Genomic DNA, 47,837 nt, shown 5'->3' on the forward strand with positions numbered 1-47,837 from the left:
ATCGAGCATGCTGCCGCTCAGCAGGTGGGCCACGCGCTCGCCGGCCTCGCGTTCGGGATAGATGACGTGGTTCACCCCGATGCGCTCGAGGATCTTGCCGTGCGAGCTCGAGATCGCCTTCGCCCAGATCTGGGGAATGCCGAGATCCACGAGGTTCGCCGCGATGAGCACGCTCGCCTCGATCGAGGCGCCCGTGGCGACGACGGCGATCTGGAACTCGTCGGCGCCGATCTGCCTGAGGGCGTCCATCGAGCGCGCGTCGGCCTGCACCGCGTGCGTCACCCGATCCGCCCACTTCTGCACGAGCTGCTGATCCGTGTCCACCACCAGCACCTCGCGGTCCTGGCGGTCCAACTGCCCGGCGGTCGCGGCCCCGAAGCGGCCGAGTCCGATGACGATAACCGGGGCGTCACTGCGAATATCAACCAACGATCGGCCTTTCCTCGGGGTACTTGAACAGGCGTGAGCGGCTGGTGGCGGCGACGGCGGCGGCCAGCGTGACGGTGCCGACGCGTCCCGCCCACATGGTGGCGGCGAGGATGTACTTGCCGGGGTCGGAGACCTCGCCGGAGAGCCCCGTCGAGAGCCCGCAGGTGCCGAACGCGGAGATCACCTCGAAGAGCACCACGTCGAGGGACTCGCCCGTGATGTGCAGCAGCGCGACGGTCGCCGCGAGCACGATGGTCGCGCCCCAGATGAGGATCGAGACGGCCACGCGCAGCACCTCGTTCGGGATGCTGCGGTCGAACACCTGCATGTCCTTGTAACCGCGCGCCTCGGCGTACGCGGCGAGGAACAGCACCGCGAGCGTCGTCACCTTGATGCCGCCCGCGGTCGAGGCCGATCCCCCGCCCACGAACATGAGCATGTCCATCACGAGCAGCGTCGAGCCGTTCATGTCGATGGGGTCGATGATCCCGAGCCCTCCCGAGCGCGTCATCACCGACATGTAGCCCGAGCTGAGCAGGGTGTCCCAGAAGTTGTGGCCGCCGAGCGTGGCCGGGTTGTTCGCCTCGAGGCCGCCGATGGCCAGCCAGCCGATGACGACGAAGATGAGCGTGGTGCTGAGCGTGAGCTTCGCGTGCAGGCCCAGGCGCTTGTGCGCGCGCCAGCCTCCGCCCGTCACGTAGCGGTAGAGCGCGAAGATGACGGGGAAGCCGATCGCGCCCAGGAAGACGCCGACGGCGAGCACGCTCAGCAGGTAGAGGTCGGTGTCGAACGGCGCGAGGCCCCCGGGGAGCGGCACGAAGCCCGTGTTGGTGAAGGCCGAGGCGGCCAGGTAGAAACCGTTCCACAGCGACTGCCAGAAGTCGTACCCCGCCGCCATCAGCCGCGGGGTGATGAGGATCGTGAGCGCGAGCTCGATCACCACGAGGCTCGTCGCGACGGCGGCGAGCAGGCCGCCGATCTCGCCGAGGCCCACGGCCTGGCTCGCGGAGGCGTCGCGGCTCATGCGCATCGGGTTGGTGTCGCTCGCGGCGAGCAGGCGCTGCCGCAGGCCGAGGCGCCGGGTGACCGTGAGCCCGAGGATGCTCGCCAGCGTGAGCACGCCGATGCCGCCGATCTGCAGGCCCGCGAGGATCACGATCTCGCCGAACAGCGACCAGTGGGTGGCCATGTCGACGGTCGAGAGGCCCGTCACGCAGATGGCGGAGACGGCGGTGAACAGCGCGTCGGCCAGCGGGGTCACCCTGCCCGAGGTGCTCGAGAAGGGCAGGGAGAGCAGCACCGTCCAGAGCAGGATCAGGCCGCTGAACACCATGAGCGCGAATCGCGCAGGCGACGATTGGATCATGGCGTTGATCCATGATCTCTGCGTGAGCGGGGCGGAAGCCCGCCGACTCGCAGCGCGTGCCCTCACGACGCCTTCTTTCCTGCAGTGACGCGAGCGGGGCGGTGAGCTCCGACTCGAACCTTCATGCTACACATGCGGCGGCGTTCCCGTCAGTGGTGGGACAAGACGGGTCGCTCCGGCTAACCTTGAGATCATGCCAGATATTTTCGGAGTCATCGCCGACGCGACCCGGCGCGACATCTTGCGGGTGCTGCTCGAGCGGTATCAGCAGGAGGCCGAGATCAGCGTGTCCGAGATCGTCGGGCAGCTGGAGATCAGCCAGCCGACGGTGTCCAAGCACCTCAAGGTGCTGCGAGAGGCCGAGCTGGTGAGCGTGCGCGAGGAGGGGCAGCACCGCTACTACACCCTCGATCCCGAGCCCCTCGAGATGGTCGAGGACTTCGTGATCCCGTTCCTCTCGGCCGGTTTCGACACCGAGGTGACCGTGGAGTACCTCTCGGAGGCCGGTGAACGCGTGCCCGGGCCCGACGGCGACGACCTGTTCGACGGCGAGGTGCTGTCGGAGGAGGCGGCCGCGGCGGCGGAGCGGATCGGCCGGGCCGCCGCGCGTGCCGAGCACCGGGTCAAGGAACTGGTCGCGCGCTTCCGCCTGAAGGGCTGAGCGCGGGGCCGATGGCGCTGCGATTTCCCGCAGCGCTCGATACGGTGTAAAATCAGTGTTTTGTGGGCCACGATCCCGTTCGGCCCGAGAGACGTTGTGAGGTGACCGTGGGTTCAGTTATTAAGAAGCGCCGTAAGCGCATGTCGAAGAAGAAGCACCGTAAGCTGCTTCGGAAGACGCGTCACCAGCGTCGTAACAAGAAGTAGTCGGCGCGGAGCACCGCGATCGAGACGGGCGTCGGGCCATCGGCCTGGCGCCTTTTCTTGTGCCTGCGGCATCTCGGGTGATCCCTGCCCCGGATCCTCCCGCTACGCGCGTCAGTAGTTGCTGCCTCACCGCGGGTTTGGTGACATCTACTGACGCGCGTATGCCGGGGTCGCTCCGCCGGGGTCGCTCCGCCGGGGTCGCTCCGCCGGGGTCGCTCCGCGCAGGATGACCGGTGACGAACTCGACCCGGCCGCAGACGCTACACTGATCGATCGTGACGGTCGTGCAGCTCACCCTCATCGGCAAACCGGGGTGCCATCTCTGCGATGAGGCCCGCGAGGCCATCGCGCGGGTGCGGGCGGACCTCGCCGAGCGCGGCATCGAGACCGAGCTCGAGGAGCTCGACATCCTCGAGGATCCGCAGCTCGCCCGCCGTCACTCCGAGGACATCCCCGTGGTTCGGATCAACGGGCGACGGCACGCCATCTGGCGCGTCGATCCCGAGCGCCTCACCGCAGCGGTCGAGAAGGCCGCGGCACCCACCCGACTCGCCCCCTGGAGGAAGCACCCATGACCCTGCGTCACATCGTGAGCTGGAAGTTCGTCGGCGACAGCCCGGAGGAGCGCGGCGCGCACGCGGCCGAGGCCGTCGCGGCGATCGCCCCGCTGCGCGACTCCGTCCCCTCGGTGCGCGCGCTCTCGCTGCACCGCAACGAGCTCTTCGACGGTGAGAACTTCGACCTCACGCTCATCGCGGACTTCGACGACGCCGACGGCCTCGCGGCCTACGCCTCGCACCCCGAGCACCTGCCCGTGATCGACCTCATGAAGCGCATCACCGCCGGGCGCACCGCCACCGACTTCACCGTGTGACCGGGCGCGCCGTCCTCGCCTCCGAGCTCCTCTCGCCATAGCGGCTCGCCCCGGCGGCGTCAAGGCGATCGCCTCTTCCGCTCCTCCCGCCTATCGTGGCTGGCACCCGAAGGTGAGAACGAGTCAGAGGAGGATCGAACCCATGACTGGACCGCAGCGCGGCAATTCGAAGCACGGACCGCAGCTCGACGAGCAGATGGAGCAGGAGACCCGGGGCATGGTGCAGGGGCACGGCGCCCCGCACGCGGAGCCCTTCCGGGAGACGGAGCCGCTCCCCGACGACACCGACCCCGAGGAGGTCGAGCGCGCCTTCCGCGGGGATCGAGGGGAGGACCTGGCATGAGCGGCGACCGGAAGCTGGCCGAGGTGCTCGCGCAGCCGGGCCCGTGGACCGTCGCCTACGTCGACGGCACGGGCGGCGAGCCGCAGGTCGTCGAGGAGGCCCGGCAGGAGAGCGCGGTGCGGCGGCTCGAGGAGGCCGGCGCGCCCGAGGCCGACCGGCGAGCGGTCGAGCTGGCGCTGCGCGACGCGAGCGGCGTTCCCAGCCCGTCGGCGCGCTACCTGCTGGTGCGCGGTGGAGAGGTGGTGCTCGACGAGCGGTTCGCCAGCACCCGGCGCGGGCCGGAGGTGCTCGACCACGGCGCCACGCCGCCCGCGATCCCGCTGCTGCGGCACCGCACCTTCTCGCCTCGCTATCTCGTCGTGGAGACGACGCGCGACGGCGCGGACCTGCGACTCGAGCGCGCCGGCAGAGCGGAGTCCGAGCACGAGGCCAGTGTCGAGGGGAGCACCGATGCGCTGCCCAAGGTGCAGGCCGGCGGGTGGTCGCACGCCCGATGGCAGCGGCACTCCGAGGAGGTCTGGAAGCACAACCAGACCGAGATCGCGGCGGCCGTCGACGCACTGGTGCGCGAGCATCGTCCGGCCTTCATCGCCATGTCGGGCGATCTGCGCGCGCGGCAGCTGCTGCGCGAGCGGCTGTCCCCCGACAGCGCCGGACTGCTCGTCGAGGTCGAGGCGAACACGCGGGCCGACGGGGCCGACGAGGATCGCCTGGACCGGGCCGTCGCCGACGCGCTGGACGCGCTGAGCGCCCGGCTGGTCGAGGAGGCCCTCGCGCATGCGGACGCCGAGAACGGCGCTCGACGGGCCGAGGGCGTCGCCGAGGTCGTGGACGCCCTGCAGCAGGCGCGCGTGGACACCCTGCTGCTGGATGCGCGCCTGATCGACGCCGAGGAGACCCTCGAGGTGCTCGACGCCGAGCCCTGGGTGGCCGGGAGAGGCGGGGTGCCGGGCGCGGCGGCCCCGCTCGGACGCGCTCCGCTCGCCGAGGCGCTCGCCCGCGCGGCGGTGCTGACCGGGGCGGAGGTGCGGGTCGTCGAGGAACCCGAGCGGGAACCGGGCGAGGAGCGGCCCGAGCGGGCGACGCCGCCGCCGCTCGCGGTGCTGCGGTGGGCGGAACCCGTCGACGTCGCGGAGACGTAGTCCCGAGTCCTCCGCGGAGTCCGGTCGACGCGGCGGAGGCTCCGGGGGCGGGGGATCCGGAGCCTCCCGACCCGGCCCGGACGCTGCACTAGAGTCGGCAGCAGAGATGCGGCGCCGGAGGGCGCCGCCGGCAGATCGAGACGCGAGGAGGGCGAGCAGGCGGCCGCGGCACCGGCGGCTGCTCTCCCGCTTCGCCGGAGCAGTGCGGAGGTGCGGCATGCGGGACGCGGAGAGCGAGGCCGCCAGGGAGGCGGACGGGTTCGACGACGGCCGCGAGGAGAGCCCCAACGAGCGGGCCGATCGCAACTGGAACGAGATCCTGCAGGAGCTGCGCGTCGCGCAGACGGGCACGCAGATCCTCGGGGCGTTCCTGCTCGCGGTGGCGTTCCAGCCGCGCTTCACCGAGCTCGACCGGTACCAGTTGACGCTCTACCTGATCCTCGTGGCCCTCGCGGGCATCGCGGCGGCGCTGGGCCTCGCCCCCGTCAGTCTGCACCGCGCCTACTTCGGGCGGCGGCAGAAGGTGCGCATCGTGCATCTCGGCAGCCGACTGCTCGCGGCCGACCTGGTGGTGCTCGCGATGCTCGCCGCGGGGGTGACGAGCCTGATCTTCGACTTCACGCTCGGCCGCGCGGCCGGTCTCACGGCGCTCGGCGGCACCGCGGTCCTGGTCGTCGTGCTCTGGGCGGTCGTCCCGAGATTCGGGATCCGGTCGGGCAGGAAGTGAGCGCCCAGGGGTGCGATGATCCCCGGGCTGCTCCCGCTCGGCGCGGCCCCGATCCCGGCGGACCCGCTCGATCCGGGCCGACTCGATCCGGACTCGATCAGTCGGGCGGGTCGATCGAGATGTGATCCTCGTCCCGCCGGTCGGCGTCGCCCCCGCGGGCGCTCTCGCGGGCATCGGTCTCCGTCTCGAAGACGTCGGCGCCCTCGTCCGGATCGAGTCCGGGATCGCCCGGTGCGTCCGCCTCGTGCTTGCCGGCTGCGCGGGGCGGATCCGCAGCGTCCGGTCCGACCTGACCGGCCCGGTCGGCGGTGGGCACGGACTCGTCCACCGAGTCCGGTGCGGTCGCAGTCGGGGAGCGCGGATCCCGCTCTCGATCCGCTCCGGACTCGATGCGCTCGGGATCCTCGTGCGACTGATGCGGTTCCATGGTCTGCACCTCCTCGTCCCTCCCGAAGCTACCCGAGCCGTCGCCGGCCCGGACCGGGGTTGTCGGCTCCGGACGACTCTGCTAGCGCGCGAGCTTTGCCGACGCGGTATCGCGCTGTCAAGGGGGATGCGGGGGGAGATGCCCGGCGCATACCGTGAAGGCGCCAGGCGGCCCGGTCGCCTCCGACTGACCGAAGGGGCTCCCATGTTGAAACGCACTCCCTCCACGGCCCCCCAGGCCGCGGGTTCCCGCGCCACAGGGCTGCGCACCGTGGGGGTCGAGCAGGAGCTGCTGCTCGTCGATCCGCGCACCGGTGCGCCCGTCGCGGTGAGCGAGCAGGTGCTGCGCGAGGTGGGGGCGGAGCGGGCCGCGCTGCTCGAGAGCGAGGCGAAGCAGGAGCAGATCGAGGTGATCTCGCCGCCCTGCACCGCGCTCGAGCGGGTGGCGGAGGCGATCCTCGACGGGCGCCGCATCGCCGACGAGGCCGCGCAGCGGGTCGGGGCTCGCGCGGTCGCGCTCGGCACGAGTGTGGTCGGCGCGGAGACGCACCTGACCCTCCGGCCGCGCTACCTCGCGATGTCGTCGCAGTTCGGGATCACGATGCGGGAGCAGCTGACGTGCGGGCTGCACGTGCACGTGGGAGTGGAGAGCGACGACGAGGGCGTGGCCGTGCTCGACCGCCTCCGGCCCTGGCTGCCCGCGCTGCTCGCGCTGAGCGGCAACTCGCCGTTCTGGCGAGGGGAGGAGACGGGGTACCACAGCTACCGCTACCAGGCCTGGGCGCGGTGGCCGTCGGCCGGGCCCACCGAGCCGTTCGGGTCGGCCGCGGCCTACCGCGAACGGGTGCGCGCGATGCTCGGCACCGGCGTCGTCCGCGACCCCGGCATGGTCTACTTCGATGCGCGGCTGAGCGACCACCTTCCCACCGTCGAGATCCGCGTCCCCGATGTCTGCATGGACGCCGAGCACGCCGTCGCGATCTCCGCGCTCACGCGCGCGCTCGTCGAGACCGCGGCGCGCGACTGGCGGCGCGGCGTCGGCCCGATCCCCATGCCGACCGCGATGCTGCGGCTCGCGATGTGGTCGGCGAGCCGCTACGGGTTGCGGGAGCGCCTCGTGGATCCGGGGACGGGTCACGAGACCGACGCGGGGGCCGTGGTCGAGGCGCTCATGCGCCACGCGGAGCCCGCGCTGCGCGAGAGCGGGGATCTCTCCCGCACGGCGGCGGCCGTGTCGGGCATTCTCGCGGGCGGTACCGGGTCGGATCGCCAGCGACGGGTGATGGGCGAGAGCGGCGAGCCGCGGGCGGTGGTGGCCGACGCGATCGAGGTCACCCACCGCTCCGGTCACATGTCGAGGTGACCGAGGAACTCGCCGGTGTAGGGGCAGAGATAGGCGACGGTGTCCGTGATCCGCACGGTGAAGTCGGTGCCGCCGGGGACCTCGAACTGCTCGCCCTCGTGGTAGGTCTTCCACTCGCCCCGGCCGGCGGGCTGCTGCACGTCCCAGCTGCCGCGAACGAGGTGCATCCACTCCTTGACGGGGGCCTCGAAGGTCCACTCGCCGGGCTCCATCACGCCGACGGTGAAGTTGCCCTGCTCGTTCGTGAACTCGAGGCTCCGCACCTGTCCGTCGTAGTACTCGTTCTGACCGATCATGCGATCACTCCTTCGTCGAATCACGTTCGAGGGCCGCGCTGGTGCGGTCCTCGGGATCAGCGTAGGCAGCGCTGCGCGCGGTGAATATCGCCGTGGGGTACATCTGGCACAGTTCGTTTTCTTCATCACGTCCATATCTCGGCGCGTAGTATGGGCGTATGAGCAGCGAAGCAACGGCGGGTGCGCTCTCCCTCGAGGCGCTCCAGCACGCGCTCGGCCTCCAGATGGAGCTGACCGCGATCGTCACGCGCGGCGGCGGAGTCGACCGGCTGCTCCACGGCTGGCAGCAGCGCACCGGCGAGGGCGTCGCGGTCTTCGACCGTCTCGGGCGTCCGCTCGGGCGCAGCAGCGCCTTCCCGCCCGACGCGCTCTCGGCGATCGGCGAGATGCTCTTCTCCGGCGCTCCTCGTCTCGGCGAGTCGCTGCGGGTGCCCCATCCGGGCGAGACGGATCCGGTGCAGGAGATCCGCATCACCTCCTTCGCGGGCAACGACACGGTGCGCGGCTACCTCGCCCGGGTGCCGTCGGGCGAGGAGAGCGCCGAGCTCACCGAGCCGGCGCTGCGCTCGCTGCTCGCGCTCGAGTACGAGCGGCACTGGCTGCTCGACGAGCCGGCCCGGCGGCAGCGCGCCCAGCAGCTGGGGCGGGTGCTCGAGCTCGGCGACGCGGGTGGCGCGCAGGCCTACCTGCGGGGGATCGGCGTCGACGCCGACGAACTCAGAGGCATCGCCATCGAGGCGCGCGACGAGACGCACGCCGAGGTGCTGGTCGACGACCTGGCGGCGATCCTCACCACCACGCTCATCCGGCACCGAGCGCGGGTGGTGGAGTGCCTGGCGCCGTTCGACCCCCGGCAGACCCTCGCCGAATACGGCCTCGAGGTGCCGCTGGGCGTCGGCACACCGGTGGCGCCGAAGTACGCGGCGCGCAGCATGCGGCAGGCGGCGCTCGCGCTGGAGACCAGCCGCCGGGTCGGCACGCCCATCGAGTATCTCGACGGTGCGTCGCACGAGTTCCTGATGCGAGTCGCTCCTCCGGCGTATCTCGAGGCGTTCTCCGCGGCGACGCTCGATCCGATCGCCCGGGCCCGAGGCGGAGAGGAGCTGCTGCGCACGCTGCACACCTGGCTCGTCGAACGACGGTCGATCGAGGCGACCGCCGAGCGGATGGGCGTGCACCGGCACACCGTGCGCAATAGGATCCAGCGGATCGCTCAGCTGACCGGGCACGACCTGGACGGCATCGACGCCCAGACTCAGCTGTGGCTGGCGCTGAAGGCGCGCGGGCTCGGGAACGACACCAGATCCCCGGCCTGAGCGAACTGGCCGGAGTGTACAAACAGCTCCTGCGGAGGCGGACGCCAGGGCCATTCTCAAGCGATTCAGCGGCTGACATCATGTGCTGTGTCCCCCCCCCCACACGGGACGGCCCGGCCGCCCCGATCCGGTACTCGACGAGGAGCACCCAGATGTCCACCACCACCACCACCGAAACAGAGAACCGGTCCGTGCTGCGCCGTGTACTCATGGCGAGCGGGCTCGGCACGCTGCTGGAGTACTTCGACTACGCGAGCTACAGCTACCTGGCCACCACGATCGCCGTCGTGTTCTTCCCGCCCGAGGATCGCACCGTGGCACTGCTCAGCACCTTCGCGGTGTTCGCGCTCTCGTTCCTGGTGCGTCCCATCGGGGCGCTCGTCTGGGGCAGCCTGGGCGACCGGATCGGCCGCAAGAGCATCCTCGCCACGACGATCATCATCATGTCCGGCGCCACGTTCCTGATCGGCTTCCTCCCCGGGTACGCCACGATCGGCGTCGCCGCTCCCATCCTGCTGCTCGTGCTCCGCATGACCCAGAGCTTCTCGGCATCGGGCGAGTACGCGGGCGCCGGCACCTTCGTCGCCGAGTACGCACCTCCGAAGCTGCGCGGTCTGCTCACCAGCGTCGTGCCCATGGCCGCGGCCGGCGGCTTCCTGCTGGCCTCGCTCATGGCCACGATCCTCTACGCCTCGTTCTCGCCGGAGTTCATGCAGGAGTGGGGCTGGCGCATCCCGTTCTTCATCGCCGGACCGCTCGGCATCATCGGGCTCTGGCTGCGCTCGCGCCTCGAGGACACCCCGCAGTTCCGCCGCGTCCAGGAGATCGAGCGCAGGGAGCAGGAGCTCGCGCAGCAGCAGCGCGCGGTGTCGCGTACGAGCCGCTGGAGCGAGATCCGCGAGAGCCTGCCCGCGATGTTCAAGATCCTGCTCGTCATGTCGCTGAACGCCGGCGGCTACTACCTGCTGCTCAGTTACATCCCCACCTTCCTCATCGAGGAGGCCGGCATGAGCGAGGCCAGCTCGACGCTCGTCGTCACGATCGGCCTCGTCGCGCAGCTCGCGCTCATCCCGTTCATGGCGCGCTTCTCGGACCGCTTCGGCCGCAAGCGCACCCTCATGGTCTCCAGCATCGCCTTCATCGTGCTGAGCTACCCGATCATGACGCTGCTCTCGGTGGGCGGCGTGCTGCTCGCCACGATCGTGCTCATCGTCGCCCTCGTCTTCTTCTCGATGAACGACGCCGTGTTCCCGTCGTTCTTCACCGAGATGTTCGGCACACGATCGCGCTACCTCGGCTTCGCACTCCCGTTCAACGTGGGCGCGATGCTCTTCGGCGGCGTCGCACCGCTCATCGGTACCTGGCTGATCGCGGCGACGGGCAACTCGAGCGCACCGGCGTTCTTCCTCATCTTCGTGGGCGCCCTCTCGCTGGTCGGTCTGCTGATGACCCCCGAGACGGCGCGCACCGACCTCGTCGACGAGCAGAAGAAGGTCGGCACCACGCCGATCCAGACGCTGTAGTTCCCCGGGGGGCGGGATCCGGGGCCGGGTCCCGGACCGGAACCCGGAGCTCCGCCGGACGGCGATCCGTCCGGCGGGGCTCTGCTCGTGCGGGGCTCTGCTCGTGCGGGGCTCTACTCGTCGAGCTCCTCGAGGAGCTCGCGGGCGCGCTCGTGCGCGAAGTCGATCGCCTCGCCCGCCGCATCGAACGAGGTCACGCGCTCCAGCAGCCGCCGTGCCTCGGCCGGTCGCCCGGTGACGGCGAGGCACTCGCCCAGTGCGACGAGGCCGCGCAGCAGCAGCGCCGTGTGATCGGCGGAGGACTCCGTGCTCCTGATGAGGGCGCGGAGCAGCGGCTCTGCGCTCTTCGGCTGACCCCGATCCAGTAGCAGCAGTGCTTTCTGAAGAACCGACTCGTCGGAGTTCATGCCTTCATTATCGGCGGTTCGGTGCCGCGCCGATACTGGAATCGGAGTCGCGAGCGCCGTCAGCCGAGAACAGACTCTTCAGCCGAGAACAGCATCGATATCGGCAGGAAGGAGAGTGTGCTTCGCGGCCGGGCACATGTTCTGCGAGCACTTTGCTCCGGGGAGGCGGGCGGCAGCGGGGAAGCGCTGAATCGTTGTTCCACGCCCACCTGCGCCAGCCGCGATCCCGGCGCGAGCAGAGACGAAAACACCCGGTCGGGATTCAATGATCCTGACCGGGTGTCTCTCTGTGGCGCGCCCCGAGGGATTCGAACCCCCGACCTTCTGGTCTGTAGTCGCTGGAGTCCCGCCTACCATCGGTGAGGCGATCCGAATTTTCGCGACCTGTCCCCCCGCACTCGCCGGTCAAATCGATCAGGCGTAGACAAAGCTCAGTACCTTCACAGAAGTGAAGAACACGCGACAGATCCCCGAAGCCTGGCAAGCCCCCGTCTCACGCTACCTCACCGCGCTACGAGCAGGAGGCCACCCCGAGACGACGATCGACACGCGCCGGCAGCACCTCCACTATCTCGCTCGGCGTATCGGCGTCCCTCCGTCACAGGTGGACCGCGATCTACTCATCGAATGGTGCGCAGAACAGAACTGGGCACCGGAATCACGTCGAGGTCGCACCAACACCTACCGCTCATTCTGGAAATGGGCCAAGAAGGCCGAGGGCTGGCGTAACGTCGCGAAGCACTTGCCCCGAGTGAAGACTCTCCCCGGCGTACCGCGCCCAACGCCCGACCGAATCTATCTCAAGGCGATCCTGCATGCCGACGTGCGAACGCGGCTCATCCTACGACTCGCCGGCGAATGCGGACTACGACGAGGCGAAATCGCGCACATCCACACAGTAAACGATCTCATGAACGATCTCATCGGCTGGTCCCTCCTAGTTCACGGCAAGGGAGGCAGAGATCGAGTAGTGCCACTGCCAGACGGAATCGCGCTCGAACTGCTCGACCTTCCCGAAGGATGGGCGTTCCCCGGCCGCATCAACGGACATCTCTCACCCCGACGAATCGGAGAACTCGCAACCGAAGTACTCGACGGAGAATGGACACTTCACACCATTCGACACCGCTTCGCCACCCGCACCTACAGCATCGATCACGACGTATTCGCAGTGCAAGACCTCCTGGGACACGCGAGTGCCGAAACCACAAGGCGCTACGTCGCCCGAGACAGCCGACGCCTCCGCACACTCGTGCAGCGCGCCGCCGGACGACTCCCCGACGAAGGCCGGCTAGCAACAGGCCACGAGATACTGCGCCGACCGTTGGTGACCGCAAGGATATGATCGGCATCATGCGAGAGCGAGTGTTTGCCATCATCCTTGCGGTCCTCGTCGGCCTCGCTGCTGTCGGGATGAGCGTTCAGCTGGCGAGCGTGCTCCCCGTGTCGCTGGCTGCTTGCTCCGCGATCGCGTTCTATGCGCTCGGTAAGCAGTCCGCTCAAAGGTCCGCCAAAAAGCGGCAGCAGAGCTACAGCGATCGCAACTACGAGAAGTACCTCGAATGGCGGGCCGGCCGCGACTAACGGCCTAGACGGGCGAGGAGCAAGACCAGGCGCAGCAGATCGCGTACGAATCTGACGAGTTTCATCGGCCTCCCTCTCCGTGCGAGCAACTGCAAGCCGGACGCTTGATCTTCGGGCGCATCCCGCCGCAGCGGAAGCAGTACCCCTCACCCGAGTCCACGTTGTCCACCGAGTCGAAGGTGTCATAGCTGGCTTCGGCCCACGAGCCGGGTCGCCACAGCCACGCATTCGCTTTCCCCTTGAGCGTGCCCTCTTTCGAATCGCTCCAGGTCGTGAACTCGATTGCGTCGTACGTCGTCCACCGGAACAACCGGTTCATGCCCCACAGGCGGGAGCCGTCGCCGCTGGCCTCGAACTTCGGCATGTAGCCCCGACAGACCGTCACCGCTTGGGTGACTTCACGCAGCACGATGTTGCAGCGCGACCATGCCGGCGCCGTCCACCGCAGCAGCACGTCACGCCGGCGAAGCTGATTCAGGAGGAGCTGCACCTCGAGCGGGAGGCTCTGCCCCGACGTCGACGCCGCCACCCCCAGAATCTCGTCCATCAGCACATCGCACGACCGCGCCTCGAGCAGCTGCTCCCACCGCGTGAACGGCTCATAGTTCGCGTAGGGCTCGCCAGTGCGCGGATCGAGCACGCGCACCGTCGAGAGGATATCCCGGCCGAGATCCATCGACAGTCTCGTGTCGTGCATCATCGCAAGCGTCTTACCGTGCCCGTTCGCTCCGACATAGCCGTGAATCGTCGCAGCTCGACGGGTGCGAGACCCTTTCGACTTCCACCGATGCGGTCGCGTCCGAGCCGGTTCTCCGCTCCGCGGAGAAACCGGCACCGGCCGCGTCGCAGCCGCGTGTACGTCTATCAGGGGCCCCGCCTCCGCAGCGAGCGGGACGGTTTCCTCAGGCATGATCGCCGCGTGTCTAGTCACCGGCTCCTCCAATCACGGGAATGTGCGCGACGATCGCGCGCACGAGCTTGATACCAAGGACCACGGCCCACGCCGCGATCGCGGTGAGCATGCACACACCGAGCACGGCCCAGTTCACCCAGACGCCGAGACTGGCGAACCCTGCCAGCAGTTCGGCCATGGTCGTTTTCGCCTCGGTGAATGCGGCCGGCGGCGTCCACTCACCGAAGACGCTCGCCAGCCACTCCACGAACCACACCGCGAGATTCGCAAAGAACTCAGAGATCATCAGGTGCCCTCCGTCGCCGTGCCGACGCCCGGCGCGTTCACTGACGCGGACGCGCGTCGGATGATCCCCAGCAAGGTCAGGAAGATCAGCACCGCGGCCCCGATCACGCGCGCCGTAGCGGCGACGTTCGACATCGGCGGCTCGCACGCCGCAAGCGGATACCAATCCACAGTGAGGTCCGTCTCTCCGATATTCATCGGGATGTACACGTGTGGCCCCATGCACCCCGATAGGCCGGCTGGCGGCGTGAGCGCATCCGTTGTCGCCGCGACGATCTGCCCCGGCATCGTCGGTTTCCAGGCCTTCACGATCTGCTTGCCAGCCTTGTCTACCTCCGCTTTGCGCGGCACGAAGGCCCACACGAGCGCGCACTTCACCGGGTGCAGCACCCACGAGATCGGATCCCCCGTGCTGCTCCACTGGCTCATGCACTGCGCGCCCGGATTAATCGAGTCGCCGGGGTTCGTGGAATTCATATCCTCGTCGGCGGTGATCCACTCGATCTCTCGCGTGGTGATCGGCGTGTTCCCGCCACCGAGCTCCGTGCCCTCTTGAACCGTGATCGTCGGCTTGTTCGTCGGCTTGTCGAAGGTGTAGCGGTACACTCCGCACTCCTTGAGCGCGGTCGGCTTGCCGCCGAAGGTGCATTTGTACTCGGTACCGGTCGTGCCGCTGTTCGTCGCATCCCACCAGCCCGCGCAATCCGCCTCCCAGGTCATGCACGACTTGGTGCCCCGCTTCAGCACCAGGCCCTCACGTGACGTTTCCCGCAGCACTTCGCGCTCCTCGGGAGTCGTCTTCGGCACGTTCTCCTTGTGAACCTCTTCCGATTTTCCATCGGAGCCGGTGGTGGTGACTTTCACCTCTTCAGGCACTTCGCCGTCATCGAGTTTTTCCTTGCTGCCGGTCTCGCAGCCGAGGCCCTTGGACGACACCGGCATACCCGTAACTTCGCGATAGGGAGTCCCCGCCCCGCCGGTCGTCGATCCATCCGACCACTTCACCTCGCAGTTGGTGACACGATCGAGGTCCTTCTCCGTCGTCCGCTCCATCGGCGTCGCGCGTGCCATGACCTGATTGTCCGACTTGCGATACACGTACGGCTCTGCGAACGAGAAGCTGGACGGATCGTTTGTACGCCAATCGTTGCCAGCGTTGTGATACGCCCAGGCCGGCCGCGACGGATCGTCGTGCAAGATGCCCCACACGAGACTTCCGACCTGTCCGGCAGTAGAACCGGGGAGAGCATCCGGTGGAAGGTCGACCTTCACCGCATACTGCACAGGAAGCTGAGCCTCCGATATCACGGCGATCTGTCGCTTCACCGGCCCTCCACCGCCGGTCGCAGAGCCGATTCTGAGTCCGATGATCTGGTACTTGTAATCTCCGAACTCGAGATAGCCGCCGGTGATGACCTCCCCGTCATCGAGTTGCGGAAATCGAGCGGTGCAATCCGGACCGGTATCGAACATGAAGAAGTTGTTGACGCCTTGGTACCACTCCGGCTGACTGCAGATCAGATCCTCATAGCTCTGCCCGGAGAACACGCTGTAAGTCGAAAGGCCGGCCTGGCCCAGCATCCACCCGATGCTCCCCGCGATGCCGATCTTGCTGCCGTTCTTCGCCACCCGACCGATGTTCTTGAACACCGACAACGGCTTAAACGGCACCTTCCCCTTCTGCGCCTGCCGCGACTGTGCTTTCAGCAGCTCCTCCTGCTTCTTAAGCATGTCCGCCATGTTGTCGTCATAGGACGGGCTGCCGGGCGGACCGAGTGTATCGGGGTTGTAGTACACCTTCGCAACACGCGACGGGAGATCCTGCACCGGCGCAACTGGAGACGACGAAGCAGCATGCGCCGGCGCTGCCACGCCGACAACACCGAGCCCGAGCACGATCGCCAGGCTAACCGCGACGAACCGCGGGAACGTGAGAAACAATGTCACTCCTTACCGAGTCACGAGAAAGCGAAAGGGGCCGTACCTGCAGAAAGTTGCAGGTACGACCCCAGTGCGAGACGCTACTTGGCCGTCTTCTTGAAGAGGCCGATCAGCTTGGGGAAACCCCACATCACGCCCGCGACCACCAGGCCAGCGGCGAGCACCGCGGCCCCCGCGGTCACGAACTCCGGGGCGAGAGCGGCGAGACCGGTCGTCACGCCGGAGAAGTCGTATTCTGCTGCGAGAGGCATATTCACCTCCTTCCCATCAATGACGTGGACCTGAAGAGACCCACGAGAACTCCCGAACCCAGGAGCAGGAGCGCTCCCAAGCAGATTTCGCCAACCGTCATGCGATCCTCCCGAAGAGCCTCAGGAGCAAATGCACTCCGATCACGAAAGCTTCGATTGCGACGAGCCCGCCGGCCAGAGCCGCAGCGACCCCGATCACAGGCCACCGCCGCCAATGATGCGGCCGACGAAGTAGGCTCCGATCCAGCCGAGGAACACCGCCCAGAAATGCGTTTCCGGGACCGGCACCGCCATCAGATCGACCATCGCGCTAGCCCGTCGCGGCGGGCGACGGCTGCACACGCGCCACGCCCTGCGCCTGCAGCGCCGCGAGGCGTGCCCGGTCGACCTTGACCGTCCAGGCCAGCAGCAGGAGCGCGAGCCCGTACGCGAGGAGGCAGACGACGAGGGCGACCATCATGGTCGCGGTCCAGACCATCACTTGCCGCCGCTCTTGAGGCCGGTCGCGATGCGGTCGAGGGCATCGAACGCCGGCCGCTCGAACCCGAGGGAAGCGCCGAACTCGCGCGATTCCTCGATCGAGCACTCCGCCGCGATGAACTCCCCGATCTGCGGGACCGGGGGCGTGCCCGGCCGGTCGTACATCGTGATCGAGGCCAGAGCGCCGGCGTCCTGCCGGATCGTGATCTCTTTCGCGTACACGCTCTGATCGCTCTTGCGTTTCAGCTCGCGAGTCCGCTCGACCTCACCGGCGATGATCACCGTGGGCCGGACCGTCCGTGCAATAGCCATGATTTCTGTCCCTTCGATCCCGTGCCCCTGAGTCCGTCCCAGTGGCTCCGTAAAACCAGGATCCCGCCCACAGATCGAAGGTGTGAAATGACAGATTTCAGGCCCGCCGCGCAGGTGCCGGCACGAGTATCGGCACGAAATCGCCCACGTCATCGGCGCGGCCGAGCTCGACCAGATCGAGGATCCGCGCCACCAGGTCCGGCGCGTTCATCACCCGCCGCCAATCCCGGGAGAGGATCATCAACACGCAGTCATCCTGCGCCGTCTCCTCGGCCTCCTCAGCGGCGATCTCCTCGTCTTCGACCTCATCCAGCCCGCACGCATCCTTGAGCCCGCGTGACCACGTGGTCGCGCGCCGGCCCCGCGTCGTCTCGACGTATTCAAGCCAGTAGGCGCGCTGCCGATCAGCCTCCGTCTCGTCGAGGCCGTCGAGATCGAGCAGATCGAACGGCACCATCGAATCCAACCGGCCCTTCTTCATATCGATGCGCGCCATCTCCGCACCCACCTTGAACCGGCCGGGCTCGCGGTCGTGTTCCTGCACCTTCGAGATGTAGTCCGCAACGATATGCCCGTTCTGCACCGGCCGCAGATCCACGCCCCGCTCCCGAGAAGGCCGGCGCCCGCCCTCCTTCACCACCATGTCCGCCCACCGATCCGACAGCCAGCCCCGCGCCTCCGCGAGCGCCGACTTCGACGCGACCGCATCGGTGAGGAACAGCACGTGCAGGTGCGCGTGCCAGCCGTTGCGCCAGGAGAGCGTGACCTCGACGGCCTTGATCATGTGCCGGATCCCGTGACGAGCAGAGAAACGTTTCCAGGGTGCGCCCCGGATCAGCCGCGTGTACGCCTTCGTGAGTGCGTTCATGGAATCGGTGAGCGAGTCTTCGAGGAAGTGCCGGACGGTGAACGAGGCGAACAGGAACGAGCCGCGCTGCTCGTTCTCCCACCAGTCGGCGGCGTGCTGGATCTCCTCAGCACGGCGAGCACGGATCAGCGCGGAACAGGTCGGGCACGCCCAGATCGACGCGCACGTCTGCACCCCGCAATACCGCGCCGCACCACCGTCGCCCATGTGCACCGAGACGACGCCGGAGGCCGCCCACCCGCACTTCGCCGGCCGCGGAGCGACGAGCGCGAGCGCACCGGCGGAATCCTCCACCCCATCCAGCAACTCGCGGGCCTCCTCGAGCAACCAGTCCCGCGACTGCTGCCGGCGAGCGAACCGCGTACGGCGCAGATCCCGCAGCACCCGAGCAGCCGGCTTCCGACGCCCCAGGGGGGTTACCGAACTCGCCTTGGTACCGAGGGCCGCTCCGCGGCCGGCTGCCGCACCCCCTTCGGGGGTTTGCCTTGAAGCAGATGAGAAGCTCACGCCCATGAGATGACCTCCAGCAGCGCCCGCGGATCCAGAGACTCAACGACCGTCCGCTCATGCGCGAACTGCGCCGGCGTCGGAATCAGGAAGCCCGCCGGATCGAGGAAATGAACACACCACGTGAACAGCACCGAGTCCCCGCCACGGAAGCCGCGAGCGACCGCCTCAAGCGCGTTCCGAGCGTGCGCCGGATCCGTGAAATGGAACGAGAACGGGGCAGAATCAGCGGGGTTCGTGCTCGCGATCTCGAGCACGTAGACCCGCCTCAAAGCAGCCGCTCCAGCGCGTCGAGGAGATCGGGCTGCGAAGGTCCGATGTCCGCACCCTTGTAGTACGTCCCGCCGTCGACGGCGAAGATCCGCCAATCACGCAGCCAGCCGTCCCAGTAGACGCGCTCGACCGTGATCTCTACGAACTCGTGAGCGAAGCGATCCCACGCCTGCACCACGTCGCCGGCACGACACGGGCGGTGCCGGGGGCTCGCAAGGTTCCAGTCGGGCCGCTCCCGATCAACCGCAACGCTCACAGGCCAGCCAACCGATCACCCGGAGAACGCCACTCCACCACGGCATCCTCCGTGAACAGATACGCACCATTCGGACCACCCGGCAGCTTCATCGCCGCCAACAGCCGACCCTCACGAGCCGCACGATTCACCGTCTCCCGACACACCCCGAGCCGACGCGCAACCTCAGCCGACGTCAACAACACCGAAGGCGTCAAGACCAATTCATTGGGCATGTCGCACAAACTAGCACATCAATTACCCTCACGCTCAACATATTGGGCCTGATGAGAGTATTTTCGAACTACAGCACCATTAGAGGAGGCACCATGGCAACAGTTCAGACCGCGACGACTCCTGGTGAACGACTCGTCCGCACCCGCCTCTGGGTGGGGCTCGAGCAGCGCGATATGGCCGAACTGCTCGGCGTCTCGCGCAACACCGTCGGCAACTGGGAGCGAGGGGTAACCGATCCGCCGTTTTCTGCAGTCATGAAGTGGGCGCAGATCACGGGGCGATCAATGGATTGGATCGCATTCGGTGATGAAGAAACGGAAAAGGCCCCCACCGAGAACGGTGGGGGCCAGATGGCGCGCCCCGAGGGATTCGAACCCCCGACCTTCTGATCCGTAGTCAGATGCTCTATCCAGCTGAGCTAGGGGCGCCCGTTGGTTTCCCAACCAGAAAGACATTACACGACTCCGATCGAAAAGAAAAATCAGGGCAGCCCGGGCGTGTACGAGGCGATGCGGGAGCGATATCGGCCGAAGGGGCGAGCGCGGCGCCGGCCCTGGGCGAGGAGCGCTGCGCCGCGTGCGGCCGCGGGTGGGGTGCGCTCGCGACGCTCGGTGCGACAGCCGCACCCGTGCTCGGATTCCTCGCACCGCGGGGTACCCTTGAACGCGTGCCAGAGCAGAGTCCGCAGCCGAACGCCCCCGTCGCACCGAGCCCCGAGCTCGAGCGGGCGAGGTCGCTGATCCTCGAGATCCCCGACCACCCCTCGGCCGGGATCCTCTTCCGAGACATCACCCCGCTGCTCGCCGACGGCGACGCCTTCCGGGCCACCGTCGACGAGCTCATCGCGCCGTTCCGCGGATCCTTCGACGTCGTCGCCGGGCTCGAGGCGCGCGGCTTCCTGCTGGCGAGCGCCGCCGCGTATGCGAGTGGGGCGGGGCTCATGCCGATCCGCAAGGCCGGCAAGCTGCCGCGGCCGGCGGCGAGCGTCGGGTACGCGCTGGAGTACGGCGCCGCGGAGGTCGAGGCCCACGCCGACTTCCCGCCGGGATCCCGCGTGCTGCTGATCGACGACGTGCTCGCGACGGGCGGCACGCTCGCGGCGGCGCACACCCTGCTGCGCGAGCTCGGGTACTCCGCGGCGGGCACGGCGGTGCTGTTCGAGATCGACGAGCTCGGCGGGCGGAAGACGGTGGCGGATCCCGAGCTGCACACGGTGTTCCGCAGCTGACCGGCATCCCGGGCGAGCCGATCATGATGTCGGAGGCCGCCGCTAGGGTCGAACCATGAGCGAGAAGCGCGAGAAACCGGAGCCGCAGGACGGTTCGCCGTCCGCGCCCGATCTCTTCGACCTCGCAGGGTCGGATCCCGAGCTGCTCAACTCGGGGCGCATCCCCGACCCGCAACCCGAGCACACGCCGTTCTTCCGCTGGCTCGCCCGGGTGTTCACGGCGGTGGAGGCCCGGCTGCGGGCACGAGGCGACACCTCGGTGCGCAACGCCATCAGGTTCTTCTGGGGCTTCGTGGCGATCGTCGGCGTCTTCCTGCTCGTCGGGCCGATCATCAACAAGCCGCTCGACATCGACGACGTGCTCGACTCCGCGAAGCTGAGCGAGGTCGACTGGATCGCCACCGACGCGGCGATCGACTACACGCTCGAGCGCACTGCGGAGGGAGCCTTCGCCGCACGGGTCTCGGAGCGCTACACCGCCCGGTTCACGAACGGTCCCGAGAGGGTCGTCGAGCGCATGTTCGCCACCGAGTTCAACGGCCGCGACACCCGATTCGAGCTGCACTCGGCGACCATCGACGGGGAGCCGGCCGAGGTCGAGGTGCGGCGGGGCGCCACGGTCACCCGGGTGCTGATCTCCCAGCCGGACGGCGCCCGCCTCGAGGGGGAGCGCGAGATCGCGCTCGCCTACGAGCTGCACGACCTCGTCACCACCGAGACCGACGCCGCCACGGAGCAGCCGGTCGACACCTGGTCCTGGCCGTTGCTCGGGCCGAGCTGGCCGCAGGCCACCAAGGGCGTCGAGGTGTCGCTGACGCTGCCGCACGATCTGGACGAGGCGCTCGTGCGCGCCCCGCGCGCCTATGTCGGGTGGATGCTGCTGAGCGGCACCGAGTGGCTGACCCCCGAGGAGGAGACCGCGCAGGGCGTGCGATACGCCTTCAGCAACGACGACACCCTGCCGCCGTATCCCGACCTGTTCATCGACACCAGCTTCGCGGCCGGCACCTTCGAGCAGCCGCCCACCACGCCCCTCTTCTGGCTGCAGAGCTGGGGTCCGCTGATCCCGCTCGCGCTGCTCGCGGTCCTCCTGCTGTTCGCGCTCGCCGCTCGGCGCGTGGTCTGGGCGGATAGCGCGGGCGAGCCCTGGTACCTGCCGCGATCCGATCCTCCCGACGACCTCACCCCGGCCGCATCGGCCCAGCTGCTCGACCGCCCCTGGCACGCCGAGCTCATCTCGGAGCTGACGAAGGGGCCGGCGGGCGCGAAACCGGCGAAGAAGCCGAAGCGGGCGAAGCGCCCGGATCCCGGCGGGCGCGGTCGCGAGTCGTGGCTGGCTGCGGTGGCGCGGGCCGGGATGCGCGCGGGCAGGATCGGCAACCTCCCGAGCGTGGCGGGCCGGCGAGCGCGCTGGCGGGCGCACGACCAACCGGTCGAGGATCGACTGCGCTGGGTGCCCGACAGCTACGTGCGGGACACCTTCATCTTCGGGTCGCTCGCGATCGTCCTCCTGCAGTGGGGGCTGCTGCGGCAGCTCTCGCACCAGGTGATCCTGGCCGTGGTCTGGTGGCCCGGCCTCTTCGTGCTCGCCTCGACCGTGCTCGCGCTCGTCATCATCGGGGTGGTGCGCCGTCCGCGCCCGCTCACCCGCTCCGGTGCACTCGCGATGCAGCAGCTCAAGGGAGTCGACGCGTACGCGCGGGCCACGCGGCTGCTGGATCGCGGCCCGGTCGACGACGAGCTGCTGCCCTACGCGGTGCTCTTCGAGGGGCCGCGGCGCGCGGGGCGCGCCGTCGCAGGGCACGCGGCGCGCGAGTCGGGCGACCGCTGGCTCGGTCGCGGCTGGCGCACCGAGCACTTCGTCTCGCTGCCGGCGGTGCTGACGGTCGTCGCGGCCCTCGGACTGCTCGCCGGGTCGATCGTCACCGTCTCCACGCAACCCGTGCCCTATAACGACGAGGACTTCGTGACCTGGCCGGGATCCGGCCCGTCGGGGGCGATCTGGTCGCAGGTCGAGGGCTTCGAGGTCGACGCCGCACTCGAGCGCGACGAGCGGGGCGGGGCCCGCCTCCGCGTCGTGGAGCGGGACGCGGTGCGCTTCACCGCCGGCGGCTCCTCGGTGCCGCAGCTGGCCAGGGAGTGGCCGCGGGAGCGGCTCGGGCAGGACCTCGGCTTCGGGATCGAGACCGTCGAAGTGGACGGCGAGGCGGTGCCGTTCCGCGAGATCACGGGACCGCAGAGCGTGGTGCTGGCGACTCAGATGTCGACGGTGCTGGACGGGCTGCACGACGTCGAGATCGTCTACACGCTGTCGGCCCCCGTCGTCGATGCGCCCGACGGGCCCGACTCGCAGCAGCAGCTGCGCTGGACCGCGGCGTACGACTTCTGGGAGGACACGTACTACACCGACGCGGCGAGTCCGTTCGACGGCACCGCGCCGGTGCGCCCGCTGCGCATCGGCCTCACCGTCGCTCCCGACATCGCGGGGGAGATCCGATCCGGCGGGTGGATCGACTCCGACCACGAACGCGACCGGGTGCCCTACGAGAACGGCAACTGGTATCAGCCGTGGCAGTACGAGAACAGCATCTACATCGGCGACGATCTCGAGGATTCCCGTCCGTACGACCTGCGGATCGGAGACGAGCGCACGCTCGATGACGGCTCGTTCGTCGTCTCGCTGGATGCGGAGGCGGTCGAGTCCCGGGAGGGCGAGGACTACGTCGAGGAGACGCCCCCCGGGCCCTGGCAGATCTCGGAGGAGATCAACGCGACGCTCGAGAAGTACGAACTCGACATGAACAACGACCTGGGTGCGGTGCTGAACTTCGCCCCCGGCACCTTCGCCGGCGTCGACGAGCAGGCCGCCGAGCGATACGCCGCGGCGCGTGCGCTGCCCTACGCGACGGTGCTCGGGCTCGCCGCGCTCGTCTCGGCGGCCGCGATCGGCGTCTTCGTCTTCGCGCTGCGCATGAGCCGCCGCTCGAGCGCGTCGCTGCGCACGATCTCGTTCGCCGCGCTGCCCATCGCCGCCGCGGCTCAGAGCGTGCTCTTCGGGTGGGCCGTGATGACGATGCCCGGCAGCGACAACCGCGGCTGGGGCGCGATCGCGATCGGCGCATTCATGCTCGCCGCCGTGCTGGCTCAGACGATCCTGGTCGCCCGCCGCAGCGCGCCGCCCGGAACACCCGGAACGGCGCAGCGGAAGAAGTAGGGAAGCGGCGGGCCCCGCCCGCTGCGAACGGATGCCGCTCCGCCGGAGCTCTACGAGAGAATGGGAACCATGACCCGCATCGACCCGACCGCCGCCTTCTTCGCCGCCCGGGATCAGCTGCTCGAGTGCGCGGGAGATCCCGCCCGCGCTCGTGCCGAGTTCTGCTGGCCCGACGTCGGCGCCGAGTTCAACTGGGCGCACGACGTCTTCGACCGCATCTCCGACGGCAACGACGACACCGCGCTCCGGATCGCCGAGGAGGACGGCAGCGAGCTGCAGCGCAGCTTCGCGCAGTTGAAGCAGCGCTCCGACCAGGTCGCCAACTGGCTGCGCAGCATCGGCGCGCGGCAGGGGGACATCGCCATGCTCATGCTCGGCAACCGGGTCGAGCTGTGGGAGATCATGCTCGCCGCGATGAAGCTCGGCGTCGTGATCCTGCCCACCTCCGTGGTGCTCGGCGCGCACGAACTCGTGGACCGCGTGGAGCGCGGCCGCGTGCGGTGGGTGTTCGCCGCCGCGGAGGACGCGGTCAAGTTCGCGGAGGTGCCCGGCGACTACCGCGGCATCGGCGTCGGGTTCGACGCCGCCTCGCAGGATCATCGAGCACGGCTCTTCGACTGGCTGCGCTACGAGGAGTCGAGCGCCGCGTCGCTGGCCCCGATCCGCAAGACCACCGCGAGCACGGATCCCGCGCTGCTCTACTTCACCTCGGGCACCACCAGCCTGCCCAAGATCGTCGTGCACTCCCACACCAGCTATCCCGTGGGCCACCTCACGACGCTGTCCTGGCTCGGCGTGCGACCGGGAGACGTGCACCTCGTCATCAGCGCGCCCGGCTGGGCGAAGCACGCCTGGTCGAGCTTCTTCGGGCCGTGGCACGTGGGGGCGACGATCTTCGTGGCGAACTACACCCGATTCGATCCCGAGTTCCTCGTCTCCGAACTCGACCGCGTCGGGGTCAGCACCTTCTGCGCGCCGCCCACGGTGTGGCGCATGCTCATCCAGAAGCGCCTCGACCGCAAACCGCGAGCGCTGCGCGAACTCGTCTCCGCGGGCGAACCGCTGAACCCCGAGGTCATCGCCCGCATCGCGGAGTGGTGGGGACTCGAGATCCGCGATGGCTACGGCCAGACCGAGACCACGGCCCTCATCGGCAACATGCCCGGCGATCCCATCGTGCCCGGGGCGATGGGCAAGCCGCTGCCCGGAGTCGACGCCCTGCTCGTCGACCCGCTCACGGGTCGGGAGGCCGGCGAGGGCGAGATCTGCCTGCGCATCGTCGACGCCGATCCGGCCGTCGACGGCGACCCGGTGCGCCGGGAGCCGGTCAACCTCATGCCGGGCTACTTCGGCGACCCCGCGGCCACGGCGAAGGCCACCGCGGGCGGGCTGTTCCACACCGGCGACGTCGCCCAGCGGGGCGAGGGAGGGGTGCTCACCTTCGTCGGCCGCACCGACGACATCTTCAAGTCCAGCGACTTCAAGGTCTCGCCGTTCGAGGTCGAGAGCGTGCTCATCGAACACGAGTGGGTCGCCGAGGCCGCGGTGGTGGGCGCGCCCGACGAGACCCGCCTCAACGTGACGAAGGCGTACGTCGCGCTCGCCGCCGGGGTCGAGGCGAGCGCGGAGACCGCCCGCGCGATCCTCGCCCACGCCCGCGCGGCGCTGCCGCCCTATATGCGCGTGCGCCGGGTCGAGTTCTTCGAGCTGCCCAAGACCACCTCCGGCAAGATCCGCCGCGTCGAACTGCGGCAGCGCGAGGAGGCGGCATCCGCGACCGGGGAGAGGCTCGGCGGCGAATGGCGCGAAGAGGACTTCCCCGGGCTCAAGGGATGAGCGCCCGGGGCGAGCGCTATCGGAGGAGCCGGGCGTAGCAGCGGGTGATCCGCTCGCGCCACCAGGCCTCGCGCTCGGGCGGAGCGGCGTAGCGATCCAGCAGCTCGGGATCGAGGCTCGGCCTGCGCGCCTCGATCCCGCCGTCCTGCGGCACGAGGGGTTCGGCCGTGACGTCCCCCTCGAGCAGTGCCACCGTGCCGAGTCCGCAGGCCCCCGCCAGCGCGCCGTCCGGCAGGGCCGCGGCGAGGCGCAGTCCCATCGCGATGCCCACCGACGTGTCGAGCGCGCTCGAGACCACCACGGGCAGCCCCGCGTCGGCGACGATCCCGAGCGCCCGCCGGATGCCCCCCAGCGGCTGCGCCTTCACGACGAGCAGATCCGCGGCGCCGGCTCGGGCGACCGCCAGCGGATCGGAGGCCTTGCGCACGCTCTCGTCGGCGGCGATGCGGACGAGGGGCGAGCCCCGGCCCTCCGACCCGTTGGCCGCAGCTTCCAGGTCCGGCCTGCGCCGCACCTCCACCAGCTCCGCCACGGTCGCGCACGGCTGCTCGGCGTAGTCGAGATCGAACTCCGCGAGTGCGCGCAGCGCGGTCGCGGCCTCGTCGACGGTCCAGCCCCCGTTGGCGTCGATGCGCACCCGGGCCTCGTCGCCCATCGCCTCGCGCACCGCGCGCACCCGCGCCACGTCGTCGGCGAGCACCTGGCCGCGCTCGGCGACCTTCACCTTCGCCGTGCGGCAGCCGGGGAAGCGGGCGAGGATCCCGGGCACCTCCTCGGGGCGCACGGCCGGAACGGTGGCGTTGACCTCGATGCGATCGCGCAGGATCGGCGGCTGCTCCGCCCAGCCGAAGTCGATCGCGGCCGCGAGCCAGGCGGCGGCCTCGGTGTCGCCGTACTCGGGGAACGGCGAGAACTCGCTCGCGCCGAGCGGGGCGTCGAGGATCGCGGCCTCTCGCACGGAGATCCCCCGAAAGCGGGTGCGCGTGGGGATCGCCACCACCCGCGTCGCCGCGAGCACTTCGGCGAGCGGCGGCGGGGCGGCGAGCGGAGGAGCGGTCGACGCGGGATCCCGAGCTGCACTCATGCGTCGATCCTCCCACGAGGCACCGGATCGCGCCCCGCATGGGAGGATCGGATCATGACCGCCGAACGGACCAGCGAGAATCCCACTCCGCACGCGGGGGAGCCGCACGACCAGCGCATCGGGCAGCGTCTGAACTGGCTGCGGGCGGGGGTGCTCGGGGCGAACGACGGAATCGTCTCGACGGCCGGCGTCGTCATCGGCGTCGCGGGGGCGACACCCGGCAACGTGCTGGCCATCGCGACCGCCGGTCTCGCGGCGCTCGTCGCCGGGGCGTTCTCGATGGCCGGCGGCGAGTACGTCTCGGTGAGCACGCAGCGGGACACCGAGCGCGCGCTCATCGAGAAGGAGAAGCGGGAGCTGCGCGAGATGCCCGGGGAGGAGCTCGAGGAACTCGCGGGCTTCTACCGGCAGCGCGGCCTGGCCGAGGGGCTTGCTCGGCAGGTCGCCGAGGAGCTCACGGCGCACGATGCGCTCGCGGCGCACGCGGAGGTCGAGCTGGGCATCGACCCCGACGAGTTCACCAGCCCGTGGGCTGCCGCGTTCTCGTCGTTCGTGTCGTTCACGGCGGGCGCGCTGATCCCGCTCGTCATGATCCTGTTGCCGTTCGGGGCGCACCGGGTCTGGATCGCCGCCGTCGCGGTCCTGCTCGGACTGCTGCTGACGGGGTGGATCAGCGCGGCGCTCGGGCAGGCCCCGCGCCTCCGGGCGATCGTGCGCAACGTGGTGATGGGCTCGGCGACGATGGCGGCGACCTACCTGATCGGCCTGCTGTTCGGGGTCGCTGTGTCGTAGCGGGCGCTGCCGAATAGGCTGGTCCCATGACGCAGCAGGATCCTCGGCCTCCGCAGCCCGAGCAGCCCCAGCAGGTTTCAGAGCTCTTCGACCCGGCGGAGTGGGCGCCGGCTCCCGGATCAGAGCGCTACACCGACCTCACCGCGCACCTCAGTCGCGACGGCCGCATCGCGCGCATCGCCTTCGACCGCCCCGAGGTGCGCAACGCCTTCCGGCCGCACACCGTCGACGAACTCTACGACGCCCTCGAGCGGGCGCGCGTGAACCCGCGGGTGGGCGTCGTGCTGCTCACCGGCAACGGCCCCAGCCCGAAGGACGGCGGCTGGGCGTTCTGCTCGGGCGGCGACCAGCGCATCCGCGGCCGCGACGGGTACAAGTACTCCGACGACGAGACGAGCGTCGGCCCGGAGGCCGCCGCCAGGGCGGGCCGCCTGCACATCCTCGAGGTGCAACGCCTCATCCGCTTCATGCCGAAGGTGGTCATCGCGCTCGTGCCCGGCTGGGCCGCGGGCGGCGGGCACTCGCTCAACGTGGTCTGCGACCTCACGATCGCCAGCCGCGAGCACGCGAGGTTCAAGCAGACCGACGCCGACGTCGGCTCGTTCGACGCCGGATACGGCAGCGCGTACTTCGCCCGCCAGGTCGGGCAGAAGAACGCTCGCGAGATCTTCTTCCTCGCCCGCGAGTACTCGGCGGATCGTGCGCGCGAGATGGGCGCGGTCAACGAGGTCGTGGCGCACGAGGATCTCGAGCGCACGGGGATCGAGTGGGCGCGCACGATCCTGGGCAAGTCGCCCACCGCGATCCGCATGCTGAAGTACGCGATGAACGCGGTCGACGACGGGATCGTGGGCCAGCAGATCTTCGCCGGCGAGACCACGCGCCTCGCCTACGGCACGGACGAGGCCGTCGAGGGCCGCGACTCGTTCCTCGAGAAGCGCGAGCCCGACTGGAGTCCGTTCCCCTACCACTTCTGAGCGGCGCGGCCGGGTACCCGGCAACCGCTGCACCCGCCCGCCGCCCGCGTCGCCCGGGTGCCTCCCGCCTGGCTTGCGCGGCTTGCACGGCCTGCCCGGGCCGCACGGCTCGCACAGCCTGCCCGGGTCGCACGGCTCACCCGGGCTCTGCGGGCCAGCCGGGCTATGCGGGATCCGGCACCGGCCGCGGCGACACCGCGGAGAGGCGCTGCATGAGCCGGTGGGCGATGCGCATGAACTCGGCGGTGGCGGGCGAGATCGCGCCGTTGCGCTTGGTCACGAATGCGTAGTGCTCCAGGTGCGGAGGCGAGAGCGGCGCCCAGTGCAGCCCGCGCTGCTCGATGAGGGCTCTGCCGACGTGGTAAGAGATGAAGGTGTCGCCGAGGCCCGCGGCGGCCAGCTGCAGCGCGTGGGTCTGGAACTCCACCTCGATCACCGGGTCGAAGCGGATGCCGGCCCGCTGCGCGCGCTCGAAGAGGGATGCGCGCAGCGGATCGCCGAGGGCCCAGCTCGACTCGGAGAGGATGAGCGGCCGGTCGGTGAGCTCCGCGACGTCGATGGGGCCGTCGGCGGGCAGTGGACTGGCCGAGACGAAGACGGCCTGATCGGTGAAGACGGTCGGGCTGACCACGAGATCCCGGGCGTCGACGGGCAGCTGCACGAGGCCGGCCTCCAGCGATCCCGAGCGCACCGCCTCGGCGACCTCGGAGGAGTTGAGGCCCGTGATGTGCACGCGCACCTTCGGATGCCGCTCCCGGAACTCCTTGATCAGGTCGGTCAGGAGGTAGAGGTGGGCGCTGCTGAAGGTGCCGAACGACACCCGGCCCTCCTCGACCGAGCGGAGGCGGCGGCTCCACTCGGAGAAGTCGCGCATGCTGCGGAGCGCCTCCTGCGCCAGTGGCAGGAGCTGCTTGCCGGCGTCGGTGAGCTGCAGCCCGCGCGAGGTGCGTGTGAACAGCGAGACCTCGAGGCTCTGCTCGAGGTTGGCGATCTGCTCCGAGAGGCTCGGCTGCGCGATGTGGTTCTCGGCGGCCGCGCCGGCGAAGGTGCCGATCTGAGCTGCCGAGACGAAGTATTCGAGCTGCCGGATCGAGGGGAGTGGCACTGCGCCTCCTGCGTGGTCGGGGTGCGGGGTCCGAACGGCGGACGGACCGGTGGTCGGGGTGCTGACGGGCTGGCGGTCTGGGTGCTTCGATGGCGAGGAAACGATGACCCGCTGATTTCGCGAGCGTAACGGTTGCGATGACGGCCGCTGGATCCGCTCCGCGGGATCGGCGCGATCACGCGGAAACTATGACCTCATAGGCAAAACCTGTGGCTGCCATCCTCTAATAAGCATTGTCCTTCACTTCGCGCGCTGCTGCAATGATCCGCAACGCAACGAAGGAGTGGGAGCGGCGATGAACACAGCAAGTCAGACCATCGTGGTGACGGGGGCGGCCTCGGGGATGGGGCGGGCCACCGCCGAGCGGTTCCTGCGAGAGGGCTGGCGCGTGCTGGCTCTGGACATCGTGCCGGTGGAGGCTCCCGCCGAAGGCTCGGAGCGATTCGCGACCCACGTCGTCGACGTGCGGTCGCGCGCCTCGATCGAGGAGGCGCTGGCCGCGCTGCTCCCGGCGGGCGAGCGGATCGACGCGGTGGCGAACATCGCCGGCATCTACCCGCCCACCGACATCGACTCCTACGACGAGGAGACCTACCGTCGCATCTTCGACATCAACGTCTTCGGCCTGGTCAACGTGATCGCGGCGGCCAAGCCCCGCATGGGCGAGGGATCGGCGGTCGTGAACTTCGCCTCGGTCGACGCTTTCGAGGTCTCGCCGGGTCAGCTGTTCTACGGCGCCTCGAAGGCCGCCGTGGTGATGCTCACGAAGGCGCTCGCCCTCGAGCTCGCGCCGCTCGGCATCCGCGTCAACGGCATCGCACCCGGATGGGTCGAGACCCCGGGCAACGCCGCCACCGGGCGCATGGCCGAGGCCGCCGCCACGATCCCGCTGGGTCGCGTCGCGCAGCCCGCCGAGATCGCGGACTGGGTGCTGCTCCTCGCGGGGCCTCGCCACACCTCCTTCATGACCGGGGAGATCGTGACCCTGTCGGGCGGCGCGGTGATCCGGCAGTGACCGATCCCGATCCGGCATCGCCCGATCTCGACCCTGCATCCCTCGATCCCGATCCGGCATCAGCCGAATCCGCCCCCGAATCCGCGACACCGCAGCGAAGGAACCGACCATGACCAAGATCTTCCCCTCCGAGTCCACCGTCGTGGTCACCGGCGCGGCCCGGGGCCAGGGGGCCGCCCACGCCGCGCTGCTCGGGCGCCCCGGCGTGCGGGTGGTGCTGACAGACGTGCTCGAGGAGGAGGGCGAGCGCACGGCGGCCGTGCTGCGCAGCTCGGGATGCGACGCGCACTACCGCCGGCTCGACGTCTCGGATCCCGAGCACTGGCGCGCTCTCGCCGATGAGCTGCGCACGTCGGACGTGCCGCTGGCCGGGCTCGTCAACAACGCGGGGATCCTGAGGCACGCCTCGATCGAGGAGACCGACCTGCAGACGTGGGCGCTGCACGAGCGCGTGAACGTGCACGGGACCTTCCTGGGCATCCAGGCGCTCGCCCCGATCATGTTCGAGCGGGGCTCGGGAGCCGTCGTCAACGTCTCCTCGACGGCCGCGCTCGCCGGTTCCCGGGGCTACGCGGCCTACTCCGCCTCCAAAGCCGCGGTGCTCGCCCTCACCAGGGTGGCCGCGCTCGAGTACGCCCCGAAGGTGCGGGTCAACGCGATCTGCCCCGGCGGCGTCTCCACCCCCATGAACGACTTCGAGCCCGAGGGCGGATCCAGCAGCTCCGCCCCGCTCGCCCGGCGCGCGAGCGTGGAGGAGATCTCGCCGCTCGTCGAGTACCTCCTCAGCCCGCGCGCGTCGTTCGTGACCGGGGCCGCATTCACCATCGACGGCGGCCTCACCATCTGATCCGGCGCAACGCTGCGCCGGATCCCGAAACGCATCATCCCCTCAGAGAAACGGAAAGAACATGAATCTCAGCAAGAAGGTCTCCCAGGGCGTCGTCACGGCGGCGGCCATCGGTCTCGCGTCGATGGCGCTGGTCGGCTGCAGCGGCGGCGGCAGCGAAGCCGCGGCGCCCGCGGCTGATTGCACCCCGGCGCACGAGGGGCTCACCACGATCACGGCGGGCACGCTGACCGTCGGCGTGCCCGAGAACCTCCCCTACACGCAGACCCAGGGCGACGACGCCGACGGCTTCGAGATCGCGCTCGTGCGCAAGCTCGCGGAGGCCGAGTGCCTGGCGCTCAAGTTCGTGCCGATCACCTACGGCAACGGCGTGCCGATGATCAGCGAGCAGAAGGCCGTCGACATGATCACCGGCGGGTGGTACGTCACCGAGGAGCGGGCGCAGAAGGTCGGCTTCACCACCCCCACCTACTTCGACTCGATGGCGATCATCTCCGCCGACGGGATCGACACGGTGGAGGGGCTCGAGGACATCGGGGCGGTGGGCAGCGGTGCCGGATTCTCGTGGGAGGGCGACATGTCCAAGGTGCTCGGCGACCAGTTCAAGACCTACCCGAGCACCGTCGAGATCAAGCAGGACCTCGTGGCCGGGCGCCTGGCCGCCGCCCTCGACGGATACGCCGTGGCCACCGTCGCCTACGCCGACACCGACTACGAGGTGCAGATCGCGGCCCCCGACGACCGCGTGGCCATCACCACCGACCAGCCGGTCAGCGCATTCCCGGTGTCGAAGGACAACCGGGCGCTCTCGGACGCGCTGAGCGAGCAGATCGACGCCTTCCGCGAGGACGGCACGCTGGCCGAGATCCTCGCCGATTGGGACCTGCCCGCGGAGCTCGTCGTGCCGGCCGAGCGCGCGGCGACGTCGATCCGATAGCGGCTCGCGGCGGGAGCGGGGCCGTCGCCTCGCGCCCGCCGCCTCACGAACTGGAGAACCCGGCATGAGCACTCCCATCCTCACCAAGGCGATCGACATCCCCCGGGCGGGGGTCGAGATCCGCAACCTCTCGAAGAGCTTCGGCGACAACCACGTGCTGCAGGACATCTCGATGACGGTCACGCCGGGCAGCGTGACCTCGCTCATCGGGCCGTCGGGCTCGGGCAAGAGCACCCTGCTGCGCTGCATCAACTACCTCGAGCAGCCCGACCACGGCACCATCACCGTCGGCGACATCACCATCGACGCGGATGACCGCCTGCGCGACAGCGAGCTGCTGGCCCTGCGCCGGCAGGTCGGCATGGTGTTCCAGTCGTTCAATCTCTTCCCGCACTTCTCCGTGCTGCGCAACGTCGCGTTCCCCCAGGAGAAGATCCTCGGCCGCAGCCGCGCGGAGGCGGAGGAGCGGGCGCTCACCCTCCTCGACCGAGTCGGCCTCAAGGACAAGGCGAACCAGCATCCCGGCAGCTGCTCGGGCGGTCAGCAGCAGCGCATCGCCATCGTGCGGGCGCTCGCGCTCAACCCGCAGGCCATGCTGTTCGACGAGCCGACGAGCGCCCTCGATCCCGAGATCGGGCTCGAGGTGCTGGCCGTGATGCGCGACCTCGCCGACACCGGCATGACGATGATCGTGGTCACCCACGAGATGCAGTTCGCCCGCGACGTGGGCGACCACCTGGTGGTGATGGCCGACGGCGGCATCATCGAGGAGGGCGACCCGGCCGAGATCATGTCGAATCCGCGAGAAGAGCGCACCCGGCGATTCCTGAACGCCGTGCTGGAGCGCTGACATGGGCGACGCATTCCTCACCGTGCTGCTGGGCCTGCCGATGACGCTGCTGGTCACGGCCCTGGCCTTCGGGATCGGGCTGGTCGGCGGATTCCCGATCATGCTCGGGCTGCGGTCGCGCATCGCGCCGGTGCGCCTCGCCGTCCGCCTGCTGGTCGATCTCATCCGCGGGATCCCGCCGATCGTGTGGCTGTTCCTGATCTACTTCGGCGTGCAGTTCGGGGCGATCCGCATGGACTCGCTCACGGCCGCCGTGGCGGGACTCGGGATCATCGCGAGCGCGTATCTCGCCGAGATGTACCGCGGCGGCTTCCAGACCCTGCCGAGAGGGCAGGCGGAGGCCGCGGGCGCGCTCGGGCTGAGCCGGTTCGACACCTTCGTCTTCGTGCTCACGCCGCAGGCGTTCCGCACCGTGCTGCCCTCGATCACCACCTTCCTGCTCTCGCTCATCAAGGACTCGTCGATCGCGTCCACGATCGGCGTCGCGGACATGGTGTTCATGGCGAACCAGTTCGCCCGGCAGAACCCGGACGTGGCAGGCATCGTACCGTTCCTGCTCGCCGCCGTCGTCTACCTCGTGATCAGCATTCCCGTCGCGCTGCTCGCGCGCAGACTCGACTCGCGGATGAGGGGAGCCCAGTCATGAACTTCGTCGAATACCTGCCGCGTCTCGGCAACGGCCTGCTCGTCAGCCTGCAGCTGACCGTGATCTCCGTGGTGCTCGGCTACGTGATCGGCCTGTTCTTCGCCCTCGGCTCGAGCTCCCGCCGCAGATGGCTGCGGTGGCCGGCCATCGCCGTCGTCGAGATCGGGCGCGGGATCCCAGCACTCGTGGTGCTCTATATGGTCTACTTCGGGCTCCCGGCATTCGGGCTGCTGCTCGAGAACTTCACCGCCGCAGCGGCGGCGCTGACCTTCACGGTCGCGGCGTACTCCTCCGAGATGATCCGAGCGGGCATCGCCTCGGTGCCGCGGGGGCAGCGGGAGGCGGCGCAGGCGCTCGGCCTCGGCGCGACCACGTCCTTCCTCCGCATCATCCTGCCGCAGGGGCTGCGCTCGTCGATCCCGGCGCTGATGGGGCTCGCGATCATGTCGTTCCAGGGCACGTCGCTGGCGTACTCCATCTCGGTCAACGAGCTCATGAGCCAGGCCTACCAGGTGAGCACGATCACCTTCGAGTACCTGGCGGTCTACGGCGTGACGGGGCTCATCTTCGCCGCGGTGGCGGTGCCCGCGACCTGGCTGTCGGTCGCGGTCGAGCGACGGCTGGCGCGCGGGGCGGTTTGAGGCCCGGGTCGCGGCGGGTCGGCGTCGCGCCGTGCGGGGAACGGATGCTCCGCACGGCGCCGTCGATCCTCAATAGGAAAAACCTATTACATATACACCTAAATCAGCATTTCCCTATCACTTGGCCTCGCCTACCGTCGAAAGCACCGGATCCCGAACCCGACGAGGCCGCACCCCACAGCAAAGGAGCATCATGACCCGATACTGCGTCATCGGCGGAGGAGCCGCCGGAATGTCGGCGCTCGTGCAACTGCGCGAGGCCGGCTTCGAGGTCGACTGCTACGAGAAGAGCGACCGCGTCGGCGGGCACTGGCAGCACGACTACGAGGCGCTGCACCTCATCACGTCGCGCGACATGACCCACTTCGAGGGCTTCCCGATGCCGAGCGACTACCCGCACTTCCCGAGTCGCGAGCAGGTCGTCGCGTACCTCGAGTCGTACGCCCGTGCGAAGGGGCTGTACGACGTCATCGCCTTCAACACCGAGGTGACGTCGATCGAGCCGATCGGCGCCGACGGCCCCGTCGGCTCCGCCGGCTGGACCGTCGAGCTCGGCACCGGCGAGCGCATCGACTACGACGGCGTGCTGGTGGGCAACGGGCACCTCTGGGACCAGAAGGTGCCGCACTTCCCCGGCGAGTTCACGGGCAAGACGATCCACTCCGGCTCGTACCGCAACACCGGCGACATCGAGGGCGACCGGGTGCTCGTCGTCGGAGTCGGCAACTCCGGCTGCGACCTGGCCGTCGACGCGGCGCAGAACCGCTTCTCCGTGGACATCGTGATGCGGGAGGGCACCCACTTCCAGCCGAAGATGTACTTCGGCGTCCCGCGCCAGGAGGTGCCCTGGCTCGCCGACTTCGCGCCGGACGAGGTCGACCTGCTCTCGCGACTGCTCGCCAAGGTCTCCATCGGCGAGGCGAAGGACTACCCCGGCATGCCGGAGCCGAAGTCGCGCTCGCTCGCGGAGGGGCGCGCCGTCGTCAACACGCTGATGCCCTACTGGGTGCACCACGGCCGCATCGGCATCGTGCCCGGCATCGAGCGCTTCGACGGCAGGGCCGTGCACTTCTCCGACGGCACGGCGAAGGAGTACGACACGATTCTGTGGGCCACGGGCTTCCACGCGAGCCTGCCCTTCCTCGACGAGGATCTGATCCATCGCAGCAACGGGGTGCCGCTGCGCTACGCGGCCGGCATCGTGCCCCAGGGGCTCGAGAAGCTGTACTACATCGGCCTCTCGGCGCCGCGCGGCCCGCAGATCCCGGTCTACGGGGTCCAGGCGAAGCGGGTGATCGAGATGATCCGCCTGCACGAGCGCGCCGGGGGCTTCGCGCCCGTGCAGTCGTATCTCGCCGGGCTGCAGGAGGCGAACGACGTCATCGACATCGTGCGCGCGGTCTGGGAGGAGCAGCTCGCCGACACCGATCGCCTGCTGGCGGCGTACGCGTCCGCCCGCCCGGCGGAGGAGTCGGTGGCCTCGGCGGCGGCCGCGTAGCCGGCGCGGGCGCGGGCGCCCGGCGTGAGCTCTTGGTGTGCGCAGATCGTCGGTATCCCCGGCGGATAGGGACGATCTGCGCACACCAAACGCAGTTTGGGAGGAGGCGGGCGCGCCCGTCGCGACCCGAGTACCCTGGAACGGTGACTGCGCCCAACGGACTCCGCGCTATCCCCACCGATGACCGCGCCTGGCTCATGGCCGCGCTCGCCGACGCGCTCGGCGGCGGCGCTCCGGTGCTGCCGGTCGCGGCCGGCGCCGACCCCGACGCGATCGCGGCGCTCCAGCACGAGGACCTGCCCGAGGGCACGGCGCTCGTGGTGCGCACTTCCGGCTCCAGCGGGGTGCCCAAGGCCGTGGCACTCGGCGCCGAGGCGCTGCGGGCCGGTGCCGAGGCCACGCACGAGGCGTTCGGGGGAGCGGGGCAGTGGCTCGTCGCGCTCCCGGTGCACCTCATCTCCGGGCTGCAGATGCTCGTGCGCGGCGAGGTGTCGGGGATCGCACCGGTCTTCTTCGACGGGGGAGGCGACGGCTTCGACCCGGAGCGCCTGCTCGCGACGGCCGAGAGCCTCGAGCACGATCGGCGCTACGTCTCGCTGGTGCCGGTGCAGTTCTCGCGGCTGCTCGATCTGGCCGAGCGGGATCGCGATGCCGCCGACGCGCTGCGGCGCTTCGACGCCGTGCTGGTGGGCGGCCAGGGCGTGCCGCTGGCGATGCGCCGACGCGCGCACGAGCTGGGTGCGGCGCTCAAGCGCAGCTACGGCATGACCGAGACCGCGGGCGGCTGCGTCTACGACGGCGTGGAGATCGGCGACACCCGGGTGCGCATCCGCGAGGGGGAGGTGCAGCTGGCCGGATCAGCGCTCGCACTGGGATACGCGGGTGATCCGGCGCTCACCGCGCAGCGATTCATCGAGGACCGCGACCGCGACGGCGCGCCGAGCCGCTGGTACCGCACGGGCGACGCCGGCGAGCTGCTGGGCGGCATGCTCACCGTCACCGGACGCCTCGACCGCGTGATCATCTCGGGCGGCGTCAACGTGTCGCTCGACGAGGTGGAGCGCGTGGCGCGCGACTTCGCCGGCTGGGGCAGCGCGGTGGCGCTCGCGGGCCCGCACCCGGAGTGGGGCGAGCGCGTCAGCCTGGTCGTGGAGACGGCGTCGGAGGCCGATGCGCAGGCGGCGGGCTTCGACGAGGTGCGCGCCGCGATCCGGGATCGCCTCGGCGCCGCCGCGGCGCCGGAGTGGGTCACCGAGACCGAGCGGATCCCGCGCCTCGCGGGCGGCAAGCCGGATCTCACCGCCCTCGACGAGTGGCTGACGCGTCTGCGGGCCAGCTTCAGCGAGGTGCGGCGGGCGCAGGGAATCGAGGAGGGGCAGTGAGCAGCAGGGATCGGCGCAGATCGGGCAACCCGGCCGTGCGGGCCGCGGCGGCGCGGCAGGTCGCGGCCGGGGAGGAGCCCCGGATCACGTGGCGCAACTGGGTCGGGGGTGCGCGCCTGCGCACCCTGCCGCTCGCGGTCGCGCCGGTCGCGGCGGGAGCGGGCGTCGCCCACATGGTGCAGGGCTTCTCGCTGACGCTCACGCTGCTCGCGCTCGCCGTCGCGGTGCTGCTGCAGATCGGCGTGAACTACGCGAACGACTACTCCGACGGGGTCCGCGGCACCGACGCGTATCGCGTGGGGCCGGCTCGCCTCACCGGATCCGGCCTCGTCGATCCGCGGAAGGTGCTCGTCACCGCCCTCGTGTTCTTCGGGCTCGCCGCGGCGGCGGGCCTGGCGGCAGTGATCGTGAGCGAGCGCTGGTGGTTCCTCGCTCTCGGGGTGCTCGCGATCCTCGCCGCCTGGTTCTACACCGGCGGCAAGCGCCCCTACGGCTACGCGGGCCTCGGGGAAGCGGTGGTGTTCGTCTTCTTCGGGCTCGTCGCGACCGTCGGCACCGTGTACCTGCAGACCGACGTGCAGACGCAGGAGGCCTGGTTCGCCGGCGCGGGCGTCGGGTTCTTCGCCGTCGCCGTGCTCGTCGTCAACAACCTGCGCGACATTCCCACCGACCGCCTCGCCGGCAAGCGCACCCTCGCCGTGCGCATGGGCGATCGGGCCTCGCGGGCGCTCTACATCGTGTGCGTGCTGCTGCCCTTCGCGGTGCCGGCCGTCTTCGGCTTCGTGAACCCGGGCATGGTGCTGGTGTGGCTCGTGCTGCTGGTCGTGGCGCCCTGCGTGCTGATCGTCGTCACCGCCAAGACGCCGCGCGAGCTGATCCTCGTGCTGCAGCTCACCAGCCTCGCGGCGCTCGCGTACGGCGTGCTGCTGGGCGTGGCGTTCGCCTTCTGAGCGTCCGTCCCGACATCGAGCCCGAGCCCGTGGGCCGAGCCCGAGCCCGAATCCGAGCTCGTTGTACGAGACCGCATGAATCTTCCGCGACGGAGGGCTCGCCCTCGCACAACGGGCTCGGTCTCACCGACCGGGACCGGTGCGTCGCCCCGGCGCACGCGGGACGCCCCCTTGCCCCGCTCCGCTCCGAGTCGGTAGGCTGACTCGGGTACCCCGATCGACCCGGAGGAAAGGAGCAGGCCATGGAACGCACCCGCATCCCGTCGGCGTCTGCTCTTCCGGGCAGCCGGCTGACCGGACACTAGTTCACCCGGCCGCGCTGCTCGCGGCCCCTCCGAATCAGCCCCGAGCACCGGCGTCTCCGCCGACGAGCTCCCATCCGATCAGGGATCATGACCTCTCAGCACCCCGACTCCACGCCCGCCGGCGCCGAGACCGCGGCTCCGGCGCGCCTCCCCATGCTGCGCTCGCTCGCGCGGCTCGTCCCCTACGCCCGCCCCGCGATGCCGCGCCTCATCGGCGGAGCGGCGGTCGCGCTCGCCGCCACCGTGGTGAGTCTCATGGTGCCGCTCGTGATCCAGTGGGTCATCGACGGCCCCATCAGCACGGGCGACCGCGCCGTCGTGCTGTGGGGTGTGGGCGCGGTCTTCGCGCTCGGCCTCCTCGAAGCCCTGCTCATCTTCCTGCGGCGCGCACTCGTGCTCGCCCCGGCGACCGAGGTGGACCGCCTGGTGCGGCAGGCCTTCTTCGAACGGCTGCTGCGGCTGCCCGTCGCGTTCCACGACCGCTGGCCGGGAGGTCAGCTGCTCAGCCGGATGATGCAGGACATCGGCCGCGTGCGGCGGTTCCTCTCGTTCGGGCTCATCATGCTGCTCGTGAACCTGCTGACCATCGTCATCGGGATCGGCCTGCTGTTCCGCTGGCACTGGCTGCTCGGCTGCCTCTTCCTCGTCTGCACGGTGCCGCTGTGGCTCGCGAGCGTGCGCTTCAATTCGCGCTTCGACACCCTGTCGCGGCTGAGCCAGGATCAGGCGGGCGACCTCGCCACCTCGGTGGAGGAGAGCGTGCACGGGATCCGGGTGCTCAAGGCGTTCGGCCGCGGCGGGCACGCGCTCGACGCCTTCACGCGCCGGGCGGAGTCGCTGCGCGCCACCGAGCTGCGCAAGGCGCGGGCGCTCGGCGAGATCTGGTTCTGGCACGAGATCGTGCCGGTCGCGGCGCAGGCCGCCTGCCTGCTCGCGGGCGTCTGGCTCGTGACCCGCGGCGAGCTCTCCGTGGGGCAGCTCTTCGCGTTCTTCACGCTGGCCGCCGCCCTCAGCTGGCCGATCGGGTCGCTGGGCTTCCTCTTCTCGATGCTGATCGACACCCGCACCTCGGTCGACCGCGTCTTCGAGGTGTTCGACGCGCCGATCGCGGTCGAGGATCCCGCGCACCCCGTCGATCCGGGGTCGATCACCGGCCGGCTGCGGTTCGAGAACGTGTCCTTCCGGTACCCCGACATGCGCGCCGGTGAACGGAACGTGATCGACGGCCTCGACCTCGAGCTCGAGCCGGGGGAGACCCTGGCGCTCGTGGGCGCGACGGGCTGCGGCAAGACCACGCTCACGACGCTGCCCTCGCGCCTGTTCGACGTGACCGGGGGAGCCGTGCGGCTCGACGGCGTCGACGTGCGCGAGATGGCGCTCGCGACCCTGCGCTCGCACATCGGCATCGCGTTCGAGGACCCGGTGCTGTTCTCGGCGTCGGTGCGCGAGAACGTGCTGCTCGGGCGCGAGGATCTCGAACCGGGGAGCGAGGAGGCGGAGCGGGTGCTGCGCGAGGCGCTCGCGGTGGCCAGCGCCGGCTTCGCCCACGACCTGCCGTTCGGCCTCGACACCGAGGTCGGCGAGGAGGGGCTCAGCCTCTCGGGCGGTCAGCGGCAGCGGCTCGCCCTGGCCCGGGTGGTCGCGGCGAAGCCCGCGGTGCTCGTGCTCGACGACCCGCTGTCGGCGCTCGACGTCGACACCGAGACGCGGGTGACGGCCGAGCTGCGCCGCGTGCTCGCCGACACCACGGTGCTCGTCGTCGCCCACCGCCCGTCGACGGTCGCCCTGGCCGACCGCGTCGCGGTCATGTCGGAGGGGCGGATCGTCCGGGTGGGACGGCACGCCGAACTGCTGCGCACGAGCGCCGAGTACCGGGCGCTCCTGTCCACCCTCGGCGACGGCGATCGAGGCGGCGAGCGGTTCGGGGATCCGGAGCCCGGAGCCGGGGACCGACCCGGAGAGGGGGCTGTCGCATGAGCGTCACCACCGTGCACGGCACGAGCGGAGAGGATCGCGGCGACTACAACCGCGCCGAGAGCCGGTCGATCCGGCTGCGCTCCCTGCGGCTCCTCGCCGACATCCTGCGCCCCCGCAGAGGGCTGCTCGTGCTCACCGTCTCGGTCGTCGTCGTGTCGACGATCCTGCGCGCCGTCGTGCCGAGCCTCATCGCCTACGGCATCGACACCGCGCTGCCCGCCGCGCTCGCGGGCGACTGGGCGCCGATCCTGTGGACCGCGGCCGCGATCCTCGGCGCGGGCGGCGCGGGCGGGCTGCTCGTCGGCTGGTACGTCGTGCTGATCGCCCGGCTCACGCAGGCGATCATGATCGAACTGCGCACCCGCATCTTCCGGCACACGCAGCGGCTCAGCCTCGAGTTCCACGAGGGCTACACCTCGGGACGCATCATCTCGCGGCAGACGAGCGACCTGGAGTCGATCCAGGAACTGCTCGACGGCAGCCTGAACGAGCTCGTCGACGCGGTGCTCATCGGCGTGTTCACGCTGTGCGCCCTGCTGCTGCTCGACTGGCAGAGCGCGGTGATCCTGACCGCCGCAATGATCCCGCTCGTGCTGCTGATGCGCTGGTTCGTGCGCGAGTCGCAGCGCGGCTTCCGCGCCACCAGCGTCGCCAGCGCGAAACTCATCGTGCGATTCGTCGAGACGATGACCGGGATCCGCGCCGTGCAGGCGTTCCGCAAGGAGCGGCAGCGCTCGCGGCAGTTCGGGGGCGCCGCGAAGGAGTACCTCGACGCGAACCTGCGCGTCATCAAGCTCTACGGCGTGTTCGATCCGGCCCTCATGCTGCTCGGCAGTACCACGATCGCGGTCGTGCTGCTGTGGGGCTCGCTGCGCGTCGTCGACGGGGCGCTCGCCATCGGCGTGCTGCTCGCCGCGATCATGTACGTGCGCAACTTCTTCGGCCCGCTCGAGGAGGTGGCGACGTTCCTGAACTCCTACCAGTCGGCGGCGGCCGCGCTGGAGAAGGTGTCGGGTGTGCTCGAGGAGGAGCCGACGGTGGCGGATCCCGCCCAGCCCGGGCGTCTGCCGGAGAGCGGCGGCGAGATCCGCTTCGAGCGCGTCGACTTCGGATACGGCGCCGGCCGCAGCGTGCTGCAGATCCCCGATCTCACGGTCCCGAGCGGCCAGACCGTGGCGCTCGTGGGCACGACGGGCGCGGGCAAGTCGACGCTCGCGAAGCTGGTGGCCCGCTTCTACGACCCGCGGGGCGGGGCGGTGCGGCTCGACGGGGTCGACCTGCGCGCCGTCGCCTCCGCCGAGCTGCGGCGGGCGGTCGTCATGGTGACGCAGGAGGCCTACCTGTTCAGCGGCTCCGTGGCCGACAACATCGCGCTCGGCAACCCCGACGCCTCGCTCGCCGAGATCCAGGAGGCCGCGCGCGCGGTCGGCGCGCACGACTTCATCGAGGCGCTGCCCGACGGCTACGACACCGACGTGAACAAGCGCGGCGGCCGGGTCTCGGCCGGGCAGCGGCAGCTGATCTCGTTCGCGCGGGCCTTCCTCGCCGATCCGACCGTGCTGATCCTCGACGAGGCGACGGCCTCGCTCGATCTGCCGAGCGAGCGCCTGGTGCAGGCCGCCCTGCAGCGGCTGCTCGCCGATCGCACCGCGATCATCATCGCGCACCGGCTCTCGACGGTGGAGATCGCCGACCGGGTGCTCGTGATGGAGCACGGGCGCGTGGTCGAGGACGGGAGTCCGGCGCAGCTGATCGCGCGCGACGGCCGCTACGCCCGGCTGCACCGGGAGTGGGCGGCGTCGCAGGCCTGAGACGGCCCGGCCGGCTCGATCCCGCGGCCGCGGGACGCGTCGCAGTAGTGTGGAGACGACATGTCGAATTCCACGCGGGCGCTCTTGCGGCGCATGGCCCCGAGCATCTACGGGCCGACGATCCTGTTCACCCTCGGGGAGTACGCGATGCTGCCGCTGATCCCGGTGATCGCGGTCGGCATGGGAGCGGGGCTCGGCCTGTCGGGGGTCATCGCGTCGGCCGTCGTGGTCGGCCAGCTCGTCGGCAACCTGCCGGCGAGCTGGGTGGTGGCGCGCGCCGGAGAGCGCATCGCGATGCTCATCGCCTCGGGGGTGGCCCTGCTGGGCGCCGTCGGGGTGGCGCTCGCCCCGAACGTGGGCGTGCTGGGGGTGTCGGTCTTCGTCGTGGGATTCGCGGCGGCCACCTTCGGGCTCGCGCGGCACTCGTTCATGACGACGCGAGTGCCGTTCGCGTTCCGCGCCCGCGCGCTCTCCCTGATCGGCGGCTCGCACCGCCTCGGGCGCTTCGCGGGGCCGTTCCTCGCCGCCGGCCTGCTCGCTGCGACGGGGAGCTCCGCCGCGCCGGTGTGGGCGTTCGTCGTGTGCCTGGGGCTCGCGGCGCTGCTGGTCGGGTTCGCCCCGGATCCGGAGCGCGCGATCGCCCCCGCACCCGGGCGCGCCGCATCGGACGGGGCCGTCGACGCCGACGGGAGCGCCGGAACCGCCGGAACCGCTTCGCCGCGGCGGTCAGGCGGGATCGCCGCGGCGGTCCGTGCGGGCCGCGGGCCGCTGCTGAGGATCGGCGGATCGGCCGCCGCGCTGTCGGGGCTGCGCTCCGTGAAGGACGTGCTGCTGCCGCTCTGGGGCGTCTCGATCGGCATGGACGCCACGGGCATCGCGCTCGTCGTGGGGATCTCGGGCACCATCGACTTCGCCCTGTTCTACACGAGCGGGCAGGTGATGGATCGTTTCGGGCGGCTGTGGGCGGCGCTGCCGGCGACGGTCGCCATGGCGGTGAGCTTCCTCGTGCTGGCGTGCACGCACGACCTTCCCGGCGCCGAGGCCTGGCTGCTGGGCTGCGCGGTGGTGATCGGCGTCGGCAACGGGCTCTCGAGCGGGATCCTGCTCACCCTCGGCGCCGATCTCGCCCCGCGGGACGATCCCGCCCCGTACCTGGCCGCGTGGCGCACGCTCACCGATCTCGGCGGCGCGGTCGCGCCGCTCGCCGTATCCGCGATCGCGGCGGCGTCGCTGCCCCTGGCCGCGGCGGCGACCGGGGTGCTCGCGGTGCTCGGCAGCGCGGGCTTCGCGCGCTGGATCCCGCGCTACATCCCGCGTGCGCGGGGCGGGCGGCGGCACCGCTAGGCGGGGTGTTCGTCCCTCGGTGATACTTCGCTCACAGGCGACGATCCTGGCCCGGTCGCGACGAGTTATGCACATCGTCGGTTCTCGCCCGTGATCAGCGGTTTTTCTCTGGCAGACTGACTCCGAATCGGACAGAATGGGAGTGTGATCACCATGAACGAACCGCAGGTCCGGGCCGTCATCGGCCTGCTCGCCGCGACGCTCGTCGGGTTCGTCACCCTGGTCACGCAGTTGCTCACGCGCGCCATATCGGCCCAGTTCGACGGGGTGGCGGCGAGGTTCGAGAAGATCGATGTCAAGCTCGACGCCAAGTTCGAAGCCGCAGACGCCCGCTTCGACGCCCTGCACGCCGAGATGGTGCTGCGCTTCGAGCACCAGGAGCGGGCGTTCGACGAGCGGTTCGCGCGCCTCGAGGCGAAGCTCGAGGGCCTCGATCGAGACGTGCAGGCCATCTCGAAGCGGGTGCTCCCGGAGTAGTGCGCCGTTCGGGCCGCTCGGCGACCGGACGGGTGAGGGCGCTACGACCTGGGGGCACTCCGACGGCTCTCCGCGGCTTCGGAGCCCCGGTTGCCTAAACTAGACCCCGTCCGCCCACCGGCGCACATCTCCCGACCGAAGGACTCCCGCACACCGTGAGCACCACCGATCGCCAGGCCCCGCTCCGCATCCTGATCGGATGCGACACCTTCCTCCCCGACGTCAACGGCGCGGCCCGCTTCGCCGAACGGCTGGCCGCCGGGCTCGTGCAGCGCGGCGAGGATGTGCACGTGGTCGCCCCGTCGGTACGGCACAATCGCACGGGCAGCTTCGTGGAGACCATCGAGGGCGAGCGCATGACGGTGCACCGCTGGGCGAGCTGGCGCTGGTACCCGCACGACTGGCTGCGCTTCGTACTGCCCTGGCGGGCCCGGGGGTACGCCCGCAAACTGCTCGACCGCGTGCGTCCCGACGTGATCCACATCCAGTCGCACATCGTGATCGGGCGCGCCCTCGCGATCGAGGGCGCGAAGCGGGGCATCCGCGTCGTCGCCACGAACCACGTCATGCCCGAGAACGTGCTCGACTTCACGCTCCTGCCCGAGAAGGCCAAGCGCCTCTTCGTGCGCTGGGGCTGGAACGCCGCCGATCGGGTGCTGAAGCTCGCGGCCGCCGTCACCACCCCCACCCGTCGCGCGGCCGACTTCCTCGAGCGCAACACGCACCGCCGGGGCGTGCTCCCGGTGAGCTGCGGTCTGCGGGCGTCGAACTACACCGCCGATCTCTCTCCGCGCACCGAGAACAGGCTCGTCTTCGTGGGCCGGGTCACGCTCGAGAAGGAGATCGACGTCATCCTGCGCGCGATCCCGCGCATCGATCCCGAACTCGACGTCAGCTTCACCGTCGTGGGCGATGGCGACCAGCGCAAGAGCCTCGAGAAGCTCGCCGCCGAACTCGGGATCGCCGACCGGGTGCGCTTCACCGGGCGCGTCACCGACGAGCAGTTGCGCGCGTGCCTCACCGGGGCCAGCGTGTTCGTGATCGCCTCGATCGCCGAGCTGCAGTCGATCGCCACGATGGAGGCGATGGCCTCCGGCCTGCCCGTCGTCGCGGCCGACGCCATGGCCCTGCCGCACCTGGTGCACCACGGCGAGAACGGCTATCTCTTCCAGCCGGGCAACGACCGCGAGCTCGCCGATCAGATCGAGCGGGTGCTGCGTCGCAGCCCCGAGGAGTTCGAGCGCATGCAGCGCGCCTCGATCGAGGCGGTGCAGGTGCACGACATCGATCGCACGCTCGACACCTTCGAGGCGCTCTACCGCGGCGAGCCCGTCGCGAGCTGATGCACGTCCTCGTCGTCACCGATCAGCATCCCGAGTCGCTCGGCGGGGTGCAGGTGGCGATCCGTCTGCAGCGGCGGTATCTCGAGCGCCTCGGCCACCGGGTCACCGTCGCGGCCCCCGCCCTGCACCGGCGCGGCTACGCCGCCGACCCCGCCGACGGCGAGGCCTACGTCGATCTGCCGTCGATGCCCATCACGCGGGACCGGGAGTACGGGCTGAGCTGGCCGGGGAGGCGCACCGATCGGGCGCTCGCCGCGGCGCTGGCGGGACTGCCCCCGGTGGATCTCGTGCACGTGCAGGGAGACTTCTGGGGTGCGCTGACCGGTGCGCGGGCCGCACGCGGGCTGCGCGTTCCGCTCGTGATCACGATGCACAACCACGTCGACGAGGGGACGCGGGCCGTCACGCCGCTCGCCCCGCTCGCGTTCGGCGCGCTGCGCCTCTGGCGGAGGCTCGTGCTGGGGCGGTGCCGCGGTGCGGTGTCGCCGAAGGCCCGCGGGGCCTGGCGCTACCTCGCCGAGCTGGCGGCGGAGGCGAGCGCGGTGACCGCGCCGTCGCGGCACTTCGCCGATGAGCTGGAGCGGCACGGCGTCTCGCCCCGGGTGCTCGTCACCCGCGGCGGGGTCGACGACGAGGCGATCGCCGAGGTGCGGGCGCTGCCGCGCTCGCCGAGGCGGCGGCCGCGGCTCGTGTGGCTCGGGCGCATGAGCCACGAGAAGCGGGTGCTCGAGTTCGTGGACGCCGTGGGGGAGTCCGGCATCGATGCGGACGTCGTGCTGCACGGCGGCGGGCTGCTGCTGCCGCGGGTGCGCGACCGGATCGCGAAGCTGGGTCTCGGCGACCGGGTGACGGTCGCGGGCCCGGTGCCGTACCGCGACGCGCTCGCCGCCATGCACGACGCCGACGCGCTCGTGCAGACCTCGGTGGGATTCGAGACCCAGGGACTCACTCCCTTCGAAGCAGCCGCGCTCGGCACGCCGACCGTCTTCTGCGACCCGGAGATCGCCGCCGACGTGGCGGTGTCGGCGGAGTGGCGGGTGCCCGACGGCAGCGTCTCGGCGCTCGCGCGCGCGCTGCGGGAGGCGGTCGCCGCTCTCGCCGCCGATCCCGAAGCGCATCGGGTGGCCGAACCCGAGGCCCGCGGCTTCCTGCAGTCGGCGCAGACCGAGGTGCTGCTCGGCGTCTACGAGCGCGCGCTCGCGGACGGATAGCGTCCGCAGCCCGTCGGGTCGGCCGGTCGTTTCGCGACGGCGCGGGCGGGCGGGCGTTTCACCGCCGTTTCGATTCCGAGAATTTCTCATCACGGGGCTTCCCTCCGTCGTCTTCGCGCGATAGCATCGTGGGCAGTCGGTCATTTGGTCAGACCAACTGACAGGCTGTTCATTCGGCTCCAGGTCGGAATGAGCACTGAACACTCAACGATGAGCATGAAGGAGAAAATGGTGTCTGTTTCGTACGAAGCCCGTGTAGCTGAGCTCGGTCTCGATATTCCCGATTACACCAGCGGGGGCTATCACGGCACCTACTACGGCACGATGAAGGCGTTCCACAAGACCGGCAACCTGCTGTTCCTCTCGGGCCACGTCGAAGACGAGCTCGGCAAGAACGGACAGCCGATCCACCCGGGTCGCCTGGGCGCGGAGGTCACCGTCGAGCAGGGGTACGAGGCCGCGCGCCGCACGGCGCTCAACTGCCTCGGCACCATGCGTCTCGCACTCGGCTCGCTCGATCGGGTGAAGTGCCTCGTGAACTCGCTGAACTTCGTCGTCGCGGCCCCCGATTTCGTCGACGTGAACCTGGTCTCCTGCGGAGCGACCGACCTCTTCCGGGACGTCTTCGGCGAGGAGGCCGGACTCGGCGGTCGGGCGACCATCGGTGTGACGTCGCTCGCGGCGAATCACTGCTTCGAAAACTGGATGACCATCGAAACCATCGATTGACGATAGAACGACGGGTGCAACGATCATGAGAAGCAAGAGAATCGCCGGTGTCGCGATCGTCGCGAGTGCGGCGCTGTTCGCGCTCGCGGCCTGTTCCTCGGGCGAGTCGGGCGGCGGGTCCGACGGCGCGTCCGAGGACGCGATCCCACTGGCCTACACCGCGACCCTCTCCGGAGATTTCGCGAGCTACGGCTTGGAGATGCGCGAGGGCATCGACCTCGCGATCGAGGAGATCAACGCGAACGGCGGCGTCCTGGAGCGGGACCTGACCACGGAGGTCGTGGACGACGAGGGCAAGCCGGCCAACGGTCCCGTCATCGCGCAGCAGTTCTGCGACGACGAGAGCATCCCGGCGGTTCTCGGCTTCAGCTTCTCCAGCGTTGCGCTGTCGGGGCTGCCGATCTACACCCAGTGCGGGCTGCCGATCGTCGCTTCGGCCGTGACGTCGCCCGAGCTGAGCGGCGCGAGCGACATCTTCTTCCGCACGGTGTTCACCGATGCCTACCAGGGGGCGGAGGCCGCCCGGTTCATCACGGAGCACCGGGGGGCGGAGAAGATCGCGGTCCTGTACCAGCAGGACGACTACGGCAAGGGCGTCGCAGACGCCTTCAGCGCCGTCTACGGCGTGCTCGGAATGGTCAACTTCGCCTTCGGCGAGATCTTCATGTTCGGC

The 47,837-nt window shown here is 70.1% G+C and carries 52 protein-coding genes and 1 tRNA gene; 35 read left to right on the forward strand and 18 right to left on the reverse strand.

Features of this window, described 5'->3' with window-relative positions; genetic code table 11:
• On the reverse strand, positions 1–429 hold a 429-nt coding region (locus ACWKZU_RS03215), incomplete at its 3' end, for a potassium channel family protein (protein WP_449280951.1).
• Complete coding sequence (locus ACWKZU_RS03220; RefSeq protein ID WP_449280952.1) at positions 422–1,795, reverse strand: TrkH family potassium uptake protein; 1,374 nt, start codon at positions 1,793–1,795, stop codon at positions 422–424. The genes ACWKZU_RS03220 and ACWKZU_RS03215, both read right to left, overlap by 8 nt.
• A gap of 193 nt (positions 1,796–1,988) precedes the next feature.
• Between ACWKZU_RS03220 and ACWKZU_RS03225 the strand changes: the two genes are divergently transcribed.
• From ACWKZU_RS03225 to ACWKZU_RS03255, 7 genes are all read left to right on the forward strand, one after another.
• A complete protein-coding gene (locus tag ACWKZU_RS03225) occupies positions 1,989–2,456 on the forward strand; it encodes an ArsR/SmtB family transcription factor (RefSeq protein ID WP_449280953.1) in 468 nt (155 codons plus the stop codon).
• Positions 2,457–2,563: 107 nt separating this feature from the next.
• Positions 2,564–2,662: a 30S ribosomal protein bS22 gene (locus ACWKZU_RS03230; RefSeq protein WP_005504750.1), complete on the forward strand. Its 99-nt coding sequence runs from the start codon at positions 2,564–2,566 to the stop codon at positions 2,660–2,662.
• 275 nt (positions 2,663–2,937) lie between these two features.
• On the forward strand, positions 2,938–3,237 hold the full coding sequence (locus ACWKZU_RS03235; RefSeq protein ID WP_449280954.1) for a glutaredoxin family protein: 300 nt from the start codon (positions 2,938–2,940) through the stop codon (positions 3,235–3,237).
• Positions 3,234–3,536 carry a Dabb family protein gene (locus ACWKZU_RS03240; RefSeq protein WP_449280955.1) on the forward strand — a complete coding sequence of 101 codons (303 nt, stop codon included), beginning with the start codon at positions 3,234–3,236 and terminating at the stop codon, positions 3,534–3,536. The genes ACWKZU_RS03235 and ACWKZU_RS03240 overlap by 4 nt, the downstream gene beginning before the upstream one ends.
• Before the next feature lie 142 nt (positions 3,537–3,678).
• The gene (locus ACWKZU_RS03245; RefSeq protein ID WP_449280956.1) at positions 3,679–3,879 is read left to right on the forward strand and encodes a hypothetical protein; all 201 of its coding nucleotides are present in this window, start codon (positions 3,679–3,681) and stop codon (positions 3,877–3,879) included.
• The gene (locus ACWKZU_RS03250; RefSeq protein ID WP_449280957.1) at positions 3,876–5,021 is read left to right on the forward strand and encodes a baeRF2 domain-containing protein; all 1,146 of its coding nucleotides are present in this window, start codon (positions 3,876–3,878) and stop codon (positions 5,019–5,021) included. The genes ACWKZU_RS03245 and ACWKZU_RS03250 overlap by 4 nt, the downstream gene beginning before the upstream one ends.
• Positions 5,022–5,238: 217 nt before the next feature.
• Positions 5,239–5,748, forward strand: a complete 510-nt coding sequence (locus ACWKZU_RS03255) for a DUF6328 family protein (RefSeq protein WP_449280958.1) — start codon at positions 5,239–5,241, stop codon at positions 5,746–5,748.
• Positions 5,749–5,845: 97 nt separating this feature from the next.
• On the opposite strand, the gene ACWKZU_RS03260 is transcribed toward ACWKZU_RS03255, so the two are convergent.
• A complete protein-coding gene (locus ACWKZU_RS03260) occupies positions 5,846–6,175 on the reverse strand; it encodes a hypothetical protein (RefSeq protein ID WP_449280959.1) in 330 nt (109 codons plus the stop codon).
• Between the two features lie 204 nt (positions 6,176–6,379).
• Here ACWKZU_RS03260 and ACWKZU_RS03265 point away from each other — a divergent pair, with 204 nt between their 5' ends.
• Positions 6,380–7,537, forward strand: coding sequence for a carboxylate-amine ligase (locus ACWKZU_RS03265; RefSeq protein WP_449280960.1), 1,158 nt, complete (start codon positions 6,380–6,382; stop codon positions 7,535–7,537).
• On the opposite strand, the gene ppnP is transcribed toward ACWKZU_RS03265, so the two are convergent.
• Positions 7,522–7,833, reverse strand: a complete 312-nt coding sequence (ppnP, locus tag ACWKZU_RS03270) for a pyrimidine/purine nucleoside phosphorylase (protein WP_449280961.1) — start codon at positions 7,831–7,833, stop codon at positions 7,522–7,524. The two genes, ACWKZU_RS03265 and ppnP, sit on opposite strands and share 16 nt — an antisense overlap.
• 158 nt (positions 7,834–7,991) lie before the next feature.
• Here ppnP and ACWKZU_RS03275 point away from each other — a divergent pair, with 158 nt between their 5' ends.
• Together ACWKZU_RS03275 and ACWKZU_RS03280 are read left to right on the forward strand one after the other, a co-directional pair.
• The gene (locus tag ACWKZU_RS03275; protein WP_449280962.1) at positions 7,992–9,149 is read left to right on the forward strand and encodes a PucR family transcriptional regulator; all 1,158 of its coding nucleotides are present in this window, start codon (positions 7,992–7,994) and stop codon (positions 9,147–9,149) included.
• A gap of 152 nt (positions 9,150–9,301) precedes the next feature.
• Entirely contained in the window at positions 9,302–10,672 is a 1,371-nt protein-coding gene (locus tag ACWKZU_RS03280; RefSeq protein ID WP_449280963.1) for an MFS transporter, read from the forward strand.
• Positions 10,673–10,785: 113 nt separating this feature from the next.
• On the opposite strand, the gene ACWKZU_RS03285 is transcribed toward ACWKZU_RS03280, so the two are convergent.
• Positions 10,786–11,079, reverse strand: coding sequence for a tetratricopeptide repeat protein (locus tag ACWKZU_RS03285; RefSeq protein WP_449280964.1), 294 nt, complete (start codon positions 11,077–11,079; stop codon positions 10,786–10,788).
• A 448-nt stretch (positions 11,080–11,527) separates the two neighbouring features.
• Here ACWKZU_RS03285 and ACWKZU_RS03290 point away from each other — a divergent pair, with 448 nt between their 5' ends.
• Both ACWKZU_RS03290 and ACWKZU_RS03295 read left to right on the forward strand, forming a co-directional pair.
• Positions 11,528–12,424 carry a tyrosine-type recombinase/integrase gene (locus ACWKZU_RS03290; protein ID WP_449280965.1) on the forward strand — a complete coding sequence of 299 codons (897 nt, stop codon included), beginning with the start codon at positions 11,528–11,530 and terminating at the stop codon, positions 12,422–12,424.
• A complete protein-coding gene (locus tag ACWKZU_RS03295) occupies positions 12,421–12,663 on the forward strand; it encodes a hypothetical protein (protein ID WP_449280966.1) in 243 nt (80 codons plus the stop codon). The genes ACWKZU_RS03290 and ACWKZU_RS03295 overlap by 4 nt, the downstream gene beginning before the upstream one ends.
• A gap of 61 nt (positions 12,664–12,724) precedes the next feature.
• On the opposite strand, the gene ACWKZU_RS03300 is transcribed toward ACWKZU_RS03295, so the two are convergent.
• The 10 genes from ACWKZU_RS03300 to ACWKZU_RS03345 form a co-directional block, all read right to left on the reverse strand.
• A complete protein-coding gene (locus ACWKZU_RS03300; RefSeq protein ID WP_449280967.1) occupies positions 12,725–13,363 on the reverse strand; it encodes a hypothetical protein in 639 nt (212 codons plus the stop codon).
• 223 nt (positions 13,364–13,586) lie between these two features.
• Positions 13,587–13,862 (reverse strand): hypothetical protein, encoded by a 276-nt coding sequence (locus ACWKZU_RS03305; RefSeq protein WP_449280968.1) that lies wholly within the window; start codon positions 13,860–13,862, stop codon positions 13,587–13,589.
• Positions 13,862–15,802, reverse strand: a complete 1,941-nt coding sequence (locus ACWKZU_RS03310; RefSeq protein ID WP_449280969.1) for a hypothetical protein — start codon at positions 15,800–15,802, stop codon at positions 13,862–13,864. Before ACWKZU_RS03310 ends, ACWKZU_RS03305 begins: the two co-directional genes overlap by 1 nt.
• 80 nt (positions 15,803–15,882) lie before the next feature.
• Positions 15,883–16,053 (reverse strand): hypothetical protein, encoded by a 171-nt coding sequence (locus ACWKZU_RS03315; protein ID WP_449280970.1) that lies wholly within the window; start codon positions 16,051–16,053, stop codon positions 15,883–15,885.
• A 310-nt stretch (positions 16,054–16,363) separates the two neighbouring features.
• Positions 16,364–16,531, reverse strand: coding sequence for a hypothetical protein (locus tag ACWKZU_RS03320; protein WP_449280971.1), 168 nt, complete (start codon positions 16,529–16,531; stop codon positions 16,364–16,366).
• On the reverse strand, positions 16,531–16,845 hold the full coding sequence (locus ACWKZU_RS03325; RefSeq protein ID WP_449280972.1) for a hypothetical protein: 315 nt from the start codon (positions 16,843–16,845) through the stop codon (positions 16,531–16,533). The genes ACWKZU_RS03320 and ACWKZU_RS03325 overlap by 1 nt, the downstream gene beginning before the upstream one ends.
• 97 nt (positions 16,846–16,942) lie before the next feature.
• Positions 16,943–18,040: a protein rep gene (locus ACWKZU_RS03330; protein ID WP_449280973.1), complete on the reverse strand. Its 1,098-nt coding sequence runs from the start codon at positions 18,038–18,040 to the stop codon at positions 16,943–16,945.
• A gap of 176 nt (positions 18,041–18,216) precedes the next feature.
• Positions 18,217–18,477, reverse strand: coding sequence for a hypothetical protein (locus tag ACWKZU_RS03335; protein ID WP_449280974.1), 261 nt, complete (start codon positions 18,475–18,477; stop codon positions 18,217–18,219).
• Positions 18,478–18,488: 11 nt separating this feature from the next.
• The gene (locus ACWKZU_RS03340) at positions 18,489–18,749 is read right to left on the reverse strand and encodes a hypothetical protein (protein WP_449280975.1); all 261 of its coding nucleotides are present in this window, start codon (positions 18,747–18,749) and stop codon (positions 18,489–18,491) included.
• Positions 18,746–18,964 carry a helix-turn-helix domain-containing protein gene (locus tag ACWKZU_RS03345; protein ID WP_449280976.1) on the reverse strand — a complete coding sequence of 73 codons (219 nt, stop codon included), beginning with the start codon at positions 18,962–18,964 and terminating at the stop codon, positions 18,746–18,748. The genes ACWKZU_RS03340 and ACWKZU_RS03345 overlap by 4 nt, the downstream gene beginning before the upstream one ends.
• 93 nt (positions 18,965–19,057) lie before the next feature.
• Between ACWKZU_RS03345 and ACWKZU_RS03350 the strand changes: the two genes are divergently transcribed.
• Positions 19,058–19,354, forward strand: coding sequence for a helix-turn-helix transcriptional regulator (locus ACWKZU_RS03350; protein WP_449280977.1), 297 nt, complete (start codon positions 19,058–19,060; stop codon positions 19,352–19,354).
• Here ACWKZU_RS03350 and ACWKZU_RS03355 read toward each other — a convergent pair.
• A tRNA-Arg gene (locus tag ACWKZU_RS03355) sits at positions 19,317–19,393 on the reverse strand. The two genes, ACWKZU_RS03350 and ACWKZU_RS03355, sit on opposite strands and share 38 nt — an antisense overlap.
• Before the next feature lie 239 nt (positions 19,394–19,632).
• On the opposite strand from ACWKZU_RS03355, the gene ACWKZU_RS03360 reads away from it, so the two are divergent.
• The 3 genes from ACWKZU_RS03360 to ACWKZU_RS03370 all read left to right on the forward strand — a co-directional run bounded on the left by ACWKZU_RS03360 (position 19,633) and on the right by ACWKZU_RS03370 (position 25,243).
• Complete coding sequence (locus ACWKZU_RS03360) at positions 19,633–20,193, forward strand: adenine phosphoribosyltransferase (protein ID WP_449280978.1); 561 nt, start codon at positions 19,633–19,635, stop codon at positions 20,191–20,193.
• 55 nt (positions 20,194–20,248) lie between these two features.
• The gene (locus tag ACWKZU_RS03365; protein WP_449280979.1) at positions 20,249–23,407 is read left to right on the forward strand and encodes a hypothetical protein; all 3,159 of its coding nucleotides are present in this window, start codon (positions 20,249–20,251) and stop codon (positions 23,405–23,407) included.
• A 69-nt stretch (positions 23,408–23,476) separates the two neighbouring features.
• On the forward strand, positions 23,477–25,243 hold the full coding sequence (locus ACWKZU_RS03370; RefSeq protein ID WP_449280980.1) for an AMP-binding protein: 1,767 nt from the start codon (positions 23,477–23,479) through the stop codon (positions 25,241–25,243).
• A 16-nt stretch (positions 25,244–25,259) separates the two neighbouring features.
• On the opposite strand, the gene ACWKZU_RS03375 is transcribed toward ACWKZU_RS03370, so the two are convergent.
• Positions 25,260–26,327, reverse strand: coding sequence for an o-succinylbenzoate synthase (locus tag ACWKZU_RS03375; protein ID WP_449280981.1), 1,068 nt, complete (start codon positions 26,325–26,327; stop codon positions 25,260–25,262).
• A 54-nt stretch (positions 26,328–26,381) separates the two neighbouring features.
• On the opposite strand from ACWKZU_RS03375, the gene ACWKZU_RS03380 reads away from it, so the two are divergent.
• On the forward strand, positions 26,382–27,119 hold the full coding sequence (locus ACWKZU_RS03380; protein WP_449280982.1) for a VIT1/CCC1 transporter family protein: 738 nt from the start codon (positions 26,382–26,384) through the stop codon (positions 27,117–27,119).
• 26 nt (positions 27,120–27,145) lie between these two features.
• Positions 27,146–28,096 (forward strand): 1,4-dihydroxy-2-naphthoyl-CoA synthase, encoded by a 951-nt coding sequence (locus ACWKZU_RS03385; protein ID WP_449280983.1) that lies wholly within the window; start codon positions 27,146–27,148, stop codon positions 28,094–28,096.
• A gap of 163 nt (positions 28,097–28,259) precedes the next feature.
• On the opposite strand, the gene ACWKZU_RS03390 is transcribed toward ACWKZU_RS03385, so the two are convergent.
• Positions 28,260–29,201, reverse strand: coding sequence for a LysR family transcriptional regulator (locus ACWKZU_RS03390; protein ID WP_449280984.1), 942 nt, complete (start codon positions 29,199–29,201; stop codon positions 28,260–28,262).
• A 295-nt stretch (positions 29,202–29,496) separates the two neighbouring features.
• Here ACWKZU_RS03390 and ACWKZU_RS03395 point away from each other — a divergent pair, with 295 nt between their 5' ends.
• From ACWKZU_RS03395 to ACWKZU_RS03475, 17 genes are all read left to right on the forward strand, one after another.
• The gene (locus ACWKZU_RS03395; RefSeq protein WP_449280985.1) at positions 29,497–30,216 is read left to right on the forward strand and encodes an SDR family NAD(P)-dependent oxidoreductase; all 720 of its coding nucleotides are present in this window, start codon (positions 29,497–29,499) and stop codon (positions 30,214–30,216) included.
• A 109-nt stretch (positions 30,217–30,325) separates the two neighbouring features.
• On the forward strand, positions 30,326–31,063 hold the full coding sequence (locus ACWKZU_RS03400; RefSeq protein WP_449280986.1) for an SDR family NAD(P)-dependent oxidoreductase: 738 nt from the start codon (positions 30,326–30,328) through the stop codon (positions 31,061–31,063).
• A 61-nt stretch (positions 31,064–31,124) separates the two neighbouring features.
• Positions 31,125–32,000: a substrate-binding periplasmic protein gene (locus ACWKZU_RS03405; protein WP_449280987.1), complete on the forward strand. Its 876-nt coding sequence runs from the start codon at positions 31,125–31,127 to the stop codon at positions 31,998–32,000.
• A gap of 64 nt (positions 32,001–32,064) precedes the next feature.
• Positions 32,065–32,850: an amino acid ABC transporter ATP-binding protein gene (locus tag ACWKZU_RS03410; RefSeq protein WP_449280988.1), complete on the forward strand. Its 786-nt coding sequence runs from the start codon at positions 32,065–32,067 to the stop codon at positions 32,848–32,850.
• A 1-nt stretch (position 32,851) separates the two neighbouring features.
• On the forward strand, positions 32,852–33,496 hold the full coding sequence (locus ACWKZU_RS03415; protein ID WP_449280989.1) for an amino acid ABC transporter permease: 645 nt from the start codon (positions 32,852–32,854) through the stop codon (positions 33,494–33,496).
• Positions 33,493–34,137 (forward strand): amino acid ABC transporter permease, encoded by a 645-nt coding sequence (locus tag ACWKZU_RS03420; RefSeq protein WP_449280990.1) that lies wholly within the window; start codon positions 33,493–33,495, stop codon positions 34,135–34,137. The genes ACWKZU_RS03415 and ACWKZU_RS03420 overlap by 4 nt, the downstream gene beginning before the upstream one ends.
• Before the next feature lie 193 nt (positions 34,138–34,330).
• A complete protein-coding gene (locus ACWKZU_RS03425) occupies positions 34,331–35,635 on the forward strand; it encodes a flavin-containing monooxygenase (protein ID WP_449280991.1) in 1,305 nt (434 codons plus the stop codon).
• A 143-nt stretch (positions 35,636–35,778) separates the two neighbouring features.
• A complete protein-coding gene (locus tag ACWKZU_RS03430; protein WP_449280992.1) occupies positions 35,779–37,017 on the forward strand; it encodes an AMP-binding protein in 1,239 nt (412 codons plus the stop codon).
• A complete protein-coding gene (locus ACWKZU_RS03435) occupies positions 37,014–37,967 on the forward strand; it encodes a 1,4-dihydroxy-2-naphthoate polyprenyltransferase (protein WP_449280993.1) in 954 nt (317 codons plus the stop codon). The genes ACWKZU_RS03430 and ACWKZU_RS03435 overlap by 4 nt, the downstream gene beginning before the upstream one ends.
• A gap of 392 nt (positions 37,968–38,359) precedes the next feature.
• Positions 38,360–40,249, forward strand: a complete 1,890-nt coding sequence (locus ACWKZU_RS03440) for an ABC transporter ATP-binding protein (RefSeq protein ID WP_449280994.1) — start codon at positions 38,360–38,362, stop codon at positions 40,247–40,249.
• Positions 40,246–42,060: an ABC transporter ATP-binding protein gene (locus ACWKZU_RS03445; protein ID WP_449280995.1), complete on the forward strand. Its 1,815-nt coding sequence runs from the start codon at positions 40,246–40,248 to the stop codon at positions 42,058–42,060. Before ACWKZU_RS03440 ends, ACWKZU_RS03445 begins: the two co-directional genes overlap by 4 nt.
• A 60-nt stretch (positions 42,061–42,120) precedes the next feature.
• Positions 42,121–43,404, forward strand: coding sequence for an MFS transporter (locus ACWKZU_RS03450; RefSeq protein ID WP_449280996.1), 1,284 nt, complete (start codon positions 42,121–42,123; stop codon positions 43,402–43,404).
• 144 nt (positions 43,405–43,548) lie between these two features.
• Positions 43,549–43,881: a hypothetical protein gene (locus tag ACWKZU_RS03455; RefSeq protein ID WP_449280997.1), complete on the forward strand. Its 333-nt coding sequence runs from the start codon at positions 43,549–43,551 to the stop codon at positions 43,879–43,881.
• A gap of 155 nt (positions 43,882–44,036) precedes the next feature.
• Positions 44,037–45,224, forward strand: coding sequence for a glycosyltransferase (locus ACWKZU_RS03460; protein WP_449280998.1), 1,188 nt, complete (start codon positions 44,037–44,039; stop codon positions 45,222–45,224).
• A complete protein-coding gene (locus ACWKZU_RS03465) occupies positions 45,224–46,435 on the forward strand; it encodes a glycosyltransferase (RefSeq protein ID WP_449280999.1) in 1,212 nt (403 codons plus the stop codon). Before ACWKZU_RS03460 ends, ACWKZU_RS03465 begins: the two co-directional genes overlap by 1 nt.
• A gap of 231 nt (positions 46,436–46,666) precedes the next feature.
• On the forward strand, positions 46,667–47,164 hold the full coding sequence (locus ACWKZU_RS03470) for a RidA family protein (RefSeq protein ID WP_449281000.1): 498 nt from the start codon (positions 46,667–46,669) through the stop codon (positions 47,162–47,164).
• A gap of 25 nt (positions 47,165–47,189) precedes the next feature.
• On the forward strand, positions 47,190–47,837 hold a 648-nt coding region (locus ACWKZU_RS03475; protein WP_449281001.1), incomplete at its 3' end, for an ABC transporter substrate-binding protein.

It is taken from the genome of Leucobacter sp. (genome assembly GCF_053528595.1).

What these genes read in the sequence shown, in the direction of transcription:
- ACWKZU_RS03385 (WP_449280983.1), top strand. Translation starts at nt 27,146, where the DNA reads ATGACGCAGCAGGATCCTCGGCCTCCGCAGCCCGAGCAGCCCCAGCAG.
- ACWKZU_RS03275 (WP_449280962.1), top strand. Translation starts at nt 7,992, where the DNA reads ATGAGCAGCGAAGCAACGGCGGGTGCGCTCTCCCTCGAGGCGCTCCAG.
- ACWKZU_RS03255 (WP_449280958.1), top strand. Translation starts at nt 5,239, where the DNA reads ATGCGGGACGCGGAGAGCGAGGCCGCCAGGGAGGCGGACGGGTTCGAC.
- ACWKZU_RS03320 (WP_449280971.1), bottom strand. Translation starts at nt 16,531, where the DNA reads ATGGTCTGGACCGCGACCATGATGGTCGCCCTCGTCGTCTGCCTCCTC.
- ACWKZU_RS03240 (WP_449280955.1), top strand. Translation starts at nt 3,234, where the DNA reads ATGACCCTGCGTCACATCGTGAGCTGGAAGTTCGTCGGCGACAGCCCG.
- ACWKZU_RS03315 (WP_449280970.1), bottom strand. Translation starts at nt 16,053, where the DNA reads ATGCCTCTCGCAGCAGAATACGACTTCTCCGGCGTGACGACCGGTCTC.
- ACWKZU_RS03415 (WP_449280989.1), top strand. Translation starts at nt 32,852, where the DNA reads ATGGGCGACGCATTCCTCACCGTGCTGCTGGGCCTGCCGATGACGCTG.
- ACWKZU_RS03440 (WP_449280994.1), top strand. Translation starts at nt 38,360, where the DNA reads ATGACCTCTCAGCACCCCGACTCCACGCCCGCCGGCGCCGAGACCGCG.
- ACWKZU_RS03250 (WP_449280957.1), top strand. Translation starts at nt 3,876, where the DNA reads ATGAGCGGCGACCGGAAGCTGGCCGAGGTGCTCGCGCAGCCGGGCCCG.
- ACWKZU_RS03280 (WP_449280963.1), top strand. Translation starts at nt 9,302, where the DNA reads ATGTCCACCACCACCACCACCGAAACAGAGAACCGGTCCGTGCTGCGC.
- ACWKZU_RS03425 (WP_449280991.1), top strand. Translation starts at nt 34,331, where the DNA reads ATGACCCGATACTGCGTCATCGGCGGAGGAGCCGCCGGAATGTCGGCG.
- ACWKZU_RS03285 (WP_449280964.1), bottom strand. Translation starts at nt 11,079, where the DNA reads ATGAACTCCGACGAGTCGGTTCTTCAGAAAGCACTGCTGCTACTGGAT.
- ACWKZU_RS03465 (WP_449280999.1), top strand. Translation starts at nt 45,224, where the DNA reads ATGCACGTCCTCGTCGTCACCGATCAGCATCCCGAGTCGCTCGGCGGG.
- ACWKZU_RS03395 (WP_449280985.1), top strand. Translation starts at nt 29,497, where the DNA reads ATGAACACAGCAAGTCAGACCATCGTGGTGACGGGGGCGGCCTCGGGG.
- ACWKZU_RS03220 (WP_449280952.1), bottom strand. Translation starts at nt 1,795, where the DNA reads ATGATCCAATCGTCGCCTGCGCGATTCGCGCTCATGGTGTTCAGCGGC.
- ppnP (WP_449280961.1), bottom strand. Translation starts at nt 7,833, where the DNA reads ATGATCGGTCAGAACGAGTACTACGACGGACAGGTGCGGAGCCTCGAG.
- ACWKZU_RS03295 (WP_449280966.1), top strand. Translation starts at nt 12,421, where the DNA reads ATGATCGGCATCATGCGAGAGCGAGTGTTTGCCATCATCCTTGCGGTC.
- ACWKZU_RS03300 (WP_449280967.1), bottom strand. Translation starts at nt 13,363, where the DNA reads ATGATGCACGACACGAGACTGTCGATGGATCTCGGCCGGGATATCCTC.
- ACWKZU_RS03375 (WP_449280981.1), bottom strand. Translation starts at nt 26,327, where the DNA reads ATGAGTGCAGCTCGGGATCCCGCGTCGACCGCTCCTCCGCTCGCCGCC.
- ACWKZU_RS03305 (WP_449280968.1), bottom strand. Translation starts at nt 13,862, where the DNA reads ATGATCTCTGAGTTCTTTGCGAATCTCGCGGTGTGGTTCGTGGAGTGG.
- ACWKZU_RS03365 (WP_449280979.1), top strand. Translation starts at nt 20,249, where the DNA reads ATGAGCGAGAAGCGCGAGAAACCGGAGCCGCAGGACGGTTCGCCGTCC.
- ACWKZU_RS03345 (WP_449280976.1), bottom strand. Translation starts at nt 18,964, where the DNA reads ATGCCCAATGAATTGGTCTTGACGCCTTCGGTGTTGTTGACGTCGGCT.
- ACWKZU_RS03410 (WP_449280988.1), top strand. Translation starts at nt 32,065, where the DNA reads ATGAGCACTCCCATCCTCACCAAGGCGATCGACATCCCCCGGGCGGGG.
- ACWKZU_RS03265 (WP_449280960.1), top strand. Translation starts at nt 6,380, where the DNA reads ATGTTGAAACGCACTCCCTCCACGGCCCCCCAGGCCGCGGGTTCCCGC.
- ACWKZU_RS03405 (WP_449280987.1), top strand. Translation starts at nt 31,125, where the DNA reads ATGAATCTCAGCAAGAAGGTCTCCCAGGGCGTCGTCACGGCGGCGGCC.
- ACWKZU_RS03225 (WP_449280953.1), top strand. Translation starts at nt 1,989, where the DNA reads ATGCCAGATATTTTCGGAGTCATCGCCGACGCGACCCGGCGCGACATC.
- ACWKZU_RS03420 (WP_449280990.1), top strand. Translation starts at nt 33,493, where the DNA reads ATGAACTTCGTCGAATACCTGCCGCGTCTCGGCAACGGCCTGCTCGTC.
- ACWKZU_RS03450 (WP_449280996.1), top strand. Translation starts at nt 42,121, where the DNA reads ATGTCGAATTCCACGCGGGCGCTCTTGCGGCGCATGGCCCCGAGCATC.
- ACWKZU_RS03350 (WP_449280977.1), top strand. Translation starts at nt 19,058, where the DNA reads ATGGCAACAGTTCAGACCGCGACGACTCCTGGTGAACGACTCGTCCGC.
- ACWKZU_RS03370 (WP_449280980.1), top strand. Translation starts at nt 23,477, where the DNA reads ATGACCCGCATCGACCCGACCGCCGCCTTCTTCGCCGCCCGGGATCAG.
- ACWKZU_RS03325 (WP_449280972.1), bottom strand. Translation starts at nt 16,845, where the DNA reads ATGGCTATTGCACGGACGGTCCGGCCCACGGTGATCATCGCCGGTGAG.
- ACWKZU_RS03445 (WP_449280995.1), top strand. Translation starts at nt 40,246, where the DNA reads ATGAGCGTCACCACCGTGCACGGCACGAGCGGAGAGGATCGCGGCGAC.
- ACWKZU_RS03400 (WP_449280986.1), top strand. Translation starts at nt 30,326, where the DNA reads ATGACCAAGATCTTCCCCTCCGAGTCCACCGTCGTGGTCACCGGCGCG.
- ACWKZU_RS03260 (WP_449280959.1), bottom strand. Translation starts at nt 6,175, where the DNA reads ATGGAACCGCATCAGTCGCACGAGGATCCCGAGCGCATCGAGTCCGGA.
- ACWKZU_RS03245 (WP_449280956.1), top strand. Translation starts at nt 3,679, where the DNA reads ATGACTGGACCGCAGCGCGGCAATTCGAAGCACGGACCGCAGCTCGAC.
- ACWKZU_RS03380 (WP_449280982.1), top strand. Translation starts at nt 26,382, where the DNA reads ATGACCGCCGAACGGACCAGCGAGAATCCCACTCCGCACGCGGGGGAG.